This is a genomic window from Streptomyces sp. NPDC055099 (assembly GCF_053607685.1).
In genome coordinates this window covers 1-41,109 of sequence record NZ_JBSGUA010000032.1, presented here as the reverse complement: position 1 = coordinate 41,109, position 41,109 = coordinate 1, and the positions used below count along the sequence as shown (strand labels likewise).

Sequence of the window (41,109 nt, the reverse complement as noted above, 5' to 3'; positions counted from 1 at the left end):
CTCTGCCTCCGGCAGCCGAATACTACGAATCCTCCGGATTCTTCGTTTCGCGCGTCCCCGCGCGAATTGCCGCCCTCCGGGCGGGCGTTGACCGAATAGCCCTCCGGGCCATTCGGTCAACTTGTTCGACTTCCAGTCGAAAAAGAATTCCTGACTCCGTCATGAATTCTCAATGCGCAGTATTTGGGGGTGTGTTGACGGTCTGTCATATTTGATTGGTTCGTGGGAGCAATACCCTCCGGGTATTGTGACGGGAATTCCATTCCCGGAAAGGATAAAGACGAAAATACATGGTTTCCGGGAAAAGAAGCCAACTCCCGGAAACCTGGACAGGGTTGGCCCTCCGGGCCAACCCTCAACGGTGGGTCTGTAGGCCGCCCTCCGGGCGGTGAGGCCCTCGCGCGGCTAGCCGGGGGTCTGGGGTGCCCTTCTCCTCCCCCAGGGCCGCATCGGCCCGTGTGCGGAGTCCTGCGACGCGCAACGACGGTAAGGCTGACACCTATCCCCGAGGCCACGCGCCGACCACGCCCGCCGCCCAACCCACCATACGCAGCAGGCACGGGAGCAGGGGCAGCAGAGGGGATGTCAGCAGGCGTGCCGGGTTTACTTGGTGGGGTGGCCTGGGGCAACGCAGAGGCCGGCGGTTCGCCCGCGCAACAGGTAGCGCAGCCTCTGCCGCAACACGATGGCGCAACATCCAGCGCAACCCATGACGCGGCAGGGGTACCACCCAAGCGATATAAACACTATTATTTGAAGTTATGGGGAGGTGCTCCCCACAACCGCACGGGGCCAACAAAGGGGAAAGACATGGAACTTCAGATCACTGACGGGATCGTGCGCGGGGTGCGCGGCGCGGACGCGCCCATGACCGGGCGTGCAGTCCAGGCCCGCACCATCGCGGACTTCCTGCCCCTCCAGTGCACGCGAGCAGGGGTAAAAATCGTTCACAACGTGGACCGGAACTACACCGGAATTCGGTTCGAGACCAAGGCCGCCGGTCCGGTCGTGCTGGAAATGCCGACGGGTGAGGAGCCTTACCGTCTGGTTCAGGAATTCATCGACCCGGACAGGGCGGGGCGCATGGAGGTTGAGTTACGGCGATTCCCGCAGATCTACCGGCCGCACGGTATCGCGCTCATCACGTCTGAGTTCCTCCGGTCGAGCGGGTTTTTGAAGTAATCCGCACGGGGGCGCCCGGGTTTGAGGCGCCCCCGTTCTACTCGTCACACCGAAAGGAGAAGGGTCACCATGGAGAACACGCGGATTGCAGGGAAGGGCCGGGAATCCGGAGCGCCGCTCACGGACGCCGAAGTGGATCAAGCCGGTTACGCGCTGCGGGAGTTGGCGCGCAGCGAGAGGGACCCGGAGGCTTTGCGGGTGTCTCCCGAACAGCTGGACGTGGTCCGGTCGTTCTTCGAGTTGGGTTGGGCCATGGGTGTGCGCACCGGCCACACCGGGCCAGCCGTGGCCGATGTTCCGGTCGACCGGGCGACGGTTGACCGCGCGTTTGTGGAACTGCTGTCTGCGCGGGTGGCACATCAGCTTTCGCTCTCAGTGGCTCAGCTGCTTGACCCGCAGGATGCTGGACCGGTCCTGTGGCAGAAGGTCAGGTATCACGGGAGCCTGACACAGCGTCACGGCCTCTACTGGGTCCGGGCGATCAAGGCGGAGGCCGGAGTGCAGGGAGCGGCTCACACCGTCCGCTACGACCTGTGCGAGGTGATCGGCGGTGTACCGGTGCCCGCTGTCACGCAGGTGCGGCGGCAGAGCGTGACGCCGCTGTGCGAGTTCCGCGCGCCGTCGGTCTGAAGGTGCTGGTCAAGGGGTGGGTTCACCCACCCCTCAAACACACTATTATTGAAGTTGTTCGGGGGTGGCAGCCCGCCTCCGGCCCCGCAGAAACCACCGTCGAAGGGGATGCGGCACATGGCAGAGCAGACAGCCCGGCAGATGCTGCCGGAGGTAAAGGAGTACGTCGAGATCTTCGAAGCCGCCATATCGACTCGCAACGCTGTCGAGGACGCGGCTGGTGTGAAGTACCCGGATCGGCACGGCTACGGCGAGGACGCGCGACGCCAGGCCAGCGCCTACAGCGAGGAGGTCAACAAGGCCTACGACACATGCGCAGTGGTCCAGGCGGACGCGTGGGAGGCTCTCAAAGCTTCTGCGGATCCGCTGGTGAAGTGGATCGCTGAGAACTCCCTCGCCTACCGGGAACAGGCCCGGTGCATTCTCGCCGCCCTCCCCGCCACGATCGACGAGCTTGACGATCTGGCGGACGCGAACGACTTTTGCGGTGTCTGGGACGAGTTCAGGCAACAGGCCATTGCCGCCGGAGTCGTGCCCGGCACCACTCCCCCGAGCCCGGCCAGGAAAGCAGTCTTCGAGCGGATCAACGAAGAAAGCTGCTGCCGCATGGACACCAAGGCCACACGGCGCATCGACAAGGCCCTGGACGCCCTGATCCATGAAGCCTTGACAGGCCCGGACAGCGCCACGGCAGCGAAGGCCGGAGAGGCTCCGGCATGACCGAGGGCCACAACCCGCCCAAGCCCAGCTAACAGCAAACCGAGCCGCCGCGTCCCGTGCCCCCACGGCGGGGCGCGGCGGGGCGCGGCGGGTCGGGTCGGGTCGGGTCGGGTCGGGTCGGGTCGGGTCGGGTCGGGCAAGACTCGCTTTCCGACGGCTCGCCCGTCCCGGCCTGCGCCCTCCCCGCCGGCGGGGGCGGGGTGGCGTGCCGCATGTCGCGCGGCCGAGCCGCGGGGCCGGTGACGGCGGCCGAGAACGCAGGGGCACCAGGACCCCCGGTGCTCAGGCTGGGCAGACGCTCACCGCCCCCTGCCCAGCCTGCTCTGACGGTCAAGCCCACCGCCCCCCCCTCTCCCAGGAGGGCAGCGGCGCCGACGGGCGAAAACCGCCAGTTCAGGGGTGGGTTCACCCCTCACCAAAACACACTATTATTGGATTTGTTCGGGGGTGGTGGCACCGCCCACCGGCCCCGCAGACACCGACTCCGAAGGGGAATCGTGACTCTCACCGACGTGAACAGCGCGTTCGCCGCCGAGAAGACCGCACAGGTCGACGCCGTCCGCGAACAAGAACGCGCCTTCCAGGCCCGTGTGGACCGAGGCGAGATCCGCATGATCGGCAACGACCGCTACGAGGTACTCACCGGCTGGGACCGGGGCGAGACATTCACCGTCTTACGCAACACCGAAGGACAGATCGAGCAGATCACCTCCCAGCACGGGCTCGAGGAGCAGCCCAACGCCACCATCTCCCTGTACACCTCCTCTCCGGCCTGGCACGGCCTCGGCCAGGTCATCCCCGGCGGCACCACGGACATCGACGAGGTCCTGCGCCTGTCCGGGCTCGACTTCGAGGTCACCACCGTGCCCGCCCTCTACGAATGGCAGGGCGAGAGGCGCGAGCACACCGACCAGCAGCACACCGTGCGCACCGACACCGGCGCCGCCCTGGGCGCAGTCGGCTCCCGATACACCCCCATCCAGAACCGGGCAGGCTTCGTCTTCCTCCAGGAACTGGTCAGCCGCTACGACGTGGTGTGGGAGTCCGCCGGACTCCTGCGCGGCGGAAAGCGCGTATTCATCTCCATCCGCCTCCCGCAGACGCTCACCGTGGACGCCGCAGGCATCAACGACATCGTGGTCCCCTACATCGCCGTCATGAACGACCACGCCGGCAACGGCCAGTTCCAGTGCGTCGTCACCCCCTGGCGCCCCGTCTGCGCCAACACCGAACGGTTCGCCGTCCGTGACGCCGTCACCCGCTGGGCCGTCCGGCACACCGCAGGAGCCACCAGCCAGATCAAAGAAGCCCGCCGCACCCTGGGGCTCTCCTCCCGCTACTTCGAGCAGTTCGCCGACGAAGAGACCGCACTCGCCCGCACCGACATCGCCATCGCCGACTTCCACCAGGTCATCGCGGACCTGTGGCCCCTGGAAGACGACGCGTCCGGCCGCAAGCGAACCAACCACGCCACCCGGCTGGACGCCCTCACCAACGTGTTCCGTTCTGAGAGCAACCGCGTCGGACGCACCGCCTACGCGGCCGAGCGCGCCATCACCGGCTACCTCGATCACCTCACCCCCAGGCGCCCGCCGCAGTCCATGACCGAGGAAATCGCCCGCGCCACAGCCGCACTCGAAGGCGCCGACGACGAGACCAAGAACAAGGCACACCGGCGCCTGCTCCAGCTCCAGCTCCAGCTCCACACACGCTGAGCCCCAAGACCGCCGGCCAAGGACCGCTGGTCTGAGCCAACAGACCCCCGTGCGGGCCGGGAAACTTCCCCGAGCCCGGCCCGCACGGGCCCACCTCCCCCACGGCGCGGAGCACGCATTGCCGCCCGCTCACCGAACATGCAACGCACTTACCGGCCGCCCCTGCCCCGCCCCGCAAGGTGACACGAGGCGAGGCACCAGCGGAGCCGACCACGCACCAACACCACACCCGCTGCACCCACAGACGCAGCGCGGCCACCACCTCCGGCGCCCACCGCCCCACCGCCCCCGCCCTATACGAGGCGCAGGGGCCGCCTCCCCCCAGAGACGACCGCCCACCTCCGCCACACAGCCCCGACGACAGACCAGCACGCGGACCGTATACCCGGCTGACGGCTGACGGCTGACGGCTGACGGCTGCGAGCAGGCCCCTCAACTCGCCCACGAGAAAGGCATACACGTGACTGACATACCCCCGCCCCCCGAGCTCGGCGGCGAACCCTCGCACGAGGAAGGAAGCACAGCCCATACCGATCAGACGATGCGCCGCCTCCTGCGCCGCGAGATCCCCGGCATCATCGGCCTCCTCGCCGATGAGCACGACTTCCACGCCATGCGGCACTACCGCAGCTTCCCCTTTGACGACCACGCGACCTACCTGACAGAGATCCAAGACCTCCTCAACGCCCGCGCCTCACAGAGCATGCACACCATGCTCGCCCTCTTCGACCCCGAGGAATACACCGACTTCTGCACCGAGAACAGCCTCGACCCCGACAGCCCGGCCAACCGCACCCGCTTCACCGCCGAGATAGCCACAACAAGCCCGACCATCCCCTACGACGGCCAGCCCCTGGCCGACCTCATCCCCGACCTGATCGACGAAACCCTCCGATACGCCACCTGGGACTACGCCTCCACACTCCTTACCCGCCTCGGCGCCTGCGCCGCCTGCGGAAAAGACGTCGGCCAAGAAGCCCTCGCCCGCGCCCAAGACCTCCTCCTGCGCATCCTCGACACCGCCGAACCCGGCCACAGCCACCTGGTATGCAGCGTCTCGACCACACCCGAAACCCTGGTCTCCGTCCTGCACGCGGACACCGACACCGACGGCATCACCCACGTCGGCGACACCGCAGCCCTGGAATTCACCACGGTCCTCGCCCTCGGCCTCGCCGCCCTACCCGGCGGACTCATCATGCGCACCACCGCCCCAGGCGCCACAGACCGCGTCTACGGATGGCGACTGCACGCAGGAAACCCCCAACCCCTCACCGCCGCACAGGTCTTCGACGCCTACCGCTCCGACCCCGACACCGGCGACCCCCTCCCCCCAGAGACAGACGTCGACTACTGCACACCACCCGACCTCGGACCAGACACCACAACACCAGGCCACCACTACTGAACACCCCCGGGCCGTCGCCCTGGCACCCCACCCGCCAGGAGCCACGGCCCACCTCCCCACGGCCTCAGCCCTTAGCCCTTAGCCCTTAGCCCCCAACAGTTGCCGTGCCTCGAACACTGCACCCGCGGCCTACGGGCGCGTACGTCCACGCACACGCTCCCGCCGGTCCACCACCGGGAGCGCGCCACCGCCGCCCACCGCCCGCCAAACGCCCCACCATGACACCACCGACCAAAAACCCATCGCGCATCACCGCGCCCGCCCCGTCGGCGCGACCGCCTTGTGCCGCAGCCGATACGCGCTGCCCATGCGCGACAACGACCTGGCCGACGCCATCCACGCCCGCAACTCCCCCGGCTCGGCCCCGAGCCCGAAGACCCCGGCGTCCATCCACACCGCCCTCACCGCCCCGCAAACCGACCACACCGCCGCCGTCACCCACCCCCCTCATCCACCCCGGCCCGCGGACCGCCCCCACCAAAACGACCCGCACGGAAGGAAGCCCCGATGTACCTCGTCATACCCGACCCCGCCCACGGACTCGTCGCCGCCCCGCAGTCCCCCCACGACCACACACCCCACACCGAACAAGCCCTCACCACGCAGGGGTTCACCTGGAACAACGAGATCGAGGCATACACCAGGCAGACCAACCACACCCCCGCGGCCGTGGACGACACCGCCGGCATGCTGCGCCAACTGGGCCACTACGTCTTCTCCACCCACCACCCGCTACCCAACACCGGCACAAAGAGGCGCTGCACAGACGAGGACCACACATCGCACCCCGCCAGCCTCTCCCCTCGCCCCCAGGCACCCCTCGGCCTTGACCTCTGGGACGCCAAGGCCTGCGCGGAGGCGAACAGTTCAGCGGTCTTCCACCCACAGGAACACCCCGACCACGAGGGCCTGCCCTGCATCGAGCTCGCCGGCATCCTCGTATTCGCCTACCTGGACGCCGACCTGCGCACCGTACGGATCTCCATACACCTGGACACCACCCACGAGAAGCTGGCGCGGACCGACGGCTCAGTTCCCATCCAGGTCGAGATCGAAGACACCACCGTGTTCGACAACCTCACCCCGCCACAGCCAACCGGCTAGAAGCCCAGCACCCGGCACCCACCCGTCACACCGCACGCCCAACAGCACCGAACGTGCCACCGACAAAACGGGCTTGCCCAAGTGACGACACACGGCCGAGGGCCCACCGGGCATCACGGCTCTGCCCGCGCTCGCACCACAACCGGCTCCCGCTCACGGTCACCACCCGCAATCGCAGACACAGCTGCGCAGGACCGAAACCAGACCGAAGCCACGTTCCTGCATGCCCGTCACTTCCCCCAATGGCCCAGAACGGCGACGGATCGACCCACCCACAAGAAACACCATTATGTCAGTGAGGAGGTGTACGCGTGGCCCCGTCCGTCATACACGTGAGCGGCACCATCACCGGCGACGTCGAAGTCCGCCTCACCCGAAACGACATTGCCGTCTGCCGGTTCCGCCTCACCCAGACCCCCATCCAGTGGGATGCCACCACACACAAATGGCGCGACGAGACCCCCATCCAGTGGGATGCCACCACACACAAATGGCGCGACGAGACCCCCATCCCCTACATCTGCACCGCCTGGCGGGACCTGGCCCGCAACGCCGCCACGGCACTCGCCGACGGAACCAACGTCCTGGCCACAGGGCACATCACCGAGATCAGGAACAACTCCATCTACCTGACCATCGACGACCTCGGCATCAGCCTGCACAGACGCCCCGCCCACTACGCTCGCCGCCCACCCCACCACCACACCCCCGACGCCCCAGCCCACCACCTCGTCCCGCCCGGCCGCCGGGCGACCGCGGACCCCACCCCCCTGGTGGACACAGAAACAGACCTCCAGCCAGACCTAGCCCGGGCCTTCACGGCGTCCGCCCACGAACACCCCGCCCGCCGGCCCCCGCCCGGCACCGGCTCGCCAGCCGGGTTTGCGCCCCGCCCGGCCTCGCCAGGACCATTCCCTCCGACCGCCCGATAAATCTGCTCGACCCGACGGCGGCGCCGCTCGGCCCGCTCGAGCCCAATACCGCAGCCGAACGCCCAAAAGCGAGCCCAACCGCCAAACCCGCCGCACGATTCCTAGGCGCGTACGGACCGCTCAGCCGGGCATCGGCGTACACGGTCATAGCATCGCGCTGGTAGACGGCGAGTCCTACGGCGATCTTGTCGAAGCTTGCCCGCATCTGCGGGTCGTCGACATAGGTCGGGCCCACTCCCTCATACGCATCCGCGCGCGGCGTCCAAAACCGGTAGACCTGCTGGTAGTTGGCATCCGCCTCGGCCTGCACCGAGGGGTCGGAGACCGGCGTAGCGGCCACCGTGAACTCCGCCATACGGACATCTGCGCCCTCACCTCACGCTGCCAGAGCTCCTTGCCCTCGCAGGTCATCGCCTCGGCTGACTGCCGGGACTGCTCCCACGCCTGCGGCCACCGCTCCCGTCGTCGTAGTGCCGCAGCGTCCGCGATGTCACCTTGGACATCCGCGCCACCTCAGCGATCGACCAGGCCATGCCGGTGCCTCCCTCGCCGGGCCGGTCTCTCCGGCCACATGCATGACCGTAGAAGTTGCCGCGACTGAAAGCGCAAGCCCCAAACCCCGCGGGACAGACACCGGAGCCTGACCTGCCGGACAGACCCTAGTAGTCCAACGTCAGCGTGGGGATGGACTCGGACTTCTCGTAGTCGAGCAACGGGCGGCCCAGCAGCGATCTCGTTCCGTTGCGGGAGATGGCGAACGGCACGCACTGCATAGCCTTATAGACCTTGACCATCTGTATGTGGCCGCCGATCGAGTGGAACCTCTCGGAGTCGACCATGAAGGCCAACGCCCTCATGGGTTCCATGTCGAACGCGCCCGAGCGAACCCCGTCCGGGCTGCGCAGGCTCTCCAGGACAACGTCCCGCGTTTCCCCGATCTCGTCACCGATGATCGACAGCACCTTCTCATCGTGTCCTTCACCCCTCCATGGAGAGGCGGGGCTGAAGGTGAACCTGCCTAGGTGCTTGTCGAAGTGCAGCTTCCAGATCTTGAACTCGCTGGTGGTCCAGTCGTAGCCCGCCAGGAGGAAGAAGGCCGCCGGAGCTTCCCACAACTTGGTCGGCACGTCCTTGAGCTGGTCGAGCATCAAGTTGATCACACGGATGAGATGCCCCTTGAGCTGCGCCAGCGGCTGCCGCCGACTGAGCGCAGCGCCATAGAAGTTGATGGAGTTGATGACCTGGATCATCATCGGGTAGGCGTAGTCGGTCTCTCCCGCAAAAGCGATCGCGGCATCCCCGCGCGGCAGCGGAATGATCTTCGGGGCCGCGTCCCAGGCGCCCAGCGACCTGAGCCGGCTGTCACTCGCGATGATCATCTCCTCCGTCTCGCCGACCTTCCTGACCCAGGCCATGGTGAGAGTCATGCGAGGATCCTTCCGAACCGGAGGCGTTTTCGGAGCAAACATACTGAGACCACTCGCAGTTCGTGACCATCTCCGCTGATGAAGCCGCGTCGAGGAACTCCCCCAGCCACCAACCAGTACGCAGGTTCTTCACCCGCCCACCGCTCAGGAAGACGGGACCCGCGCGCTTGCGAGGACGCGGTGCGCAAAATCCCCCGCCAGGAGCAGGAACAGGGGCACCAGCACGCCGAAGCTCCGCTCACTGCCCCCGGAGCACCGCTGCCCCGGGCTGACTGAAACCGGCCCTCGAGCTCCGCAACGCCCCGGCAACAGAAACCGGCGTGAGCGGGAGCAGAGCAGGGTCGGCCACCCCGCTCACCGGCCCCATCCCCCGCAACCCGACACGATCCGATCAGGATCTGAAAGCCGACCAGCTGCACCATGCCACCGTCCGTCCTCAGCAGCTGCAATCGCGGCGCGCCTCCAGCGCCTCTCCGTCCCTCGGAAAACCCCCCTCCCGCAAGAAACCAGAGCCGGCCCGCGACAGCGGCCGCGCCCGACGTGCGACGACTGCGGCTGGCCATCACGCGGCATCCCCCACCCACAGGGGATACTCAATGCCGATGAGCGCGACCAGCCGCATCCTCCACCTCGCTGCGGCGGCACCGGCCGGCCACGGCGAGGACCTGGTGCTGCTCCTGCACCGGGCGAACGAGCTGTACCAGCAAGGACTTGAGGAGCCGCACCGGCATGTGGCAGCACGTCTTGCCGACCTGCCCACCGCGGTCTTGGTGACCGCCGCCGAGCAGACCGGTATGCCCTGTGACCGCTCAGGGTCGTGACGAGGTGATTCTGCTGCTGGCACTGGCCGAATGGGAGATGACGTCAGCTGCCATGGCCTACACGGAGATGGCCGAAGACGCCGCACGCCGCGGCATCTGCCTGATCCCCGAAGAGTAGGCCGCGGGCCGCCGACCAGGCAGGGAAGAAGGGAAGACGGGCGCCGCCGGCTGGACCTCCGACCGAAACTCCTGCCATTATTTGCTTTGCAGGCCGGGGTGGCCGGCTCACAGCCGACAGGACGGACGGTTCCGCCATGACCTCGCGCCGCGAGCCCCGCCTGGCCGACGCCGCCGAGATCGCGGCCGAACAGGGCCTGACACCCGCCAGGGTCAGCGGCCTCTACACCGGGCGCACCCAGAACGCGGCCGGCCAGACCTTCCCCGAGCCCGTCGGCAAACGCGGCCGCGCGCGCCTGTGGGACCACGCGGAGGTCACCCAATGGTTCGCCCACCGGGCGCCGGCACGGCTCGCTGAACACGCACCGCCCTCACTGGACCCGCAGACGCTGCTGAACGCGGCCGAGGCCTCGAGGTATCTCGGCTACAAGAATTCCAACCAGGTCACCACCTTCGTGCGCGACCACCCCGGCTACTTCCCCCAACCGGACGTGGTCGAAGAAAAGGGCACGGCCGACAACCCCTACCGCCGGCAACTCTGGAGGGCGCAGACCCTGCAGGAGTGGATGGCCACCCGGCCCGGCCGCGGACGGCGCGCCGGAGCCACGCAGGCACCGCCCCTTCCCGACGTTCCCGCCGACGGCGATCCCGACGAACTGCTGGGGGCCAGCCAGGCGGCCGCCCTGCTGGGGTACAAAAGCGTCGGCTCGTTCTCCAGCAGCCTCGCCCAAGGCAACCTCCCGCTGCTGCAGACCACGGACGGGATCGCCGAGAACGCCGGACGCCAAAACGGACGCCGACGCTGGACACGCCAACGCATCCTCGAGCAGGCCGCCCAACGAACCAAGAAATAACACCCACCGGTGCGCGGGCCTTCCACCCACCACCCCACCGCCCCACGAACACGACCCCCCGGCTCCGTCCCCAGCGAGCCCGGGTTCAGGCCGTACACCCAATTCCCGCTCGTCGGGTGCTGCACGGCCTTCGCGGGCGGGCGCAGAGCCGTCATCAGCTCCAGTCCCGAGACGGCCGTGGAGCCGCGCGGGGTGATGACCTCGAGGACGCGGACGATATCGGCCGAGCCGGTGAGCGTCCGAGGGACCGGCTCCAGCCGGGGCGCAGGGATGTGGTGGGCGGGTATTTCGCCGCCAGGCCGGTCAGCAGCGCCAGCCTCCAGACGCGGCGACTTCGGTTCCGAGCGGCTGTTCTCGTAGTTCTGCACCAACTGCTTCGCAGTCGCTAGAACGCCTGGGAGTGCAGGCCGCCAACGAGATCTTCTTGTGCCATGTCATCGCGCTCAGCTGATGTGAGCCAGCGGGCGGATGAGCCGGCGGTAGTCCGCCTCCCCCACAGCACATCGTCGACGGCCTCGGCCTCAGCGTGTAGATGGCTGATCACCATTACCGGGCGGTTGCCCCTGGCTTGTGCACGCAGTACCTCCAGGGCCAGGTCCAAGGCGTTGAGGAGCAGGTTCCAGGCCGCTACTGGACCGGCGAAGAGACTCGAATAGATGCGGTGTTGAGACCCCCGGCAACCTGACGGCTGGCACGACGAAGAACCTGCCTTCGGCGTGGAGTTCAAGAATTTCGCACCGAACACCAGCACCGGCGAGCGCTACAACTGGGTGGCACGGGCAGTCGGATACACGCAATGCCAATGGCAGGCTAGGAGTGTGCGTCATTCACCGTCTGCAGGTCGGGGAGAGAAGACAGACTGTCCGCATGGAGACTTCCTCAGCCGACCAGGACCGTGAAGAAGCAGAGCGGCTGAGCACCGCCGTGGGGGTCCTCGCCGACTTCCTGAGCCGCCAGCCGCTCACCCAGGCCCTGGCCTCGCTGGAGCACCGATTGGAGGGCGTCGGCGGGATGAATGTCATGCGGATCGCGGAGGACAGCCACGTCCTGCCGGATCTGCTTGCCTCAGCACTCACGGTCCGCGAGAGCCTGGGCCGGATCAACGACTTGATCCACGCCTGCGGCATCCTCCTCGTACTGCCCCATATCCTCGAGGGTGAAGAACGCATCGCCGTCCGCCCCTCCCTCGGCGCCGGCAACGACCCCAGCCGCCCGTACGACCTGGAGACAGACCAGCGCATCGCGGAGTTCAAGCTCGCTCGTTGGCGCGGCGCGGACACCATGCGCAAGCGCCAGACCTTCAAGGACCTCGTGATGCTCGCCGCCGACACCTCCGGCCGCCGGGCACAGCTCTTCGTGATCGGCCCCGAACCCTGCCGCTTCCTGGCCTCCAGTACGTCAACCGCGGCCTGGGCCCTTAACCGCAGCCCAGGCGCACTGCGGACCTTCACCACCGTCTTCGGCACGCCGAACATGTCCGTCGCCCAGTTCACTGCGACCCACGCCGCCCACGTTCAGATCACCGATCTGCGGGATCTTCTTCCCGCATCCGTTGCAGCCCTCCTGCAGTGAGCTGTTCTCGGCACAAGGCGCCAGCCTCACGAAGTGAATCGCGCCGATGGCTCTGACCCGTCAGCTTGGGGTCGTGCCGTCGAGAGGGACGAACCTAACGTGCAGGGCTGGGTGTTCAGGCACAATGCCCCTCGGGTTCGTCGCCAGAGTGCCTCAAAAATCCGAGCACCCGTCGGTTTCAGGTCGTCGGTGACTCGATGCTCAAGGCCGCCACCTGTGACGGGGACTGGGAGACTGTGGGCCGCCAGCCGGTCGCCGAGAACAGCGACATCGTGGCTTGTATGCACCACCACCCCCATACCAGCGATTCCAGTCCCCGGCCGTCAACCACCTCACACCACGACGCTACTCATCCGCAGCGCCTCCGGGCGCGGCCGGTCCCACCCCGTGACCACGGGAGAGCGAAGCGGTCAGCCGCCCTTCGCCGTTTCGGCGTCTGTCTGTCATCGATCGCTCACCACGGCGAGGCGGAAAACGCAGGGTCGTGAAGGGCTTTGGAAGCCTCTTCGGGCTGCCGGGCCGTGGAGAGCGGCTCGCGGCCAGGGAGTGTGAGAACCGCTCTCACGATCGTGCCTCCAACATCGTCCCGGCTCTGGTCCCACCGGTCGGCCAAGGCCTCGACGATCAGCAAGCCGCGGCCGCGCTCGGCATCGGGTGCCGCCAGCTGGGCGTGGAGTTGGCGATCGGGGCCGTGGTTGCCGTGGTCGCCGACACTGACGGCGGCTTCGTCGTCAGTGAGGATGATCTCGACCGTGATCTCGGAACTGCGCGTGTAGGCCACCGCGTTGGTGGCCAACTCACTGACGATCAACTGCAGGTCCGCCCGGACGGTCTCGGCCACACCCCAGTCGGCGAGGGTCGCACCGACATAGGCACGGGCCTGCCCCGGGGTGCGCTCGGAATGCCCGGGCAGCCGCCGATGTGTGGTCAACGACTGCGATCTGCAGGCGTCCGGCCCGGCCGAGTGGCTTCCTGGGGCTGCGGGAGGCATCACGCCGGCACCCCCAGAGGCCTCACCGGGCGGCAGCCCGGCTCACGGCGATTACCCTGCGGGCACAGGGCGCAGCTTGATACGCCGCGCAGCCACGCCTGTAGCGTTATCCGCTCGCTCTGCGTCCAGGCGATCTCCCACTCCGCCGGGGCAATAACGGTGTTCGTCGCGCCGCGCAGCACCAGCTGCTCGAGCGTGCACCAGCCGATCCGCCGGCGGCGCGGGACGGCGGGCGGCGCCAGGTCGTACACCTCGTGAACGACCGGCCAGCGGTGCGCATCGGCGACATCGCGGAGATCCGCCAGAGCCCGGGCCGCTATCGCCGAGTTGCTGTGGCAGGCGTAGAGCACCGCAAGGGGATGATCGGGCATCGCGCCCACCAGGGTGGTGATCGGCACGGTGGGTGCACAGGCGGGAGTATTGGACATCGTGCTCAGCTCCAAAGCATGTGTGGAGGAGGGCTGTTGGGCACATGCCCCAAAGCGCAGTGCCGGGGTGCTATGCGCGAGCCGGTTGCGGGGGCTCATGGTCCGCCCCGCCGACGGGCCACGACTTCGGCCCAGATGATCGACGTGCCGTTCCGGTGGCGCTTGCGGCCGCAGGAAACGGCCTGTGCGAAGAGGACACCAAGGACCGTGAGTCGCCCGGGCTCGCCGCATGCATCCACAGCGTCGGCTTCGATGCTGATCCACTGGTCCGCGCCCCCTCGGTGCCGCATCTGGTGCTGCGGCTGCTCAGGTCTGGAACGACCGTAGGGCTACTGCTTCCCAACTCCCAAGAAGATTGCGTGAGTTTGCAGCAAGTGGATTGACTACCCCGAATGGGCTCGCGACGATCGGCTTGTCGCGCAAACAGGCGCAAGACAGCGGACGGGAGACCAGCCATGCAGCTACGGTTCCTCGGGAAGAACTCCACCCCCGGAGATAGCCCCACCCTGTACGCCAGCGATGAGGACACCTACGTCATCCAAGGTTGGAAGGTGCTCGCCAACGACTTGCTCATGCAGCTCGAGGTGCCGCAAGGAGAGACAGCCGTCGAGGTGCCCATCGAGCTGTTCGAGCACCTGACCAAGGACGGGCAAGCGTGCGGCGAACTCAAGAAGTTCGCTGCCCCGGTCATGATCGTCACCGAACAAGGGACATGCGTTCTCCAGGGCCCGGAGATGAACGACCCCGAAGCCCTGGGCCAGATGCGCCTGCCCAACTACGAGACCTGCATCGAGGTCCCCAAATCCTCGATCACGGCCCTGCTGGAGGAAGTCAGTGGACCTGATCACGCCCACCCAGCGTGACGAGCTGTTCAACAGCTTCGAGCGTGACGCCTTCCACCTGGAGCTGAGAGACGACTACGGGTCTCCAATCGAGGACACGCCCTACGCCCGATGGCAAAGAGGGGAGCTTGACGACTACACGTGGCTCGATCCCTGGAGGGCGTTGATGGGGCGGGTCACCGGACAGGGCAAAACGGTGCGCCGGGTCCGGGTGGTCACCGAGCCGCACAGTCGGTACGTCGCCTGGGAGCACTCTCTGACCCCGCTCAACATCGAGGCGGGCGAGGACATCCGATGGCTGCCACGACACCAGCTGCCCCGGGGCATCGCCTTCCCCGCCGACGGCAACGACTGGTGGCTGTACGACGACCGGCTCCTGGCGATCGGTCATTTCGATGCCGAAGGCCGCGTGCTGGGGACGGAGCTCACCGAGGACCCCGACCTCGTGGCCCGGTGCATCCGGGTGCGGGACCTGCTGTGGACCCTCGCCATTGCCCACGCCGAGTACAAGCCCTGACCCAGCGGTGAGCAACCAAGCGCAAGAAGCACGCGAGGCGTTGGGCGCCCGGCTGCGCGCATTCCGCAAGGATGCGGGCTTCACCAGCGGCCGGGCGTTCGCAGTGGCCACCGGATGGGCCGAGTCCAAGGTGTCCCGGCTCGAGAACGGCAGGCAGAACGCCAGCGAAAACGACATCCGCACCTGGTGCACCACAACCGACAGGCACGAACACATCGACGACCTGATCGCCACCGTGCGCCACATCGACGAGCTGTGGCTGGAGTGGCGCCGGCAGCTGCAGACCGGGGCGGAACGTCGCCAGCGCAAGGCCCTGCCCGTCTACGCCAAAACCAAGATCTTCCGCATCTGGCACCCGACGCTGGTGTGGGGGACGCTCCAGACAGCCGAGTACGCGGCACAAACCTTCCGGCAGGTGGTCGACTACTACGAGATCCCCGACGACGCCGAAGCCGCCACGGCCCAGCGACTCCAACGCCAGCAATACCTCTACCAAGGCAACCGCATCTTCAACGTGGTCCTCGGCGAACAGGCCCTCTACACCAATCTCGCAGGACCACAGGTGATGAAAGGACAGCTCGACCGGCTGCTGGCCGTCATGCGGCTGCCCCGCCTCAGCCTGGGCATCATCCCCCGGTCCGCCCCGGCGGCCATCTGGCCCGGCAACTCGTTCTCGATGTTCGACAACAAGCTCGTCCTCGTCGAGACCTACTCGGCCGAACTCTCCGTCACCCAGCCCCGGGAGATCGAGCTCTACACCAAAGCGTTCGCGCTCCTGCAGCAATCAGCGGTCTACGGAAGCCCCGTCCGCGACCTCATCCTCACCGCGATCCAGCACTTCGACCAGATGCCGAACGACTAGGAGAACACCATGCAGGCCACGACACCCCAGTGGCGCACCAGCTCCTACACCGGAACGGAGAACTGCGTCGAAGTAGCCGACAGCAACCCCGACAAGGTGATGGTCCGGGACTCCAAAGCACGCGAACGCGGATACCTATCCCTCCAACCACCCGCCTGGACCGCACTGGTGGAACACGTCCAGAAGACGTAGACACAGACCCCCACAGACTGTCACCACCACGCACCAGACGACACCCGCCGACCAGATCAGCCAGGTCACGGCACAGACACACACCCCCCACAGCCCCCACAAATGCACCGACCGGCAGGCGCGGCGCTGGATCAGCGGGGAGGTCTGCTGGCCGTGGGGCACGTACCGTCCGGCCCTTGAGCAGAACATCGACCGCCCGGCGCAAGCACGAGGGTTCGTACCCCCGCGGGAAGAACAGCACCCGCCTGCCCGTGCCCCCACAGCCGCGACCACCGGCAGGGAGGAAACAGCCAGTGCAGCGTCATGCTCTCCTCACCGCGCTCACCGCCGCCACCGTCGCGGCAGCCCCCGGGGATCGACGACACACCGGCCCGCAGCCGACAAGCAACTGCACGACGTCCATCTGCAGGAGGAGCAGCGTCAGGTCGTCCGGGCCGGGCCCCGGCGCCGGTCTCGGCCCTCACGGCAAAAGTGAGATGCCGCCCCCGACTCAGCCCGCCGTTCTCAGGCCAGACCTGCTGAGCAGCCCCGGGATGAGCGATGCACCGCCTGGGGAGGATGCGAGCGCGTCACCCGGCGGACCGGGGCGAAGGAGAGGGCAGCATGAGGACGGAGCCGAGCCCGTACGGGCACATGGCGTACCGGGCCGCAGAACTTGCGCCGGTACTGGAGGCGGAAGACGGACGGAGGCCATCGGCTTTGCCGCAGTGGCGTACGCGCTGCTGGACGTGGCTTCGGCGATCCGGGGGACACACAGGCGCGGGAGCACTGAGGAGTCCGGGCCACCCGGGGCACTGCCGGGCGGCCCGGACTCCTCATCTGTTTATCTGCCGCAGACAAGCCGCATTACGCATCTCTCGTAACGCATGCACATATTCGCGCCATAAACTCTTAAAAAGCGAATTCGAGTTTCACTTTAAAACGTTCCGAAATCAAGGATCAACATCTAACTTTGAAGCCCTCAAGAGAGTAATACGTCTAGACCACGCAAGAAAAGGCGCCGGTCAGGAGATTTTTCTCCTGACCGGCGCCGTGGTGTGCGCAGATATCTACCGGTGCGAGGCTTCCCCGGTAACCCGCTGAGCCGGAATGCGGACCTTACCGAATGCGGCGAGGGCCGCTTCCGAGGGGAACTGGAAAGTCCGGTACCCCGTGACCACCAGCTTTTCCCGGCGGAGCAGTCGCAGTGCACATTCGACGGTGGCCCGACTCAGGTTGAGGGCCTCGGCCAGGTCCGTCTGGGAGGGGCCCTCCAGCATCCGGCCGAAGCTGGGGCAGGGCACCGCGCAGATGCCGAGCAGATGCGTGAAGAGCCCGGCCAGGCGCTCCTCGGGGCGCAGTCCGACGCGGTTGTACACGCGCTCCGAGGCCACCAGGCGATCGGTGATGACGGCCCCGAGCGCCGCACTGACCTCGGAGTTTTGCACGGCCAGCAGCCGCATCCGTTCCATGGTCAGCGTCATCGTCGTCGTGGTGTTCAAGCAGGTGGTGGTGGGTGTCGCCAGGGTCTCGTCGAAGACCTCCAGGTCGCCCAGTACGGAGCCGGCGCCCAGGATCCGTACCGTCGAGGTCTCGCCGTAGGAGGAGACCTCGACCACGCAGCCGCTGAGCACGACGTGCACCATCGCGCTGGTGGAGCCCCGCAGAGGATCCTTGCGCGCGTAGGTGCGGGGCTGGAACGTCCCGGCAAATTCGTAGCGTTGCGCGTACGGCAGACGCCCGAAGTACGCGTTGTGGTCGAGCATCGCGTCTAGGCTGCGGGCGGCCGCGTACTCGACGCGGCCGGTCGTCTCGTCGAGCCGGTAGAGCGAGTTGCCGATGAGCAGGGGGCGCACCCGCTCGCCGAGGTAGCGGCGGGTGTTGCGGTCCTGGCGGCGGTTGTCGGCCATCACAGGGCCCCACCCTCCGTCCGGTCATGGCCTTCCGCGTACCCGCCGGGTACTGCCTGCGGGGTGCCGGTTACGGTCCCCGGCACCTGCGTCGGCGAGGGCGTCGGGGTCGGGGTGACGGTGCCCGCCGGCGGAGCCGCGGGCGGGATGGGTGCCTGTACGCCGGGCTCGGCGGTGGGGCGCAGCGAGTCGAACAGCGCAGGCAGCGCCACGACCAGCGCGGTGATCGCGGTGATCACTGCGACGATCCGCATCGGGGTGGATGAGAGATGCTTGATCGAGTAGGCGACAAGAACGGCCACGATCGCAACAATCACGACCGAAGCAACGAGGAACCCGGTCACGGGTACCACTCCCTGTTGTTGACGTTGAGTTTTTAATGCGTGGTGGGCCTAGCGGAAGATCAACAAGGAGGTCCACGGATTGGTAGTCCGCTTTAGGAGGACCTTCTCGATCGCAGCAGGATATAGCACGAGTGTAGGACCACAGAAACTGTCGCCCCGGAACAAGGATTCCACATGGAGGTGACGTTCCCTCAACGCATGAAGGGGGCGCACGAGCCCGTGCGCGCGCCCTTCGTGACCATGCCGATGGCAATTCCCTCTACCACTGCGCAGAGGTTTACAGGGTGACGAAATTCCCTGAGCTCAAGGCAAGTGAGTGAATTCCCTGAATCAATGGAATGCGGAGGCCCCGTGCGGCGTTACAGTCATCGGGCTGACGTTGAGCCTTGGTGGGCCTAGCGCAGCTGTCGTGTGGGGCCCCTTGGGGGTGGTGCCCCTGGGGCCCCCCGACTCTCTGAGCAGGGAGGATGTCCTACGAATGACAGGATTCGCATCCTGAGGGGCGGCGCCGTTGGCGCCGCCCCTCAGTCATTCCAGGACCACGCCAGACACCTACCGAAGAGTCACTTCCGGCCCCCGACGGGGCGATTCAACGCCCTTGTGTGACGCACTTCACCTGCCGATTCCGCCCTTGCGGTGCGTGCGAACGGCCGCCCTCGGGGTCACCTCGGCATCGGCCCACACTCTCCGCGTTTTCAACTTACGGCACACCACTGACAATCGGGCGTTCGGTCGCTGCAGGCAGGACTGCCTGCGGCTGATCCACTGCCGCTTGTTCAGATGCCAGCCAGGATCCCGAACTTCCCGCGCTGCTGGGCGCCGGCGGCAGGTCACGCCGGCTCGGCCACATGATCGCGGAGGCGGCCCAGGATGGCACTGCGGCGCATGTGCCACTGGATGTCTGTGCCACTCGTGGGCCATCGGGCGCCGTAGTCCTGCCTCGTCCTCGGCTCTCCTGCACAGCGTTCGGCATCTCCTCGTCTGCAGCGGCACTCACCACCGCTCGCCGCAACCCCAGGTACCCGCGGACAAATTCAGCGGCCGGTCGCGCAACCACCATTTAACGTGGTCCGCATGGGGTCAAAGTCTGCGCGGCACGCGCATCGTGAGAAGGCGCGTAGGAACCGTCGGCACTCATCCAACAGTGCCGGCAACGGCGTGCACGCGGACGACGCGTTGGTCACGAAATCCGTCGACCAGCTGTCCCTGTACCGGGGCTGCAGCACTCCCGTCGAAGGCGCCGCTGCCGCCCGAGCACAGCTGGAGCAGTCGCTGAGTGAACTTGTGGACCTCGTAGGGCCGTACGATCCGTGGGACATCATTGAACTGCTCCGGCTCCGTAGCGCTCCCCCGCTGCCCGGCTCCGGCCGTGAACCGGACCACGAGGCCATCGCGGCGCTCGTCGAGCTCGTCGCTTTGATCGTGGCTTCCCGTGGCCCGCGGGAGGCGCCAGAGTCCGCCAGCTCGGCCGGTGCCCGGCCGCTGGCGTCACCGGTGATCGATGACGTCCATCGCATCGCGCTGAGCTGTCTGCGCAGCGGATCGCATGCCATCGCCTTCGAGGCAGCTGCGGCGTCCGACGACGTCCTGGCCCGTATCCGTGCCGGCGCCGTGCTGCGCGAAGTGAGCGTCCGCAACCAGATCTACCCGCACATGCTGCGTGACACGCTGCGGGCGCTGTTCGGCACGCCGGAGATGGAGGCGGAGTGCCGGGCAGTGCTGGGCTTCACGGTCGACGACGCAATCGCCGTGCTGGACGCCTGCGCCGAACTCCGCGGCCGGGTGTGGGGCGAGCGTATGTCAACCGCGGCCAACACCGCTCGCGTCGCCATGTTCCTGAGCCAGACCCCCGAGACGGGCGAAGGCGGGGACGAGCGGGTGGAAAGCTATCGGCAGGCCGCACGGGCGCGAGCGCGGGAGGCTCTGCAAGCAGCAAGGGCCAATCCCGCGGACGAGGTGGCTCTGAGCGACTCCCAGTTGGCCGCGTACACGGGCCGCACACCAGATACCGTCTCCGCTGTGCTCGACGCATTCGTGCTGTCGCCGGGCGCGCAGAGCCCGCACGAGGCGGCGCTGGAACTTCTCACCGGCGCCTCGCCGCTGCGGATGAAACCCCTGCTGCGTGATACGGACGGGCGTGTCCTGCTGGTACACGACGTGCTCCATCTCCCCGCCATCAGGGAGACCTTCGAGCAGCGCCTGAAGGACGCCCAACGGTGGGACGCCTACAGCAAACACCGCGGCGCCCACCTCGAGGACACAGCGGCGGAGCTGTTCGCGCGGCACCTGCCAGGCGTGCAAGTGCACACCGGCTTCGAATACTTCGTACCCGACCCCTTGGCCCCCGCACCGCAGACCGAACCCGGCACGTACACCAAGCGCACCGAAGGCGATGTCCTTCTTGTCATCGACGACATCGCGATCATCATCGAGGCCAAGGCGGTGGCCCTCAACCCGCGCGCACGGACCGGAGACAGCTGGCGGCTGCGCCGCGACCTCACCCGCATCGTGACGGATGCAGCCGCACAAGCCGAACGGCTGCGCGAACGCATAGACACCGACCACGGCCTGCGATTGCGGGACGGCAGCTGGCTCGACCTTGCGCACATCCGCGAGGTGCACACCGTCGCCGTCAGCCTCGAAGACCTGTCGGGAATCGCCACGACGACCGCAGAACTGGTCCGTGCCGGTCTGCTGCCTGCCGCGAACCTGCCCTGGACCGTGTCCCTGCACGACCTACGCACCATCAGTGAACTCCTCGCCCGCCCCGCCGAACTCATCCTCTACCTGCGCCGCCGCACCGACGTCGAGACGACGCAGAAGTTCGACGCCGTCGACGAGCTCGACCTCTTCCTGCACTTCTACGAGGGCGGTCTGTATGTGGAGCCAGACCCGGTCCGGATCGCCCGCGAGCTACCGCAGTTCGGTCCGCCGACCGTGGCGGCACGCCGCCGTCGCACTGCGGAACGGGCCACCGTGCTGGCCAGCCGGACCGACCGTCTCGACGCCTGGTACTTCCATCAACTGGGCCACACCTCAACGCCGGCCGGCAAACCGGCGATAACGGCCGACGCCACCGTTGTAGCGCTCATCGACGAGATCACCGCGCTCGCCCGGCCCGGGTGGCTTGCCATCGGGACCGCCCTGCTGGACGGATCGGCCAAGACACAGCACCGGTGCGGCACCGCCGCGAAGACGCTCTGCGCGCAAAGCGCCCTCGACGGCCGTCCCCACACCATCACGCTCATGGGCGGCACCAACCAGGTAAACAGCCACGTCCTGGTCTGGATGAGCGTGCCCCACCCCACTCAGCACGCCCCCGCCCTGGCCCACCTGCGACGCTATCTCCAGGCGAAGAAACACCAGATGCAGACGGCGCGCGCCGCAGGCCTGCTCATCGATGCACGCACCGGGACACTCACCGACTTCCTGTTCGACAACCGGACCCCTGGACCCGACCACGAACTCGACCGGCTCGCCGGCGAGATGGGACTGGAGTCAGTCTCAGCCGTGTCCCGCTCCCTGCCCCCACCGAAAGCCCGCCGCAGCCGCGGCTAAGGTCCCGGCAACTGGCCAGCGCGTTTCCTATCCCGAGGTGCGGTCCTACAGCCAGGGGGCACCGGCACGTGGGGCAGCGGTGCGCCAGTGGCCGCCTGCCCGGGCCTACGGGCCGGTGCTGGCGGCCTGGCCGCACGGGCCGTTTTCCCTCTGCTGGCCCGCCGCGGACCTCGTCGGTGTTGCAGGGGATGGACCAGCGAACGTGTCCGAACCGAACGGATGCCTCTGCTGTGCAACCCACCTGGGTGGGTTGCACAGCAGAGGCATCCGTCACCCACCGGGCCTTGAGCCGGGTTCTACAGAGCAGTGCTGAGACGTTCGATCAAAACCCGTGCCGTCTCCTCACCACCGGTAACAGCCCCAGCCGTGACCGCTCCCGTGGCAATCGGCGCAAGGTAGCCCTTCAGGGCAGCCACAGCACGCCGGATCACGCCGCGGTCAGGCTCGGGCTGAACAACCTCGTTGAGGATCTCCTCCCCCGCCGCCGAGGCGTCTTCCCAGCTCTTCGTCAGATACACCGAGCGTGGGTAGCTGCCGGAGGGTGTCCTCCACGGCCTCGGTGATGGCCTCGAAGCCCGAGGCGATGGGCTTGCTCTGGTCCTGGGTCTGGCTCACGGAGCTGTTGCTCCACGCCAGTTGAGATCCACGGACGTCGCCGTGGATGACCGGCCCGTTGAAGACGTTCGTGTCACCGAAGGACGTATTGGGATCGGCCTGCACCCGGGTGGTGACCGGGTGCTTGTCTACCTCCCGTTGGATCTCTCCCATCATCTTCCGGATGCCCTGCTTGTCGATCTTGAATCCGCTGTTGCGAGCCATGGGGTGTCTCTGCCTTCCGGATCCTGCCCGACTCCGGCGCCGGAATCAGCTACATCGAACTGGAAGACAAAGCGCTTGAGCAACGCTGGCAACACCACCACCAAGAGCGCGCCGTGCTGCGACCGGTACTCAAACGGGTCAACCTCTCCGACCTACGACGGACGAACCAGCCCCACACCTCAATCCCCTAAACAGCTGCCACCAGGGCTGGCACCCTCGTTAGCCGTATTCAAGCGACTCCCGGCCGCCGAAGGAGACCGGCACCGTGTGCGCTTCGAGCTGCACGAAGCCGAGGTGCGCGTGCTGCCGGCTCTCATCTAAAGGATCTCTGAGTGGCGGCGTGGGCTCGACGGACAGCGTCTGAAAGGCCTGCCACGAACCATCAACCGGGCGCGAGGGCTGACGACTTGCTGTACGCGCCCTTATAGTCACGACAGCACATGGAGTCACGAGATCGTCCCGCGTCTTCCAGGGGGAATGTGTGGACCCGCAGATCGTCGCAGTGGCCGGTACCGCTGGCGCTGCCATTGTTTCGGCGATGGCTGCGGATGGCTGGCAGCATGCGCGGGACAGCGTAGTAGCGCTCTGGCAGCGGTTCCGACCTGATTCCGCCGAGTCGATTCATGAGAATTTCGAGGAGAACCGGAGGCTCCTCGTCGATTCTCTCCAAGCGGGTGATGAACATACACACGCCGCGCTCGTCGCCGCATGGAACGGGTACCTGCTCGGATTGCTCGTCGGTCAGCCTCAGGCTCTTGACGCCCTCAGGCAGCTTAACGCGGCTCTCGGGCAAGAAAACACCAACAGTGCTCATCCCTCTCTGAACATGACTGCCCATGCGAGTGGCAACGGGCAGGTGTTCCAGGCGGGGCGCGACCAGAGCATTACTCAGTCGTGAGCCCGCCCGGTCACGACGGAGAGGTGAACGAGTCCTGGTCGATGCGGGCCGACGCCTGCGACGAGTCCCAAGTACACCAGGCCGGGAGAGACCAGCACTTTGTCCAAAACCATTACCACTTCGACCCCGCGCCGCCTCGCTTCCACGAGACGGTGCAAGACAACGATGACGACGAAGATGAAGATGACGCGTACGTCTTCTACATGGGACCGTGGCACGTCCCCGTCACGATTCTGCTCTACCTGGTCGCCCCGGTGCCCTTGCTCGTAGGCGGCACCAGTCTGCAACTCCTCTTCGATGCCAAGCCCGGGCCTGCCATCTGGTGGGTCGTGGCATACACGGCATGCGCCATGCTCGGCAGCGTCGCCATCGAAGTCATTACGCTGAACAAGGCGCTCCTCCGCAGCCCGTGGAGCTTCAACACCGACACATATGTCAGGGCACTCCACGGACTGACCGCCGCTGGGCTCTTCATCTATTCCCTGATCCGATCCCCCGATGAAGCCGGAAGCATCGGACGCTTCGCCCTCTACTGTGCAGAGGTCCTGGGGCCGTTGTAACACCATCTCCGTGTCGTGCCAGAACTTCCACCAGCGCTGGAGCTCGGGGCCTTGCGCCAGGGATGACGTTCCATGCGCCTGCTCCCGTTTCCCGAACCGAACAGGGGCGGCCGAGCTGCTCCCGCGCTGGGATCGTTGCAGCTCACAGATGCGCAGCTCCAACCCTCTGAACTGCAGCCACCCAGTGCAGCGGACTCCCCATGGGCAACTTGGCAGCCCGTTACGAGGATGTCCTGGCACGGGTACGCCCCGTCGACGCGGCGCGTTCCCCTGATCCGCCGCCGGGAGCGACGCGGGCTGCACCCCTTCCCCCCAGGCAGACCACCGGGCTTGGCTTGCCGCTTCAATGGCGGCTTTACAGGGCGCCGGGCGTTGTCGAGCGGTCGCTCAGAGTGCGCAGGCTGACGCGGCTGCCGTCGGCGTCCTGGAGGTGCCATTCGTCCATGCCCTGGCAGGTCTTGGTGCCGCGGGCGACGGCGTCGGCCTCGTCGACCCGGCCGTAGGGGGTGCCGCCCGGTGGCGTTCAGGATGATGCCGCCGTTCTCGTCGATGGTGGCCCAGTGTTCGGTGCCCTTGTTCAGGGAAAGCAGTCACTTTCAACGGGTGCGCGCATGCCCGGTGCGGGTGGCCGCACGCTCCACACCCTCGACCGGCTACACCATTCGACGGGGACGCCATCCTCGCCCGTGGCTGGACCAGTTGGGCTCTTGCTATGTCGCCCCTCCCTGTCGACGATGCCACTAACATCCGCATACAGGGGGGGCGGGCGCTCATGCAAATTCGGCAGAGCAAGTGGGTCGGCTGGTGGCTGGGAGGTGTGGCGGCATTCATCGTGATCTTGGCTACTCCGTTCCTGCTGGAGTCGGTTGCGCCCAGCGGACACAACTGGGAACGGCTGAGCTCGATCAGCCAGACCTACAGCGCCGTATCTGTGATCTTCTCTGCAGCTGCCCTCCTTGGAGTTGTCGTGTCTATTCGCCATCAGTCGAAGCAGACAAGTATTGCCAATGAAGAAGCGCAGCGTGCGTGGCACCGGGAATTGGTGCTGTTCTTAGTGCAATACCCAGAACTGTTGCCAGCCACGGACGTACCTACTGTTCCCACTAGTGAGTTACAGAGTCGGCAGATGGTTATTAGCAACTTGTTCCTGGCTAGTTGGCGCTCCGACTACGTGCTCCATCGTGTCAACAGTCAGGGGCTTCGGGTCACACTCCGCCGCCACTTCCGAAGTGCGCTCGCCCGAGAGCATTGGGCGCGGGCGTCTGTAACGTGGAGGCAGAGCGCAGAAGCTGACGCCAACCCGCGATCACTGGGGTTCGTTGGTCTGGTGGATGAGCTGTATGCAGAGGCTGTTGCGGCTGCATCTGGGGGGTCCACTTGAGGTTTGCAACACCTTGCTGGATACCTAAAGGTGGTCCCATAGCTGAAGCGCTTGTGCGCCGGTTGTTACCACCCGGGGGGCGCGGTGAACTTCAGCGACGCCACGTTCACCGACGGCGAGGTGAACTTCGGTGACGCCAAGTTTTCCGACGGAACGGTGAAATTCGACCACGGCACGTTCTCCGGCAGCACGGTGAGCTTCGGCGAAGCCACGTTCTCCAACGGCAGGGTGTACTTCAGTGGCGCCACATTCTCGGGCGGCGCCGCGGTGCACTTCGACGACGCCACATTCTCCGATGGCACGGTGGACTTCAGCGGCGCCGCATTCTCCGGCGCTACGGTGCGCTTCGAACGAGCACAAGGCGCCGCTCCCTTGAATCTGGTGCCCCCCGCGGGGGCGCCCTTGCCGCCGGGCCTGCCCCTTCCAGCATCCTGGCTACCGTGACGCTCAAACAGGGGACGCCCCGACACCAGGAACACGGCGCCGCCTCGAAGACCCGGCACGAGCGCCAGGCTCGGTCGCATCGCGATCGGGCCCCGATCACGCGGTGCAGGAGCGAGGTGTACACAGATCTTCGGAGCCCAGCAAACGAAGCGCAAGACTGAGCGGCTTGCTGATCACCCCGCCCTACACGTCCACAACACGGCTCGCTGACGCGCTTTCAAATCCCAGGCGCACACGCCGCAGTGAAGCTGAAGTGGACGTCGAGACTCCCACAGCACGATCACTCAATGTGCCCCACACCCCCCATCCCCAGGGGCGAGATCCCGGGGCCATACGGCCGCCAGCCGCGGCGCCACACAGCGATATGGGCCACACAACCGACGGGCGGGCAGCCACCACTCCCCCCGCTAGCAGACGCCAGAAAGCCTCTCAAACAGCAGTGTCGGGCCTACCCGAGCAGGGCGTACACCGTCGAGGCGCGGGCCGCCGGGTCATCCGCGCCCTCCGCTGTCATGGCGATCTCGGCGAACGCCATGCGTCTGCCGAGCTTGGTGATCCTCGCGTCCACCAGCACATCGGCGCCGAGGACCGCGCGCTGGAAGGTGGTCGACTGCTGGATGGTGGTCATCGGCACAAAGCCGCCGCGTGCCGCCGAGACCGCGAGCACGGTGGCGGTGTCGGCGGCGGCCATGAGTGCCTGCCCGCAAAGCGCGCCGCCCTCTCGGGCCAGCCGGTCGGACCACGGCAGGCGGAGCACGGCGCGCAGTTCGGCCGTCTCCTGCACGGTCAGGCCCAGGTCGAGAACCCAGGGGGCGAAGTTGTCGGCGAGGATCTTTGCGGCTTCGGCCGGCGCAAGCGTCATGCGCCGATGATGGGGGCCCGCACCGGCCACGACAACTACGCCCGCCTACGGCCGTGCCCGCCCACGCCCGCGCCTGCCCCACCGCGACCACAAACCCCTGCTCCCGCACGATCCCGGTCCCCGTGCCTCAACCCGGGCGGGTCGAGCAAGGAAGGATCGCCGCCGCGCGGATCGGCGCCGGCCATCCGGACGCTGTGCAGCATCGGCCCAAAGACCTGAGTGAGTAGCTGAACAAAGGATGCGCACCTGTGAGAACCGCAGATCAGAGCCTTTAGAGGGCATCTGATCTAGGTAGTTGGTGTTCTGGGATGATTTTGTGACTGATGCTGTTGGCGGTCGTTGGATGAGGCGTGAGTGTGCGTCGTCCTTACCGCAGTGATGTGTCCGACGCCCGCTGGGCCTTGATTGAACCGATCTTCACCGCGTGGCGGGCAAGACGGACCGGACCCGGAACCGCAGCTCGGGTGCACGATCTGCGAGAGATCGTGAACGCGATCCTTTACGTCAACCGCACCGGCATCCCGTGGGAGTACCTGCCGCATAACTTCCCGCCGTACAAAACCGTCTACGACTACTACGCGAAGTGGGAAGCCGACGGCACCACCCAGCAGGTCCACGACCTATTACGCGACAAGACCCGCCGATTTCATGGCCGTCGTGCGGAGCCCACCGCGGCCGTGGTGGACGCGCAGAGCGTGAAGACCTCGGCAAACGTCGCCGAGGCGAGCCAGGGCATCGACGCCGGCAAGAAAATCAAAGGCCGCAAGCGGCACCTGATCACGGACACGCTCGGTCTGGTGCTGGCCGTCCTGGTCACCGCCGCGAACGTGCACGACACCACCGGCGGCAAGCTCCTCCTTGACGACCTGGCCGCGGCACATCCCAGCGTGACCAAGGTCTGGGCCGACGGCGGTTACCAGAACAGCATCCTCAACCACGGCGCCCGCCTGGGCATCGACGTTGAGGTAGTGCAGCGGCCACGGGCGAAAGGCTTCGAGCCACTGCCGAAACGGTGGGTGATCGAGCGGACCTTCGGTTGGCTGATGCAACACCGCCGCCTGGCACGGGACTACGAAGCCCTCCCGCAGAGATCCCGGACGATGATCCACTGGGTTATGGCTAACAAAATGTCCCGCGAACTGACCGGAGAATCCGTACCAACCTGGCGAATCGAAACAGACATCCCACTCACATCCGCATGAACACTGATCAGATGCTCTCTAAGCAGCGGTCCCTAGATGGGGGTGGCCACCAAGGTGCGGCAACTCGGCAGCAGCATGCCGATCGACGGCGCGCCTGCGCCGACGGTGCGCGCCGCCCTGCACACGGTCGGCACCCAGTTGCTCGCCCGCCTCCATGCCCACCCGCACCGGGTTCCCCGGTTGGAAAAGGAGGATCTGACCCGGCTGAGTCACCTGGCGGGTTCTTCGAGGCTCTCTACCGCACCGGCCGAAAACGGTTGAGCACGCTAGATCCGCGAAGCTCTGTGCGTACCCAGCGGTGCAGCTCAGCCTCGAACGCGCCGTGCCTGAGCATGGCACTGCAGGACCGCTGAGCATGACGGGACATCCAGATTCGGCCGTTCACCGGTGCTCTCCTGAGGTGACGCGCGACAGGACCCGCGAGACACACCACTTTTTCCCCCGTGCAACCACCATGCACAAAAGGTTGGTTGATGCAGGCGGTTGCTTTCTACCCTGCCGTCACTACTCCTGGAGAGCGTTCAGGTCAGGCCGGTTCCAGCCAACACCTGTGAAGATTCTTTGCTGTTCCTGTGGGCCATGTGATCAAGTTTCGGCGGCTGGGCGCGGAATGTGAGCGCTCGGCTACCAGGCGTGCGTCGAAACCTGCACGCCTACGCCAATAGTTGCTCCAGGGAGAGAACTTGAGACTCAGACGAGTCGCTTCGGTGGCCACCATGCTGACCATCATCGCTAGCGCAATCAATGGCACGACGGCCGCAGCAGACGAGACCAAGTCGTGGGAAGTGGTCACCCACAGCGAGATATCGCGTCCAAGCCTGAAGGGCGGCGTATCTCAGCCCCAGGCACAAGATTCGACGAGCGCTCCGCACGCAGGGCAGGCCCAGATACCGCAGGAGTCTCCCGCCGAGATTCTTGAGCGCGCCAAGGCGGCCAAGAAGTTCCGCGCGATGAGCGCACAGGCGATCAACAAGCAGAGGTCAGCCAGGGCCTACCCGCCTGTCAGCGCCGACGAGTGCCAGGAAGTCGAAGGCGCAGACCGCCCGGAAGGCATCGTTCTCGACCACAACTACTGGTGTCACACCGGCGACTACAAGTTGGCCACCATGGTCTGCACCACCACAGGATGCAAGGAGAAGAGCCACTTCCGCTATCGACTGAATACCCTGGGCACAGTCAAATCAGGGGCTCGCAGTGTCGCCTTCGTCTCCTCCATCAAGACCATATCGATCAGGGAGGGCGAGCCCGGGTTCAAGAACCGGGTCGTGACTCTCGACATGAAGTGCACCAAGTCGACCGGCTCGGCCTGCAAGGGCGACCCCCTGAACAAGCAGGGCCAGTCAATCAACAAGTGGTTGGCGTCGCCGTCCGCGTACTTCACGTTGTCCTCACCCGAGACCGGAAGCATCAACACGGACAAGGTCAGCTGGCACGAATTTGCGGCAACCTCCACCCTCGACGGAGGAGATACCAAGCCAGTCCCCACCGGCGCGAACAGCTTCCGCTGCGACTCGGCCACCTACGCTGGCACACACTCCGGCTGCGTCTACGACAAGACCACCGAGGTTTTCTACGACATGGACGTAGCTGACCCCGAGGTGAACGAGACAGCCCAGCACATCATCGACGCACAGACAGGCCGGGTCCCCACCTTCCCCGATTGGGCCGGGAAGACAGTGCCCGGATCAGCAACGAGCGGAAAGCCGCTGACCCGCGTCTTCCACGACAAGGCACAGCGCGATGCCAACCACCGCCAGGCCGTGAAGACGTGTAAGGAACACTTCGGCACTGACTACGCAAGCCGCGGCCTGGAATGTGACGAGTATCCGTTCCAGTCCACAACCCAGGGCGCGGCTTCAGGTGACAACAAATACTCTGCGCGCGCACTAGACGGTGGCGACAACGGGCGCGGCGGGACGAAGCTCGGCCAGTTCTACACCCGCCAGCGTGTGCTCGACGGCGACGCCTTCTACGTCCTGGTGGTCCAGTAGCCGCTGGCAGACCTGTCAACTAGGCTCCGCCGAAGTGTCGAGAACTCTCCGATGAAGGATGTTCAACGTGCCCTCACCTCACCTGCTCACCACTTTCGATGAGGCCAAGCCGCGCATCGAGTACCGGCAGTTCGCGCTCGTCGACGAGGGCGCCCTTCTCGACGTACCCAGCGGATGGCCAGACGTCGAAGACGTCGCGACGGGTGCCGGCCACGGTGTACTCCTACAGACCGGCGGAAACGACTTCTACCCTCTCGTTCGCCTCGAAGCCTGGTCAGCGGAGCCCGCCCAGGAGGCCGACGGACTGTGGGAAGTGCGCTCCGATGCTGATTTCATCAGCACCGCAGGCATCCTCTACCTGCGTGAGTGGGATGGCGGCCTCGTCGTCGGCCCCCTCGCCACCAAGATTCCCGGACCTCACCGCCTGAGGGCCTACTGCAAGGGTCGGGCCGCAGCACGAGCACTCATTGGTGAGGACATGTACTACGAAGGCATCGAGGAGTGGCTTCTGCAGGTGTGGCCCACCGGGTCTTGACCACCCAGCGCGCAACAATGCCTGACCTCGGAATGAGGACGGGTACAGGCACGCCAGCACCCCGGCACTTCATCCGCCGGGGTGCTGGCGTGAGCAGCCTCAGGCCCCCGGGATTAGCAGGGGCGGCAGCTTGCTCCTCCACCCCAGCGGACCGGACCCTCGACGGCCCCCGGCTACCTCGCCGAAGGCTTTAACTGAGTGGCCGGCCCTGCTCGGCTGGCGGCACCACCGCGCGCCCCAACATCCTGCCGACCGACGAACCGCCGCCCGGGGGGCGTTTGCCGGAGTTCACTCTCGTCTGTCCCGCACACGCGGGCCCTCGAATCCATCGCAAGTGCAGGCGGAAGAACAGTGTGGCCGGGGCAGGAGCCCCGGCCACACTGTTCCCGGGCCACGATCTATCCCTCCGTGGCCCGCCCAACTCCGAGGCAGCCTGAGATGTGCGGGGCCCTGAGTTCGTGGTCGCTCCGACCTCCGCACATCCGCCTCCCCCCTCTACTCACTTGGTCGATGCCGTGGCGCTTCGCGAGCGTCTCCTTTGAAGTTGATACAAAAGGAAGGCAAGTGCGGTCAGAGCTATCGACGCGGAGAGAAGGGCCACCCAGAACCCGGAAGCAGATGCCGCGAGATTAGCTGTGGCGATGGCTGACAGCACCATGCACGCGGGGCCAACGTGAGATGCCCCGAGTTTCGTAGAGTCCGGCGATCTTGTTTCAGGCGGACTGCGGGGTGGCTTCCTGTTGTCGCCACCAGTCGCGTTCGTACTCGGCGGGCGGGACGTAGTCGAGAGCGGAGTGGAGCCGTTCCTCGTTGTACCACGCGACCCACTGGAAGATCGCCCGCTCAACCTGGTCGAAGTCCCGCCATGGCCCCTGCATCTCGATCAGCTCGGCCTTGAAGGTGCCGTTGAGCGCCTCGGCCATCGCGTTGTCGTAGCTGTCCGCGACGGAGCCGACCGAGGCGGCGGCGCCGATGTCGGCGAGCCGGTCGGTGTACCGAATGGATACGTATTGTGAGCCGCGGTCGCTGTGGTGGATCAGGCCGGAGTCCTTCTTGATCCGGCGTCTCCACAGCGCCATCTCCAGGGCGTCCAGGGTGAGTTCGGTGCGCATGTGGTTCGCGACCTGCCAGCCGACGATCGTCCGGGAGAAGACGTCCAGGACGAACGCCACGTACACCCAGCCCGTCCAGGTGCGGACATAGGTCATGTCGGCCACCCAGAGCTGATCGGGCCGGCTCGCGGTGAAGTCACGGTCGACCAGGTCCGGCGGCCGGGGTGCCGACGGCTCCGGCACGGTGGTGCGGCGCCGCTGGCCGCGGATGACGCCTTCCAGGCCCAGCTCGGCCATCAGCCGCTCGACGGTGCAGCGGGCCACGTGGACGCCCTTGCGCCGCAGCGCGCGGGTGATCCGGCGGACGCCATAGGTGCCGCCGGACTCGGCATGGACCTGTTCGGTCAGCGGCATGAGCTGCTCGTCCCGCAGTCGGCGGGCCGACTTCGGCCGCTTCTTGCGCGCGTAGTACGCCGACTCGGACAGCCCCGGCACCCGGCAGGCGAACCCGACCCCGAGGCCCTTGTCCCTGAGGTGCTCGATCACCTGGTCGGCCTCGTCCGGGGACGGTCGAGTTCCGCCGCAAAAAATGCGCTCGCGGCCTTCAGAATCTCGTTCGCCCGCCTCAACTCCGCGTTCTCCCGGCGGAGTTGTTTCAGCTCGTCCCGCTCTGCGGTGGTCAGCCGGTCGTCGCGTTCGCCGGTGTCCGCCTCGGCTTGGCGGACCCAGCCGCGCAGGGCCTCCTTGTGGATGCCCAGGTCCTTCGCGACATGCGCGATCGGACGGCCGGTGGTGCGGACCTCGCGGACGGCCCGCTCGCGGAGCTCGTCCGGGTACTTACGTGGTGCTGGCACTGCTCGTGGTTCTCCTTCGGGCCAGGATCATAAGCCTGACTTCAGGGCTCCACGAAACCGGGGTCAGCTCAGTACAGCGGTCAGATCGTTCCGGGGCTCGTGCAGACCAAGCGCTACGCCCGCGCGCAGTTCGAGGCCCACAACCCCAAGGCGAGCCAGGCCGAGATCGATGAACTGGTCACCGCTCGCATGACGCGACAAGCGCTGTTGGGCGGCAGCGATGCGCCAGATCATTCACTGATCCTGGACGAGGCAGTGATCCGGCGTCCGTTCGGGAGTCCTGCGGTGATGCGCGAGCAACTGTCCAGACTCATCGATATCGCCGCAACGACGAGCATCATCCAGGTCCTGCCGTTCTCCAGCGGGGCCCACGGCCTTGTCGGGGGCTCGTTGACCCTGATGACCCTGGCCGACGGGGCGCAGATCGCCTACGAGGAGAGCATCTCAACGGGAACGCTGCTGGAAGACAAAGCTATCGTCATCGAACGCCAGCGTGCCTACGATCGGATCAGGGCGGATGCCCTGTCGCGCGAGAAGACGGCGACGTTCATCAGGCACGCAATGGAGGCACTACCGTCATGAGCAGCACCCCAGACCGCGCCCCCCTGGCGTGGGTGAAGTCCTCATACAGCGGCAACGGGGGTGGCAACTGCCTTCAGTGGGCAAAGAGCCACGCTCTGACTCACGGGGTCGTTGCCGTCAGGGACAGCAAGGTTCCCAACGGCGGAACCCTCTTGGTCTCACCAGCGTCATGGGGCGCCTTCATCGGCGCTGTCAGCGCCGATGAAGCCCCGGCCATCTGACCGGCAAGGCAGACAAGCCCTCGCCCAGGCAGGGGGCTTGCCCCAGCCCTGCCACCGAACCCGCGCCGCCGCACGTTCACCAAAGCGGTCGTTGACACATAGGGAATCAGTGGCTGAGGAGTACAGCAAATGAGCACTGGACCAGACCTCACAGCGGCCGCGTGGCGGAAGTCGTCATACAGCAACGGCGAGGGCGGCGCCTGCGTTGAGGTTGCAGACGGATACAGCGGCGTCGTCCCCGTCCGGGACAGCAAAACACCCCACGGGCCCGCACTGGTCGTACCCGACCACGACTGGAACACCTTCACCAACTGGATCAAGGCCTGACCCCCACGCACGAGGAAGCCCCCGCCTTGGCGGGGGCTCTTCTGTATCCCGCCCCACACCCTCCTCGAAAGCTTCACCCTCACCGACCACGGGGCCGCACATGCCACACAGGAGCGGCGGGCCATGAGATGAACCGATCAGATCACCGCTCGACGGAGGGGGGAGCGGCCGCTCGACGCGCACCAGCCGCGGCCGCCCCTTCCCAGCCCTGCACCAGGCCTGCACCAGCCCGGTCAGACGCTCCCCGTATACGGCAACGATCCAGCCGCAAGTCCCGCCAGCACAGAACGGGCAACCCATCGCACAGGGGTTCAGAGCACCCCCGCAGTCACTGACAAAGGGCCGCGAACACGTTGAACGCACTGGCGATACACAGCTCCCGGCCAAGTTCGTGAAACCCCCTGCTGACCCCGGCCGTGCCCGGCAGGATATGTGCATGCCATCCAGGATCACATTCAGTGGCGCCGAGAAGGACATGACCCTCGACGAGCTCGAGGACGCCATCCAGCACGCGCGCAACGCCGGGGCCAAGGGAAACCGCTATGTGTACGCGACCCTCAGCACCAGCGGGAAGATTAAAGAAGTAGGCGTGGACACCGGCGACGACGCCGACTACTAAAGCGCCCGGCGCCACGGGCCCCGGCCACCGGACCTGTCAGCCGGGGCCGAAGCCGCAGGAGCGGCATGAGCAGGCTGCCGCACACGCAGAGGCCGCCGACCCTATGGACTACTTCTGGGGTGTTTGACGGCGTACGGCGAGATCTGCGGACCATCCGGCCTTGCGCAGCGGCGCGGTGGCGTTGATGACGTCACTGAGCGCCGTGTGGACGACGTGCAGTTGTGCGCTCGTGCGCTCGGTGACGGCCAGCGGGGCGATCGCGCTGCGGTGCAGGCGTGCAGCCTTGTGATGGAACAGGCCCAGTTCGCGGGCCAGAGCCAGCACAGACAGTTGCGGATCGGTGGAAATGTAGTAGCGGCCCAGCGCGTACAGGAAGCACTCGCCGGCGATGGGGCACATCTCGTCCCGGTCCCAGACCTTGGCCACCTGGAACTGGTGCGGACTCATACGCTCCAGCGCGTCAATGTGGGGAAGACCGTCCTCGCCCGCAGCCTTGACCAGGTCCCACAGTTCCATGCCCACATCGGCCGGTGAGCGGCGCGGAAAGTTCACGGCAGGCCACTTCCCTCGTCGCCCAGCAGACGGGCCAGGGCGTCGTCCATGTCGGCGTGACCGGTGGTGATCGCGTGTTCGCACCAGTCGCACACCGCACGAACCTTCGCCAGGCTGTCCAGGACCGCCTCGTGATGTTCGGTCGTCAACAGCTCTTCCTGCACGGTGACGACGGCGTTTTGCATCCCGACACAAAAGCCCGTGCACTGCCCCAGGATGCGCAGCACCGCGGTAGGCGTCTGCTGAAACTGGATCGTAGGACCGAGGTGTGGAGACTCGGACTGAGGTGCTGGGTGCGGGCTTGTTTCCGGCTCTGGCCTGCGGGTTTGCGTCTCGAGACGGTGAGCGAGATCTCGCTGGGCGTCCCGGATCGTCTGCCGGAAGCCGGGGCTCTGCATGGCCTTGTTGATGACCTCTGTGCGGTCGACCAGCTGCATGACCGCCTCGGCAGCCTCGTCGGTGACGCGCAACAGCCGTTTGGCCTGACCGACCCGTTCGCCGGGGGTGCGGGGGGTGTCAGGAAGGGAGTCCCGGGCGCGGTTAGCGGCATCGCCGGTCCAATGGCCATGGCCGGCCGGGTCGAGCTCGTCGCCGGGCTCCTTACGGATCAGGGTGAATCGGTTCGCCACTGCGGCCAGCCTTTGATGAACGCTCCAGGGGACATCCTCCCGGCGCATCTCGGCGGGCCACGCCCTCGCCACAGCCCGGTACGTGTTCAGGCTGCTACGAGTGGAGCGGATCTGCGCCGCGAACAGGGTGAGCGTCGCTTCGACCTCGCCGTGGCCCTTCGGGTTCGCGTCGATGATCTCGTTGAGGAGGTCACCGAGCTCGAAGTTGCTGGCACTCTTCGAGCGCATGATGCGCCGTCCTTGCTTGACGTACTCCCACCACTGCTCACGGGTATAGCCCTGGGGGACTTCCAGCTTGCTCATAGCAGACTCCGGCCTTTGTGGATCGGCTGATGCCCTCACGTCCCAGGCGGCCCAGTGCCACGCGTGACTCCAGCCCGGCAGCTTCTGCCTGCAGCATCACACCGACGGCAACCCTGCGGCAGGCGCAAAGCCTGACGCACCGGGAGGAGCAGAAGCTCCCGGTGCACGTCGGCGCAGCGAAGAGCGACCGGTATCGGGCAACGGCGCACGGCACTGCGCGTGCACGCCAGGTGAGTGCACCGATGCACCACACCATTGCCGGGGCTCTACACGCGGCAGCGCACGCAGTGGGAAGTGGCGGCCGTGTGCCGGCAGGGGCAACGTCACAATGAGGAACACCACGGCAACGGGTGCGGTCTGCACGGGCAGAAGCTCGCCCGGGAGCAACCCTGCGGCAACAACAAGGTTGGCAGGTCTGCCCGTTGCCTCTGCCCTGCACACCCGCGATGCTCAAAGACAGCTGACCACACGTCCGTTGCCGTCAAGGCCCGGCCAGCAGCCCGGAAAGGGGATTGCCGCCCATGACGGATCCACTGGCCCAGCAACCGCACACTGCCTGGAAACCGCTTCTCGACAACGGCCTGGCCACCGTCCCAGACATTTACCTGCAGCGCTACCGGCAAACCCGGGAGAGCCTGCACTACTGCGCCGATGTCATCTGGGGAAATCTGCAGACGCCTCTCCCCCACAACCAGCCGCTGGCTCCCTCGACACGCGGCCCAAAACCTTCCTCGGCATGCAAGCATCCTTAAATGGACGCTTCTGTACTGGGCGCGTTGATCGGGCTGAGTGGCGCGAGCGTAGGTGCCGGTGCCGCCTTCGCTGGGATTGTCTACCAGCAGCACCACACAGAGCGCATGTCCTCTCTCTCCCGGACACGAACCGAGTCCACCGCAGCAGCAGAGCGACTCCTGGCTGAACTCCTCTCTGCGCAACAAGCTTTGCGGCGAGGTAAGCACAGAGATGCAGAAGATGGGCGGAACGACTATGTCGCACTCAGTGAGCACCACCACGCCACGATCCAAATACACTCACAGTGGCTACCGGACGCGGACCTGAGAACACGCCTGCGAGACAATGCCTTGTACACCTTCGTCGGTCCACCCGACGATGCACGTAGCGATACAGAACGCCGTGTCGATGGTATGGCCCTGTGTGCGGACTCCATCGCCTGTCTCGGAGCATTCTTGCGGTCCGAGGCACTACCGGAACGACCTGCCGAAGCCGAGCAAGTCATCGCTCGCTGGCCCCAGGGGCAAAGCGCACACACATTCATCATGACGCCTCCCCAGGTAAATTCCGACATCCGGGCGGACCCCTAGATCGGAGGCTGCCTGGCCCGCGGGCAGTGCAGCTTGGAAGCAGCCGCCTCCGCGCCAAGCCGCACGCACTGTGCCCCGGCGGCAGCGGCGCAATATGAGCAGGGTTGCGCGAGGACGTCGACATCCTCAAGCGGGCCACGGCTTTCTTCGCGAAGGAGACCCGGTGACGGTGCACCCGTTCATCGAGGCGGAGAAGCAGGACGGTCACAACGTCAAGCGCGCATGTGAACTGCTCAAGGTCTCCCGCACCGCCTTCTACGCCCGCCGCAGCGGCAAGCCCGGTCCCCGCGCCGTCCAGGACGAAGAGCTGACCCAGCAGATCGCCGCCGTCCATGGGCGTTCTCGCGGAACCTATGGAGCCCCGCGCGTCCATGCTGTGCTCAAACGCGAAGGTGCCGGCTGCGGCCGCCGCCGGGTTGCCCGGCTGATGCGGGCGGCTGTACTGGAAGGTCGGCAACGCAGACGACGGCACTTGACCACGATTCCTGATGCACGAGCCGCCCTCCAGCCCGACCTCGTGCTCCGCAGCTTCACTCCCGACACCGCGGGACTCGACACCCGCTGGTGCGGCGACATCACCTACGTCCCGACCGACGAGACTTGCTCTATCTGGCCACGGTCATCGACATCGCCTCGCGGCGGGTAGTCGGATGGGCCACCGCCGATCATCTGCGGACCGACCTGGTCGCCGAGGCTCTGCGATCTGCCTGCCAGCAGCGTCGCCCTGCCCAACCGGTGATCTTCCACTCGGATCGCGGCTGCCAATACACCAGTGAGCAATTCGCCGTCCTGGCAGCTGAATTGGGCGTCCGTCTATCAGTCGGACGCACCGGGCAATGCTGGGACAACGCCCTCGCCGAGTCCTTCTTCGCCACCATCAAACGCGAGTTGCTCGACACCGTCGCCTGGCCCAGCCGGGCCTCTGCCCGCACCGCGATCTTCGACTTCATCGAGAGCTGGTACAACTTGCACCGCCTGCACAGCAGCCTCGGATACCGCAGCCCCGCCGACTACGAGACCGCTCTCCTAGCCTGACCACCACACTGAAGGTGTCCGTCAAAGCGGAACAAGCTCAACAGGTGGTGCGGTGAGGCGCAGGCGTTCGGCTTGTACCGAGGAGAGAGCGGGTCGTCGGTCGGTATAGAGGCACCCCTCACACGCTCCCCGGCGACCGCTTCCTTCACACCTACGCCGAGCTCGTACCCACTCTCCGGCCATTGCCGATCTCGTCACTCGGTGGCAGCCCGCCCCGGTACTTCCGCCAGACAGACCAGCCGTCGTCCACTCACACACAGACCGCATCCGCTCTCGGGTCAGCCGGCCGGGCTCAGGGCTTGGCGGGGCCCGGGCCAGTGTCGCAATCGCCGTCGATGTGCTCCCTCGCATCTGCGGGGAGCAGTAGCGGGTTGTTGCGGGCGCCGGGGGCATCCGGTGATTCCGTTCCCTGCACCGAGCTCTTCTTCCTCTTGCGCGTCCATGCCACGGCCGCAGCAGCGACCGCGGCGGTGATGAGCTGCGCGGGCAACTGCGTCAGGACTCCCTCGACCACCAGGTCGAGGGCGTGCTGCAGGTAGGTATTCACCGGCTGGTTCTCCTGCTCGATGCTGAAAGCCCGGCGGAAGCGGGCTGTTTGACGCTGCCACGCTCGCCGGGTACAGCAGGGCCGGTCTACTTGTTCGGGTCCCGAGCCGGACAAGCCCGGATAAGGTCGGAGTAGTTCGGAAGACCCGGGGGGCGGAGTGGGGCGTCGGACACGTCCATGGGGGCGATTGAAGGGTCCGTGCGCTGAGGACAACGCTGTGGCCACCCTGCTGAGGCAGTGGCTGGACGGTGCAGGCCTGCGTGTGGATGACCTTCACAGTCGGCTGACGCAGGATCACTTCGCGGACGGGGTGGTTCCGGGGCGCAGCACACTGTCCGACCGGTTGGCAGGCGTAGCCCTTCGGCAGGATTTCATCGAAGCTGTCGCGGATATCTGTTCGTCCAGCGACGCGGCCCAGCAAGGGCTGCTCCAGGCGGTGCAAGATGCCCGGCAGCAGGCGCGCACTACAGGCCCTGCCCCGTCGGGATCTATCGACGCCGAGCTGGTGAGGGTGCAACAGCGATCGCTGGAGGCCTCGGACCGGCTCGTACGGGCTCTGGAGCGCCAGCAGCAGCTGGAGCATGAACGCAACGACGCCAACCAGATGGTTCTCATCCTTCTGGCCATGGTGGACAAGCTGCAGCGCGACATCACCACACTGAACAGGGAACGCGACCGCCTTCGGGTTTCCAACCCTGCACACGAAGACGTGCAGCAGGCCTACGAACGTCTGGCCAGAAGCGAGCAGCAGCGCGACACAGCCGAAGCGGGACTGGCCCGGGCCAAGGCCGAGCGTCAGAAGGCAGACCAGCTTGCCGAGGAAGCCGCTGAACAAGTCCGGCTACTCACCGAGGAACTCGAACGACTCCGCGGTGAAGTACCCGATGCCACCACTACCGCAAGAGCGGAACCGGCGATGCCGGCAGTACAGGCATCGGTGGGTGTCGAAGCCGACGACATTGATTTGGCTCTCTCCAAGGCTGCCCGCCATCTGGACGACCGAGCCGAACGCCTCGACCAGCTCGCCAGCGAACTGCACCTGGACAACCCGCCGGACAACTCGCCCACCTCCACGCATGCGCCGGACAACTCGCAGATGTCCGGACCGGATCCGGACAACCCGCCCCTGACCCCCGAGCAGGTCGTCGACGAGGTCCGGGCGCTGCTGGCTGAAGACGGAACCGACGACGTGGAGGGCCTGCTGGATCTGGCCGGGCAGAACCTCCCCGTGACCGAGCTGTTGCGAGCAGCCGCCATGCTGCGCGCCAGCAACCTTCCCCGTGCGGTATTCCAGCTGCTTGACGCCGCGGCAGGCAGGACCCGGCCGGTAGAGATGCCAGCCCTGATCAGCGCGCTCCGTACCCAGAGCCAGGACGCTGTGCTGTATCAGCTTCTGCAGCAGGTGGCGCGGCGCTGGTCGGCGTCGGCCCTCACCGAGGTCGTCATCTCGCTGCGCAAACAAGCCCAGGAGGCCGACGCCTACCAGATGCTCAGCGCCGTGGGCCGGGACGGTCCGCCTGCGGAGGTGGTAAAAGTCCTGGCTCGTGTACCGGACCACGATGCCGACTGGGTGGTGGACGCAGCCTGCCGGGATCGCCCGCTCGATGAACTGCCTGCCCTTGGAGAGGCTCTCAGCGACCTCAGAATGGCGGACGCGGCCAAAGTCACTGCGGCACACGAGCTCCGCATGACCACTGCGTCCCGGGAGGCTCCACTCGCTCCGATCCCGCTCCCCGCGCCTTTGCTGGAGGGCGACGATGACGAGGACGAGGTTCAGATCCCCTTCCCCCTGGTGCGGCCGTATGCGTTGGCGGGCGGCGACGCGCGGCGACCGACCTACAGGTTTCCTCCCGAGACGGTCGTACGCACCACTGCCACCCCTGACCAGCTCAACGGCCTCCTACCGGAGCAGCGCCGCATCTGTGACCTCTGCCGCAACCCCCACGACATCACCGCCGTCGCCGACCGTCTGAGCATCCCTCTCGGAGTCGCCCTCCTCCTCGTTGCGGACCTCGCAGAAGCCGGCCTGGTTGACTTTGATAAGGAAACGGCGGCTGCCAACCCTTCGAAGATGCGGCTCGCCCCGCTGACGGCCGAAGTGAGCGACCCCGGGCCGACGGGGGTCCAGCCAGCCGTACAGGCAGATGCAGGGCAAGGCGAACCCTGGCGTGCTAAGTGGCTGTTGTCATTCCGATCTTGAGGGGAGTGCGTCGAACGGGAGTCTCGATCGGGTGGTTGCCGCTGGCCGTGGGCATGAAGGCAGGGCCTC

General features: G+C 66.5%; 44 protein-coding genes and 1 pseudogene. 32 read left to right on the top strand and 13 right to left on the bottom strand.

From position 1 onward, the window contains the following. Positions 1-810 precede the first annotated feature (810 nt). From ACWFRU_RS39940 to ACWFRU_RS39915, 6 genes are all read left to right on the top strand, one after another. Positions 811-1,182, top strand: a complete 372-nt coding sequence (locus ACWFRU_RS39940; RefSeq protein WP_453693378.1) for a hypothetical protein — start codon at positions 811-813, stop codon at positions 1,180-1,182. Positions 1,183-1,267: 85 nt separating this feature from the next. Then, on the top strand, positions 1,268-1,630 hold the full coding sequence (locus ACWFRU_RS39935) for a hypothetical protein (RefSeq protein WP_453693376.1): 363 nt from the start codon (positions 1,268-1,270) through the stop codon (positions 1,628-1,630). A 50-nt stretch (positions 1,631-1,680) separates the two neighbouring features. Further along, positions 1,681-1,812 carry a hypothetical protein gene (locus ACWFRU_RS39930; protein WP_453693374.1) on the top strand — a complete coding sequence of 44 codons (132 nt, stop codon included), beginning with the start codon at positions 1,681-1,683 and terminating at the stop codon, positions 1,810-1,812. 117 nt (positions 1,813-1,929) lie between these two features. Continuing rightward, positions 1,930-2,532 carry a hypothetical protein gene (locus ACWFRU_RS39925; RefSeq protein ID WP_453693372.1) on the top strand — a complete coding sequence of 201 codons (603 nt, stop codon included), beginning with the start codon at positions 1,930-1,932 and terminating at the stop codon, positions 2,530-2,532. A gap of 497 nt (positions 2,533-3,029) precedes the next feature. Continuing rightward, entirely contained in the window at positions 3,030-4,247 is a 1,218-nt protein-coding gene (locus tag ACWFRU_RS39920) for a DUF932 domain-containing protein (RefSeq protein WP_453693370.1), read from the top strand. A 541-nt stretch (positions 4,248-4,788) separates the two neighbouring features. Beyond that, positions 4,789-5,655: a hypothetical protein gene (locus tag ACWFRU_RS39915; protein WP_453693380.1), complete on the top strand. Its 867-nt coding sequence runs from the start codon at positions 4,789-4,791 to the stop codon at positions 5,653-5,655. 249 nt (positions 5,656-5,904) lie between these two features. On the opposite strand, the gene ACWFRU_RS39910 is transcribed toward ACWFRU_RS39915, so the two are convergent. Continuing rightward, on the bottom strand, positions 5,905-6,045 hold the full coding sequence (locus ACWFRU_RS39910) for a hypothetical protein (protein ID WP_453693368.1): 141 nt from the start codon (positions 6,043-6,045) through the stop codon (positions 5,905-5,907). Between the two features lie 117 nt (positions 6,046-6,162). Between ACWFRU_RS39910 and ACWFRU_RS39905 the strand changes: the two genes are divergently transcribed. Both ACWFRU_RS39905 and ACWFRU_RS39900 read left to right on the top strand, forming a co-directional pair. Then, positions 6,163-6,759: a hypothetical protein gene (locus ACWFRU_RS39905; protein ID WP_453693366.1), complete on the top strand. Its 597-nt coding sequence runs from the start codon at positions 6,163-6,165 to the stop codon at positions 6,757-6,759. A 311-nt stretch (positions 6,760-7,070) separates the two neighbouring features. Next, complete coding sequence (locus ACWFRU_RS39900; RefSeq protein ID WP_453693364.1) at positions 7,071-7,691, top strand: single-stranded DNA-binding protein; 621 nt, start codon at positions 7,071-7,073, stop codon at positions 7,689-7,691. Here ACWFRU_RS39900 and ACWFRU_RS39895 read toward each other — a convergent pair. Continuing rightward, positions 7,576-8,046 (bottom strand): TipAS antibiotic-recognition domain-containing protein, encoded by a 471-nt coding sequence (locus ACWFRU_RS39895; protein WP_453693362.1) that lies wholly within the window; start codon positions 8,044-8,046, stop codon positions 7,576-7,578. The two genes, ACWFRU_RS39900 and ACWFRU_RS39895, sit on opposite strands and share 116 nt — an antisense overlap. A 304-nt stretch (positions 8,047-8,350) precedes the next feature. Then, positions 8,351-9,118 carry a hypothetical protein gene (locus ACWFRU_RS39890; protein WP_453693360.1) on the bottom strand — a complete coding sequence of 256 codons (768 nt, stop codon included), beginning with the start codon at positions 9,116-9,118 and terminating at the stop codon, positions 8,351-8,353. 602 nt (positions 9,119-9,720) lie between these two features. Between ACWFRU_RS39890 and ACWFRU_RS39885 the strand changes: the two genes are divergently transcribed. The 4 genes and pseudogenes from ACWFRU_RS39885 to ACWFRU_RS39870 all read left to right on the top strand — a co-directional run. After that, entirely contained in the window at positions 9,721-9,939 is a 219-nt protein-coding gene (locus ACWFRU_RS39885; protein WP_453693358.1) for a hypothetical protein, read from the top strand. A gap of 254 nt (positions 9,940-10,193) precedes the next feature. Then, positions 10,194-10,910: a hypothetical protein gene (locus ACWFRU_RS39880; protein WP_453693356.1), complete on the top strand. Its 717-nt coding sequence runs from the start codon at positions 10,194-10,196 to the stop codon at positions 10,908-10,910. Between the two features lie 867 nt (positions 10,911-11,777). Continuing rightward, positions 11,778-12,482, top strand: coding sequence for a PE-PGRS family protein (locus ACWFRU_RS39875; RefSeq protein ID WP_453693354.1), 705 nt, complete (start codon positions 11,778-11,780; stop codon positions 12,480-12,482). Between the two features lie 179 nt (positions 12,483-12,661). Further along, positions 12,662-12,766: pseudogene (locus tag ACWFRU_RS39870) on the top strand (transcriptional repressor LexA); the annotation flags it as partial. Positions 12,767-12,936: 170 nt separating this feature from the next. On the opposite strand, the gene ACWFRU_RS39865 reads toward ACWFRU_RS39870, so the two are convergent. After that, entirely contained in the window at positions 12,937-13,473 is a 537-nt protein-coding gene (locus ACWFRU_RS39865) for an ATP-binding protein (protein WP_453693352.1), read from the bottom strand. Continuing rightward, positions 13,473-13,871: a hypothetical protein gene (locus tag ACWFRU_RS39860; RefSeq protein ID WP_453693350.1), complete on the bottom strand. Its 399-nt coding sequence runs from the start codon at positions 13,869-13,871 to the stop codon at positions 13,473-13,475. The genes ACWFRU_RS39865 and ACWFRU_RS39860 overlap by 1 nt, the downstream gene beginning before the upstream one ends. A gap of 485 nt (positions 13,872-14,356) precedes the next feature. Between ACWFRU_RS39860 and ACWFRU_RS39855 the strand changes: the two genes are divergently transcribed. The 4 genes from ACWFRU_RS39855 to ACWFRU_RS39840 are packed head-to-tail and all read left to right on the top strand — an operon-like array spanning position 14,357 to position 16,314. After that, positions 14,357-14,764 carry a hypothetical protein gene (locus tag ACWFRU_RS39855; RefSeq protein ID WP_453693348.1) on the top strand — a complete coding sequence of 136 codons (408 nt, stop codon included), beginning with the start codon at positions 14,357-14,359 and terminating at the stop codon, positions 14,762-14,764. Next, complete coding sequence (locus tag ACWFRU_RS39850; RefSeq protein WP_453693346.1) at positions 14,736-15,260, top strand: DUF6879 family protein; 525 nt, start codon at positions 14,736-14,738, stop codon at positions 15,258-15,260. Before ACWFRU_RS39855 ends, ACWFRU_RS39850 begins: the two co-directional genes overlap by 29 nt. A 7-nt stretch (positions 15,261-15,267) precedes the next feature. Continuing rightward, a complete protein-coding gene (locus ACWFRU_RS39845) occupies positions 15,268-16,122 on the top strand; it encodes a helix-turn-helix domain-containing protein (protein WP_453693344.1) in 855 nt (284 codons plus the stop codon). A gap of 9 nt (positions 16,123-16,131) precedes the next feature. Further along, positions 16,132-16,314, top strand: coding sequence for a DUF397 domain-containing protein (locus ACWFRU_RS39840; RefSeq protein ID WP_453693342.1), 183 nt, complete (start codon positions 16,132-16,134; stop codon positions 16,312-16,314). Positions 16,315-17,363: 1,049 nt separating this feature from the next. Here the strand turns inward: ACWFRU_RS39840 and ACWFRU_RS39835 are convergent. Together ACWFRU_RS39835 and ACWFRU_RS39830 are read right to left on the bottom strand one after the other, a co-directional pair. Continuing rightward, on the bottom strand, positions 17,364-18,203 hold the full coding sequence (locus ACWFRU_RS39835; protein ID WP_453693340.1) for a Crp/Fnr family transcriptional regulator: 840 nt from the start codon (positions 18,201-18,203) through the stop codon (positions 17,364-17,366). Next, a complete protein-coding gene (locus ACWFRU_RS39830; protein WP_453693338.1) occupies positions 18,203-18,547 on the bottom strand; it encodes a hypothetical protein in 345 nt (114 codons plus the stop codon). The genes ACWFRU_RS39835 and ACWFRU_RS39830 overlap by 1 nt, the downstream gene beginning before the upstream one ends. Before the next feature lie 1,074 nt (positions 18,548-19,621). Here ACWFRU_RS39830 and ACWFRU_RS39825 point away from each other — a divergent pair. Continuing rightward, on the top strand, positions 19,622-22,105 hold the full coding sequence (locus ACWFRU_RS39825; RefSeq protein ID WP_453693336.1) for a hypothetical protein: 2,484 nt from the start codon (positions 19,622-19,624) through the stop codon (positions 22,103-22,105). Positions 22,106-22,543: 438 nt separating this feature from the next. On the opposite strand, the gene ACWFRU_RS39820 is transcribed toward ACWFRU_RS39825, so the two are convergent. Beyond that, positions 22,544-22,924 carry a hypothetical protein gene (locus ACWFRU_RS39820; protein ID WP_453693334.1) on the bottom strand — a complete coding sequence of 127 codons (381 nt, stop codon included), beginning with the start codon at positions 22,922-22,924 and terminating at the stop codon, positions 22,544-22,546. A gap of 481 nt (positions 22,925-23,405) precedes the next feature. Between ACWFRU_RS39820 and ACWFRU_RS39815 the strand changes: the two genes are divergently transcribed. The 4 genes from ACWFRU_RS39815 to ACWFRU_RS39800 all read left to right on the top strand — a co-directional run bounded on the left by ACWFRU_RS39815 (position 23,406) and on the right by ACWFRU_RS39800 (position 26,207). After that, on the top strand, positions 23,406-23,822 hold the full coding sequence (locus tag ACWFRU_RS39815; RefSeq protein ID WP_453693332.1) for a hypothetical protein: 417 nt from the start codon (positions 23,406-23,408) through the stop codon (positions 23,820-23,822). A gap of 23 nt (positions 23,823-23,845) precedes the next feature. Beyond that, positions 23,846-24,382: a hypothetical protein gene (locus ACWFRU_RS39810; RefSeq protein WP_453693330.1), complete on the top strand. Its 537-nt coding sequence runs from the start codon at positions 23,846-23,848 to the stop codon at positions 24,380-24,382. 712 nt (positions 24,383-25,094) lie between these two features. Further along, complete coding sequence (locus tag ACWFRU_RS39805) at positions 25,095-25,763, top strand: DUF6082 family protein (protein ID WP_453693328.1); 669 nt, start codon at positions 25,095-25,097, stop codon at positions 25,761-25,763. An 84-nt stretch (positions 25,764-25,847) separates the two neighbouring features. Next, positions 25,848-26,207 carry a hypothetical protein gene (locus ACWFRU_RS39800; RefSeq protein WP_453693326.1) on the top strand — a complete coding sequence of 120 codons (360 nt, stop codon included), beginning with the start codon at positions 25,848-25,850 and terminating at the stop codon, positions 26,205-26,207. 448 nt (positions 26,208-26,655) lie between these two features. Here the strand turns inward: ACWFRU_RS39800 and ACWFRU_RS39795 are convergent, their stop codons facing one another. Further along, a complete protein-coding gene (locus ACWFRU_RS39795; protein ID WP_453693324.1) occupies positions 26,656-27,069 on the bottom strand; it encodes a PaaI family thioesterase in 414 nt (137 codons plus the stop codon). Positions 27,070-27,419: 350 nt separating this feature from the next. On the opposite strand from ACWFRU_RS39795, the gene ACWFRU_RS39790 reads away from it, so the two are divergent. From ACWFRU_RS39790 to ACWFRU_RS39775, 4 genes are all read left to right on the top strand, one after another. Then, positions 27,420-28,271, top strand: a complete 852-nt coding sequence (locus ACWFRU_RS39790; RefSeq protein ID WP_453693322.1) for an IS5 family transposase — start codon at positions 27,420-27,422, stop codon at positions 28,269-28,271. A 42-nt stretch (positions 28,272-28,313) separates the two neighbouring features. Continuing rightward, complete coding sequence (locus ACWFRU_RS39785) at positions 28,314-28,532, top strand: hypothetical protein (RefSeq protein ID WP_453693320.1); 219 nt, start codon at positions 28,314-28,316, stop codon at positions 28,530-28,532. A gap of 455 nt (positions 28,533-28,987) precedes the next feature. After that, positions 28,988-30,262 carry a NucA/NucB deoxyribonuclease domain-containing protein gene (locus tag ACWFRU_RS39780; RefSeq protein WP_453693318.1) on the top strand — a complete coding sequence of 425 codons (1,275 nt, stop codon included), beginning with the start codon at positions 28,988-28,990 and terminating at the stop codon, positions 30,260-30,262. A 58-nt stretch (positions 30,263-30,320) separates the two neighbouring features. Next, the gene (locus tag ACWFRU_RS39775) at positions 30,321-30,797 is read left to right on the top strand and encodes a hypothetical protein (RefSeq protein WP_453693316.1); all 477 of its coding nucleotides are present in this window, start codon (positions 30,321-30,323) and stop codon (positions 30,795-30,797) included. 713 nt (positions 30,798-31,510) lie between these two features. Here the strand turns inward: ACWFRU_RS39775 and ACWFRU_RS39770 are convergent. Then, positions 31,511-32,703 (bottom strand): IS3 family transposase gene (locus tag ACWFRU_RS39770; RefSeq protein ID WP_453693314.1). Its coding sequence is split into 2 segments (ribosomal slippage): positions 31,511-32,433 and positions 32,433-32,703, totalling 1,194 coding nucleotides; the frame shifts between segments, so codons are not numbered across the junction. A gap of 99 nt (positions 32,704-32,802) precedes the next feature. Here ACWFRU_RS39770 and ACWFRU_RS39765 point away from each other — a divergent pair. The 4 genes from ACWFRU_RS39765 (at position 32,803) to ACWFRU_RS39750 (ending at position 34,452) form a co-directional block, all read left to right on the top strand. Further along, entirely contained in the window at positions 32,803-33,285 is a 483-nt protein-coding gene (locus ACWFRU_RS39765; RefSeq protein ID WP_453693312.1) for a DUF5753 domain-containing protein, read from the top strand. Further along, the gene (locus ACWFRU_RS39760) at positions 33,282-33,506 is read left to right on the top strand and encodes a DUF397 domain-containing protein (protein WP_453693310.1); all 225 of its coding nucleotides are present in this window, start codon (positions 33,282-33,284) and stop codon (positions 33,504-33,506) included. Before ACWFRU_RS39765 ends, ACWFRU_RS39760 begins: the two co-directional genes overlap by 4 nt. A gap of 129 nt (positions 33,507-33,635) precedes the next feature. Beyond that, a complete protein-coding gene (locus ACWFRU_RS39755) occupies positions 33,636-33,833 on the top strand; it encodes a DUF397 domain-containing protein (protein ID WP_453693308.1) in 198 nt (65 codons plus the stop codon). Positions 33,834-34,269: 436 nt separating this feature from the next. Beyond that, a complete protein-coding gene (locus ACWFRU_RS39750) occupies positions 34,270-34,452 on the top strand; it encodes a hypothetical protein (protein ID WP_453693306.1) in 183 nt (60 codons plus the stop codon). Between the two features lie 108 nt (positions 34,453-34,560). On the opposite strand, the gene ACWFRU_RS39745 is transcribed toward ACWFRU_RS39750, so the two are convergent. Both ACWFRU_RS39745 and ACWFRU_RS39740 read right to left on the bottom strand, forming a co-directional pair. After that, on the bottom strand, positions 34,561-34,968 hold the full coding sequence (locus ACWFRU_RS39745) for a hypothetical protein (RefSeq protein WP_453693304.1): 408 nt from the start codon (positions 34,966-34,968) through the stop codon (positions 34,561-34,563). A 32-nt stretch (positions 34,969-35,000) separates the two neighbouring features. Then, a complete protein-coding gene (locus ACWFRU_RS39740) occupies positions 35,001-35,936 on the bottom strand; it encodes a DUF6192 family protein (protein ID WP_453693302.1) in 936 nt (311 codons plus the stop codon). Between the two features lie 1,485 nt (positions 35,937-37,421). On the opposite strand from ACWFRU_RS39740, the gene ACWFRU_RS39735 reads away from it, so the two are divergent. Both ACWFRU_RS39735 and ACWFRU_RS39730 read left to right on the top strand, forming a co-directional pair. Next, positions 37,422-37,904 carry an IS3 family transposase gene (locus ACWFRU_RS39735; protein ID WP_453693300.1) on the top strand — a complete coding sequence of 161 codons (483 nt, stop codon included), beginning with the start codon at positions 37,422-37,424 and terminating at the stop codon, positions 37,902-37,904. Then, positions 37,859-38,293: an IS3 family transposase gene (locus ACWFRU_RS39730; RefSeq protein WP_453693298.1), complete on the top strand. Its 435-nt coding sequence runs from the start codon at positions 37,859-37,861 to the stop codon at positions 38,291-38,293. The genes ACWFRU_RS39735 and ACWFRU_RS39730 overlap by 46 nt, the downstream gene beginning before the upstream one ends. Before the next feature lie 292 nt (positions 38,294-38,585). On the opposite strand, the gene ACWFRU_RS39725 is transcribed toward ACWFRU_RS39730, so the two are convergent. Then, entirely contained in the window at positions 38,586-38,840 is a 255-nt protein-coding gene (locus ACWFRU_RS39725) for a hypothetical protein (RefSeq protein WP_453693296.1), read from the bottom strand. Positions 38,841-39,057: 217 nt separating this feature from the next. Here ACWFRU_RS39725 and ACWFRU_RS39720 point away from each other — a divergent pair, with 217 nt between their 5' ends. Then, positions 39,058-41,040, top strand: a complete 1,983-nt coding sequence (locus tag ACWFRU_RS39720; protein ID WP_453693294.1) for a DUF742 domain-containing protein — start codon at positions 39,058-39,060, stop codon at positions 41,038-41,040. Positions 41,041-41,109: the final 69 nt, after the last annotated feature.

What these genes read in the sequence shown, in the direction of transcription:
- ACWFRU_RS39905 (WP_453693366.1), top strand. Translation starts at nt 6,163, where the DNA reads ATGTACCTCGTCATACCCGACCCCGCCCACGGACTCGTCGCCGCCCCG.
- ACWFRU_RS39865 (WP_453693352.1), bottom strand. Translation starts at nt 13,473, where the DNA reads ATGCCTCCCGCAGCCCCAGGAAGCCACTCGGCCGGGCCGGACGCCTGC.
- ACWFRU_RS39780 (WP_453693318.1), top strand. Translation starts at nt 28,988, where the DNA reads ATGCTGACCATCATCGCTAGCGCAATCAATGGCACGACGGCCGCAGCA.
- ACWFRU_RS39775 (WP_453693316.1), top strand. Translation starts at nt 30,321, where the DNA reads ATGTTCAACGTGCCCTCACCTCACCTGCTCACCACTTTCGATGAGGCC.
- ACWFRU_RS39820 (WP_453693334.1), bottom strand. Translation starts at nt 22,924, where the DNA reads ATGGCTCGCAACAGCGGATTCAAGATCGACAAGCAGGGCATCCGGAAG.
- ACWFRU_RS39760 (WP_453693310.1), top strand. Translation starts at nt 33,282, where the DNA reads ATGAGCAGCACCCCAGACCGCGCCCCCCTGGCGTGGGTGAAGTCCTCA.
- ACWFRU_RS39940 (WP_453693378.1), top strand. Translation starts at nt 811, where the DNA reads ATGGAACTTCAGATCACTGACGGGATCGTGCGCGGGGTGCGCGGCGCG.
- ACWFRU_RS39825 (WP_453693336.1), top strand. Translation starts at nt 19,622, where the DNA reads ATGGGGTCAAAGTCTGCGCGGCACGCGCATCGTGAGAAGGCGCGTAGG.
- ACWFRU_RS39740 (WP_453693302.1), bottom strand. Translation starts at nt 35,936, where the DNA reads ATGAGCAAGCTGGAAGTCCCCCAGGGCTATACCCGTGAGCAGTGGTGG.
- ACWFRU_RS39895 (WP_453693362.1), bottom strand. Translation starts at nt 8,046, where the DNA reads ATGGCGGAGTTCACGGTGGCCGCTACGCCGGTCTCCGACCCCTCGGTG.
- ACWFRU_RS39755 (WP_453693308.1), top strand. Translation starts at nt 33,636, where the DNA reads ATGAGCACTGGACCAGACCTCACAGCGGCCGCGTGGCGGAAGTCGTCA.
- ACWFRU_RS39925 (WP_453693372.1), top strand. Translation starts at nt 1,930, where the DNA reads ATGGCAGAGCAGACAGCCCGGCAGATGCTGCCGGAGGTAAAGGAGTAC.
- ACWFRU_RS39875 (WP_453693354.1), top strand. Translation starts at nt 11,778, where the DNA reads ATGGAGACTTCCTCAGCCGACCAGGACCGTGAAGAAGCAGAGCGGCTG.
- ACWFRU_RS39915 (WP_453693380.1), top strand. Translation starts at nt 4,789, where the DNA reads ATGCGCCGCCTCCTGCGCCGCGAGATCCCCGGCATCATCGGCCTCCTC.
- ACWFRU_RS39745 (WP_453693304.1), bottom strand. Translation starts at nt 34,968, where the DNA reads ATGGAACTGTGGGACCTGGTCAAGGCTGCGGGCGAGGACGGTCTTCCC.
- ACWFRU_RS39855 (WP_453693348.1), top strand. Translation starts at nt 14,357, where the DNA reads ATGCAGCTACGGTTCCTCGGGAAGAACTCCACCCCCGGAGATAGCCCC.
- ACWFRU_RS39885 (WP_453693358.1), top strand. Translation starts at nt 9,721, where the DNA reads ATGAGCGCGACCAGCCGCATCCTCCACCTCGCTGCGGCGGCACCGGCC.
- ACWFRU_RS39835 (WP_453693340.1), bottom strand. Translation starts at nt 18,203, where the DNA reads ATGGCCGACAACCGCCGCCAGGACCGCAACACCCGCCGCTACCTCGGC.
- ACWFRU_RS39880 (WP_453693356.1), top strand. Translation starts at nt 10,194, where the DNA reads ATGACCTCGCGCCGCGAGCCCCGCCTGGCCGACGCCGCCGAGATCGCG.
- ACWFRU_RS39890 (WP_453693360.1), bottom strand. Translation starts at nt 9,118, where the DNA reads ATGACTCTCACCATGGCCTGGGTCAGGAAGGTCGGCGAGACGGAGGAG.
- ACWFRU_RS39750 (WP_453693306.1), top strand. Translation starts at nt 34,270, where the DNA reads ATGCCATCCAGGATCACATTCAGTGGCGCCGAGAAGGACATGACCCTC.
- ACWFRU_RS39910 (WP_453693368.1), bottom strand. Translation starts at nt 6,045, where the DNA reads ATGGACGCCGGGGTCTTCGGGCTCGGGGCCGAGCCGGGGGAGTTGCGG.
- ACWFRU_RS39795 (WP_453693324.1), bottom strand. Translation starts at nt 27,069, where the DNA reads ATGACGCTTGCGCCGGCCGAAGCCGCAAAGATCCTCGCCGACAACTTC.
- ACWFRU_RS39840 (WP_453693342.1), top strand. Translation starts at nt 16,132, where the DNA reads ATGCAGGCCACGACACCCCAGTGGCGCACCAGCTCCTACACCGGAACG.
- ACWFRU_RS39805 (WP_453693328.1), top strand. Translation starts at nt 25,095, where the DNA reads ATGTCGCCCCTCCCTGTCGACGATGCCACTAACATCCGCATACAGGGG.